Annotated in this window: 53 protein-coding genes and 3 pseudogenes (1 of these 56 cut by a window edge); 31 read left to right on the top strand and 25 right to left on the bottom strand. The window is 72.0% G+C overall.

What is annotated here, in order from left to right; translation table 11 throughout:
- The 3 genes from I3F58_RS16355 to I3F58_RS16345 form a co-directional block, all read right to left on the bottom strand.
- Positions 1-1119 carry the 5' portion of an alanine racemase gene (locus I3F58_RS16355; protein WP_240109345.1) on the bottom strand. Its footprint begins 162 nt before the window's first position, so the window shows 1119 of its 1281 coding nt (coding positions 1-1119); the start codon lies at positions 1117-1119; its stop codon lies beyond the left edge, outside the window.
- Positions 1120-1196: 77 nt separating this feature from the next.
- Positions 1197-3362 carry a serine/threonine-protein kinase gene (locus I3F58_RS16350; RefSeq protein ID WP_240109344.1) on the bottom strand — a complete coding sequence of 722 codons (2166 nt, stop codon included), beginning with the start codon at positions 3360-3362 and terminating at the stop codon, positions 1197-1199.
- A 135-nt stretch (positions 3363-3497) separates the two neighbouring features.
- Positions 3498-4841 carry a M14 family metallopeptidase gene (locus I3F58_RS16345; RefSeq protein WP_240109343.1) on the bottom strand — a complete coding sequence of 448 codons (1344 nt, stop codon included), beginning with the start codon at positions 4839-4841 and terminating at the stop codon, positions 3498-3500.
- 239 nt (positions 4842-5080) lie between these two features.
- Here I3F58_RS16345 and I3F58_RS16340 point away from each other — a divergent pair, with 239 nt between their 5' ends.
- Entirely contained in the window at positions 5081-6373 is a 1293-nt protein-coding gene (locus I3F58_RS16340) for an Nramp family divalent metal transporter (protein WP_240109342.1), read from the top strand.
- 34 nt (positions 6374-6407) lie between these two features.
- Entirely contained in the window at positions 6408-6758 is a 351-nt protein-coding gene (locus tag I3F58_RS16335) for a hypothetical protein (protein WP_240109341.1), read from the top strand.
- A 36-nt stretch (positions 6759-6794) separates the two neighbouring features.
- On the opposite strand, the gene I3F58_RS16330 is transcribed toward I3F58_RS16335, so the two are convergent.
- Together I3F58_RS16330 and I3F58_RS16325 are read right to left on the bottom strand one after the other, a co-directional pair.
- A complete protein-coding gene (locus tag I3F58_RS16330; protein WP_240109340.1) occupies positions 6795-8486 on the bottom strand; it encodes a chitinase in 1692 nt (563 codons plus the stop codon).
- Positions 8487-8778: 292 nt separating this feature from the next.
- Positions 8779-9216: a hypothetical protein gene (locus tag I3F58_RS16325; RefSeq protein WP_240109339.1), complete on the bottom strand. Its 438-nt coding sequence runs from the start codon at positions 9214-9216 to the stop codon at positions 8779-8781.
- A gap of 353 nt (positions 9217-9569) precedes the next feature.
- On the opposite strand from I3F58_RS16325, the gene I3F58_RS16320 reads away from it, so the two are divergent.
- The 14 genes from I3F58_RS16320 to I3F58_RS16255 all read left to right on the top strand — a co-directional run bounded on the left by I3F58_RS16320 (position 9570) and on the right by I3F58_RS16255 (position 21063).
- Positions 9570-10382, top strand: a complete 813-nt coding sequence (locus I3F58_RS16320; RefSeq protein WP_240109360.1) for a hypothetical protein — start codon at positions 9570-9572, stop codon at positions 10380-10382.
- 34 nt (positions 10383-10416) lie between these two features.
- A complete protein-coding gene (gene cpaB, locus I3F58_RS16315; RefSeq protein ID WP_240109338.1) occupies positions 10417-11118 on the top strand; it encodes a Flp pilus assembly protein CpaB in 702 nt (233 codons plus the stop codon).
- A gap of 23 nt (positions 11119-11141) precedes the next feature.
- Entirely contained in the window at positions 11142-12428 is a 1287-nt protein-coding gene (locus I3F58_RS16310; protein ID WP_240109337.1) for an AAA family ATPase, read from the top strand.
- Between the two features lie 37 nt (positions 12429-12465).
- Positions 12466-12855: a TadE/TadG family type IV pilus assembly protein gene (locus I3F58_RS16305; protein ID WP_240109336.1), complete on the top strand. Its 390-nt coding sequence runs from the start codon at positions 12466-12468 to the stop codon at positions 12853-12855.
- Positions 12852-13241, top strand: a complete 390-nt coding sequence (locus I3F58_RS16300) for a TadE/TadG family type IV pilus assembly protein (RefSeq protein WP_240109335.1) — start codon at positions 12852-12854, stop codon at positions 13239-13241. The genes I3F58_RS16305 and I3F58_RS16300 overlap by 4 nt, the downstream gene beginning before the upstream one ends.
- A 24-nt stretch (positions 13242-13265) precedes the next feature.
- The gene (locus tag I3F58_RS16295) at positions 13266-14609 is read left to right on the top strand and encodes a CpaF family protein (protein WP_240109334.1); all 1344 of its coding nucleotides are present in this window, start codon (positions 13266-13268) and stop codon (positions 14607-14609) included.
- Positions 14610-14614: 5 nt separating this feature from the next.
- Positions 14615-15553 carry a type II secretion system F family protein gene (locus tag I3F58_RS16290; protein WP_240109333.1) on the top strand — a complete coding sequence of 313 codons (939 nt, stop codon included), beginning with the start codon at positions 14615-14617 and terminating at the stop codon, positions 15551-15553.
- A gap of 133 nt (positions 15554-15686) precedes the next feature.
- Positions 15687-16577 (top strand): DUF5936 domain-containing protein, encoded by an 891-nt coding sequence (locus tag I3F58_RS16285; RefSeq protein WP_240109332.1) that lies wholly within the window; start codon positions 15687-15689, stop codon positions 16575-16577.
- A gap of 34 nt (positions 16578-16611) precedes the next feature.
- Entirely contained in the window at positions 16612-18009 is a 1398-nt protein-coding gene (locus tag I3F58_RS16280) for a sensor histidine kinase (RefSeq protein ID WP_374207985.1), read from the top strand.
- Positions 17991-18779, top strand: a complete 789-nt coding sequence (locus I3F58_RS16275; RefSeq protein ID WP_240109331.1) for a response regulator transcription factor — start codon at positions 17991-17993, stop codon at positions 18777-18779. Before I3F58_RS16280 ends, I3F58_RS16275 begins: the two co-directional genes overlap by 19 nt.
- 129 nt (positions 18780-18908) lie before the next feature.
- A complete protein-coding gene (locus I3F58_RS16270) occupies positions 18909-19148 on the top strand; it encodes a hypothetical protein (RefSeq protein ID WP_240109330.1) in 240 nt (79 codons plus the stop codon).
- Positions 19145-19801 carry a pilus assembly protein TadG-related protein gene (locus I3F58_RS16265; RefSeq protein WP_240109329.1) on the top strand — a complete coding sequence of 219 codons (657 nt, stop codon included), beginning with the start codon at positions 19145-19147 and terminating at the stop codon, positions 19799-19801. The genes I3F58_RS16270 and I3F58_RS16265 overlap by 4 nt, the downstream gene beginning before the upstream one ends.
- Positions 19802-19831: 30 nt before the next feature.
- Positions 19832-20458 carry a hypothetical protein gene (locus I3F58_RS16260; protein WP_240109328.1) on the top strand — a complete coding sequence of 209 codons (627 nt, stop codon included), beginning with the start codon at positions 19832-19834 and terminating at the stop codon, positions 20456-20458.
- Positions 20458-21063, top strand: coding sequence for an OmpA family protein (locus I3F58_RS16255; protein ID WP_240109327.1), 606 nt, complete (start codon positions 20458-20460; stop codon positions 21061-21063). Before I3F58_RS16260 ends, I3F58_RS16255 begins: the two co-directional genes overlap by 1 nt.
- 148 nt (positions 21064-21211) lie before the next feature.
- Here the strand turns inward: I3F58_RS16255 and I3F58_RS16250 are convergent, their stop codons facing one another.
- Positions 21212-22201 carry a GlxA family transcriptional regulator gene (locus tag I3F58_RS16250; protein WP_240109326.1) on the bottom strand — a complete coding sequence of 330 codons (990 nt, stop codon included), beginning with the start codon at positions 22199-22201 and terminating at the stop codon, positions 21212-21214.
- 135 nt (positions 22202-22336) lie between these two features.
- Here I3F58_RS16250 and I3F58_RS16245 point away from each other — a divergent pair, with 135 nt between their 5' ends.
- Together I3F58_RS16245 and I3F58_RS16240 are read left to right on the top strand one after the other, a co-directional pair.
- The gene (locus I3F58_RS16245; RefSeq protein ID WP_240109325.1) at positions 22337-22972 is read left to right on the top strand and encodes a dienelactone hydrolase; all 636 of its coding nucleotides are present in this window, start codon (positions 22337-22339) and stop codon (positions 22970-22972) included.
- Positions 22973-23086: 114 nt separating this feature from the next.
- Positions 23087-23773, top strand: coding sequence for a hypothetical protein (locus tag I3F58_RS16240; protein WP_240109324.1), 687 nt, complete (start codon positions 23087-23089; stop codon positions 23771-23773).
- Positions 23774-24029: 256 nt separating this feature from the next.
- Here I3F58_RS16240 and I3F58_RS16235 read toward each other — a convergent pair whose 3' ends face one another.
- From I3F58_RS16235 to I3F58_RS16195, 9 genes are all read right to left on the bottom strand, one after another.
- Complete coding sequence (locus tag I3F58_RS16235; protein ID WP_240109323.1) at positions 24030-24467, bottom strand: hypothetical protein; 438 nt, start codon at positions 24465-24467, stop codon at positions 24030-24032.
- A 14-nt stretch (positions 24468-24481) separates the two neighbouring features.
- A complete protein-coding gene (locus I3F58_RS16230; protein ID WP_240109322.1) occupies positions 24482-25507 on the bottom strand; it encodes a sporulation-delaying protein SdpB family protein in 1026 nt (341 codons plus the stop codon).
- Positions 25507-26043 (bottom strand): SdpA family antimicrobial peptide system protein, encoded by a 537-nt coding sequence (locus I3F58_RS16225; protein ID WP_240109321.1) that lies wholly within the window; start codon positions 26041-26043, stop codon positions 25507-25509. Before I3F58_RS16225 ends, I3F58_RS16230 begins: the two co-directional genes overlap by 1 nt.
- A gap of 188 nt (positions 26044-26231) precedes the next feature.
- Positions 26232-26882 carry a sporulation delaying protein family toxin gene (locus tag I3F58_RS16220; RefSeq protein ID WP_240109320.1) on the bottom strand — a complete coding sequence of 217 codons (651 nt, stop codon included), beginning with the start codon at positions 26880-26882 and terminating at the stop codon, positions 26232-26234.
- A gap of 256 nt (positions 26883-27138) precedes the next feature.
- Complete coding sequence (locus I3F58_RS16215) at positions 27139-28161, bottom strand: DUF1648 domain-containing protein (protein WP_240109319.1); 1023 nt, start codon at positions 28159-28161, stop codon at positions 27139-27141.
- On the bottom strand, positions 28158-28505 hold the full coding sequence (locus I3F58_RS16210) for a GntR family transcriptional regulator (protein ID WP_240109318.1): 348 nt from the start codon (positions 28503-28505) through the stop codon (positions 28158-28160). The genes I3F58_RS16215 and I3F58_RS16210 overlap by 4 nt, the downstream gene beginning before the upstream one ends.
- 393 nt (positions 28506-28898) lie before the next feature.
- The gene (locus I3F58_RS16205) at positions 28899-30359 is read right to left on the bottom strand and encodes a glycosyltransferase family 39 protein (RefSeq protein WP_240109317.1); all 1461 of its coding nucleotides are present in this window, start codon (positions 30357-30359) and stop codon (positions 28899-28901) included.
- 1362 nt (positions 30360-31721) lie between these two features.
- Positions 31722-32078 (bottom strand): DUF192 domain-containing protein, encoded by a 357-nt coding sequence (locus tag I3F58_RS16200; protein WP_240109316.1) that lies wholly within the window; start codon positions 32076-32078, stop codon positions 31722-31724.
- Between the two features lie 54 nt (positions 32079-32132).
- Positions 32133-32723 (bottom strand): TetR/AcrR family transcriptional regulator, encoded by a 591-nt coding sequence (locus I3F58_RS16195; RefSeq protein ID WP_240109315.1) that lies wholly within the window; start codon positions 32721-32723, stop codon positions 32133-32135.
- Between the two features lie 87 nt (positions 32724-32810).
- Between I3F58_RS16195 and I3F58_RS16190 the strand changes: the two genes are divergently transcribed.
- The 4 genes and pseudogenes from I3F58_RS16190 to I3F58_RS29820 form a co-directional block, all read left to right on the top strand.
- The gene (locus I3F58_RS16190; protein WP_240109314.1) at positions 32811-33161 is read left to right on the top strand and encodes a hypothetical protein; all 351 of its coding nucleotides are present in this window, start codon (positions 32811-32813) and stop codon (positions 33159-33161) included.
- Positions 33162-33182: 21 nt separating this feature from the next.
- Positions 33183-33809 carry a hypothetical protein gene (locus tag I3F58_RS16185; protein ID WP_240109313.1) on the top strand — a complete coding sequence of 209 codons (627 nt, stop codon included), beginning with the start codon at positions 33183-33185 and terminating at the stop codon, positions 33807-33809.
- A gap of 93 nt (positions 33810-33902) precedes the next feature.
- A complete protein-coding gene (locus I3F58_RS16180; RefSeq protein ID WP_240109312.1) occupies positions 33903-34628 on the top strand; it encodes an A24 family peptidase in 726 nt (241 codons plus the stop codon).
- Positions 34629-34731: 103 nt separating this feature from the next.
- Positions 34732-34881: pseudogene (locus tag I3F58_RS29820) on the top strand (DUF1275 family protein); the annotation flags it as partial.
- A gap of 498 nt (positions 34882-35379) precedes the next feature.
- Here I3F58_RS29820 and I3F58_RS16175 read toward each other — a convergent pair.
- Positions 35380-36000, bottom strand: a complete 621-nt coding sequence (locus I3F58_RS16175; protein ID WP_240109311.1) for a DinB family protein — start codon at positions 35998-36000, stop codon at positions 35380-35382.
- 260 nt (positions 36001-36260) lie between these two features.
- Between I3F58_RS16175 and I3F58_RS29815 the strand changes: the two are divergent.
- Positions 36261-36695, top strand: a pseudogene (locus I3F58_RS29815) (GNAT family N-acetyltransferase); the annotation flags it as partial.
- Between the two features lie 177 nt (positions 36696-36872).
- On the opposite strand, the gene I3F58_RS16170 reads toward I3F58_RS29815, so the two are convergent.
- Positions 36873-37361 carry a GNAT family N-acetyltransferase gene (locus tag I3F58_RS16170; RefSeq protein WP_240109310.1) on the bottom strand — a complete coding sequence of 163 codons (489 nt, stop codon included), beginning with the start codon at positions 37359-37361 and terminating at the stop codon, positions 36873-36875.
- Between the two features lie 289 nt (positions 37362-37650).
- Between I3F58_RS16170 and I3F58_RS16165 the strand changes: the two genes are divergently transcribed.
- Complete coding sequence (locus I3F58_RS16165) at positions 37651-38928, top strand: GDSL-type esterase/lipase family protein (protein WP_374207983.1); 1278 nt, start codon at positions 37651-37653, stop codon at positions 38926-38928.
- A gap of 264 nt (positions 38929-39192) precedes the next feature.
- Here the strand turns inward: I3F58_RS16165 and mgrA are convergent, their stop codons facing one another.
- Positions 39193-40260, bottom strand: a complete 1068-nt coding sequence (mgrA, locus tag I3F58_RS16160) for an L-glyceraldehyde 3-phosphate reductase (RefSeq protein WP_275678577.1) — start codon at positions 40258-40260, stop codon at positions 39193-39195.
- Between the two features lie 204 nt (positions 40261-40464).
- Between mgrA and I3F58_RS16155 the strand changes: the two genes are divergently transcribed.
- From I3F58_RS16155 to I3F58_RS16135, 5 genes are all read left to right on the top strand, one after another.
- The gene (locus I3F58_RS16155) at positions 40465-41226 is read left to right on the top strand and encodes an isoprenyl transferase (RefSeq protein ID WP_240109309.1); all 762 of its coding nucleotides are present in this window, start codon (positions 40465-40467) and stop codon (positions 41224-41226) included.
- A gap of 154 nt (positions 41227-41380) precedes the next feature.
- Positions 41381-42703 carry a PhoH family protein gene (locus I3F58_RS16150; protein WP_240109308.1) on the top strand — a complete coding sequence of 441 codons (1323 nt, stop codon included), beginning with the start codon at positions 41381-41383 and terminating at the stop codon, positions 42701-42703.
- Between the two features lie 376 nt (positions 42704-43079).
- Positions 43080-43832: a transglycosylase SLT domain-containing protein gene (locus I3F58_RS16145; RefSeq protein ID WP_240109307.1), complete on the top strand. Its 753-nt coding sequence runs from the start codon at positions 43080-43082 to the stop codon at positions 43830-43832.
- A 143-nt stretch (positions 43833-43975) separates the two neighbouring features.
- Positions 43976-45394, top strand: a complete 1419-nt coding sequence (locus I3F58_RS16140; RefSeq protein ID WP_240109306.1) for an AI-2E family transporter — start codon at positions 43976-43978, stop codon at positions 45392-45394.
- The gene (locus I3F58_RS16135; RefSeq protein WP_240109305.1) at positions 45391-46131 is read left to right on the top strand and encodes a hypothetical protein; all 741 of its coding nucleotides are present in this window, start codon (positions 45391-45393) and stop codon (positions 46129-46131) included. Before I3F58_RS16140 ends, I3F58_RS16135 begins: the two co-directional genes overlap by 4 nt.
- A 62-nt stretch (positions 46132-46193) precedes the next feature.
- Here I3F58_RS16135 and I3F58_RS16130 read toward each other — a convergent pair whose 3' ends face one another.
- Entirely contained in the window at positions 46194-46727 is a 534-nt protein-coding gene (locus I3F58_RS16130) for an alkyl hydroperoxide reductase (protein ID WP_240109304.1), read from the bottom strand.
- Positions 46728-46773: 46 nt separating this feature from the next.
- Positions 46774-47328, bottom strand: coding sequence for a peroxiredoxin (locus tag I3F58_RS16125; RefSeq protein WP_240109303.1), 555 nt, complete (start codon positions 47326-47328; stop codon positions 46774-46776).
- A 138-nt stretch (positions 47329-47466) separates the two neighbouring features.
- Here I3F58_RS16125 and I3F58_RS16120 point away from each other — a divergent pair, with 138 nt between their 5' ends.
- Positions 47467-48432 carry a hydrogen peroxide-inducible genes activator gene (locus I3F58_RS16120; protein ID WP_240109356.1) on the top strand — a complete coding sequence of 322 codons (966 nt, stop codon included), beginning with the start codon at positions 47467-47469 and terminating at the stop codon, positions 48430-48432.
- Positions 48433-48620: 188 nt separating this feature from the next.
- Here the strand turns inward: I3F58_RS16120 and I3F58_RS16115 are convergent.
- From I3F58_RS16115 to I3F58_RS16100, 4 genes and pseudogenes are all read right to left on the bottom strand, one after another.
- Positions 48621-48782 (bottom strand): annotated as a pseudogene (locus tag I3F58_RS16115) (PadR family transcriptional regulator); the annotation flags it as partial.
- A gap of 78 nt (positions 48783-48860) precedes the next feature.
- Positions 48861-49832, bottom strand: a complete 972-nt coding sequence (locus I3F58_RS16110; RefSeq protein WP_240109302.1) for an endonuclease/exonuclease/phosphatase family protein — start codon at positions 49830-49832, stop codon at positions 48861-48863.
- 193 nt (positions 49833-50025) lie between these two features.
- Positions 50026-50250 (bottom strand): hypothetical protein, encoded by a 225-nt coding sequence (locus tag I3F58_RS16105; RefSeq protein WP_240109301.1) that lies wholly within the window; start codon positions 50248-50250, stop codon positions 50026-50028.
- Complete coding sequence (locus I3F58_RS16100) at positions 50247-51203, bottom strand: SPFH domain-containing protein (RefSeq protein WP_240109300.1); 957 nt, start codon at positions 51201-51203, stop codon at positions 50247-50249. The genes I3F58_RS16105 and I3F58_RS16100 overlap by 4 nt, the downstream gene beginning before the upstream one ends.
- 274 nt (positions 51204-51477) lie before the next feature.
- Between I3F58_RS16100 and I3F58_RS16095 the strand changes: the two genes are divergently transcribed.
- On the top strand, positions 51478-53757 hold the full coding sequence (locus tag I3F58_RS16095; RefSeq protein ID WP_240109299.1) for a transglycosylase domain-containing protein: 2280 nt from the start codon (positions 51478-51480) through the stop codon (positions 53755-53757).
- A 76-nt stretch (positions 53758-53833) separates the two neighbouring features.
- Here I3F58_RS16095 and I3F58_RS16090 read toward each other — a convergent pair.
- Positions 53834-55669: ATP-binding SpoIIE family protein phosphatase (locus tag I3F58_RS16090; protein WP_240109298.1), on the bottom strand; the 1836-nt coding region annotated here is incomplete at its 5' end.

Below are 55669 nucleotides of genomic sequence, written 5' to 3'. Positions count from 1 at the left end.
CTGGTCCGACAGGGCCGTGACCGTGATGCCCGCCGCCGTGCGCTCCGTCCCGTCCGCCGCCGAGCGCACCACGTGCACCACCGGCAGCGCCAGGTCGTACGACACGTCCCGCTTGCCCGCGTTGACGAACGCCTCCCCGTCCGTCGGCCGCGACACCACCTGTGCCCACAGCCGGAACGCCGGCTCCAGCCCGCCCTCCTCCGGGACCCGGTTGAACGGCGTCAGCCGCTCGTAGTGGCCGTGGTCGTGCGACACGTACGCCCCCGCGCGCAGCAGCTTCAGCACCGGAGCCGACAGCTCGGGGATCTCCGCGAACACCTCGGCGACCGCGTCGAACCACTCGCTGCCGCCCGCGCTCACCACGATCTCGTCCGCGTCCGCGAACCGCCCCGCCTCGTCCAGCTCGGCCGCCAGCCGGACCAGCCGCCGCAGCCACGCCGTCACGGTCGCCGGGCTCGCGCTCGGCACCTGCGCCTCGTACCCGGCGATCCCCACCAGCCGCAGCGAGCGGGCCCGAGCCGCCGCCTCCGCGACCTCCAGGACCTCCGTGTCCGTTCGTACGCCGGTCCGCACGCCCGTCTCGGTGGGGCCGCCCGCCGCCAGCTCCACGACCACGTCCACCGGACGCGGCGCCTCCGCCAGTGCGTCCTCCATCAGCGCGACGCCCCGCACCGAGTCGACGTAGCAGACCAGCCGGAAGTCCGGGTCCGCAGCCAGCTCCGCGGCGAGCCAGCGCAGGGCCGCCGCGTCCACCAGCTCGTTCGCCAGGAACACCCGCCGCACGCCGAACGCCCGGCACACCCGCACCTGGTGCGGCACGGCCACGGTGATGCCCCACGCCCCGTACTCCAGCTGCCGGGCGAAGAGCCGCGGCGCCATCGTCGTCTTCCCGTGCGGCGCGAACGCCAGCCCGTGGCGCTCGGAGTACACCCCGAGGGCTTGCAGGTTGTGCTCCAGGGCGGGACCGGAGAGGGTCAGGAGGGGAGTGGTGAAGCCGCCGGTGAACACGTTGCGACGCTGCCCGGCCAGCTCCCCGACCGTGAGGCCGTCGGCGTCCGGCGGCAGACCCTTGAAGCGGTGGTCGACATGTTCCTCCGCGAGGCGGTCCACTGCGGGCATGGGCCTCTCCGTTCTGTCTCGCTGTGCTGGCCGAGCTGTCTAGCATCAGGGCCGCCGGCCGGTCAAAGGCCCTCCTGCTAGGCGACCTTCGCGCAGATCACACTCCTCCCGTCGTTCACGTCCCACGTCCAGTAACGGGAGTCCCTGATGCCGCAGTTGACCGGTCGGCCGGTCGGCTTCCGGTAGTAGCCGGTGATGCGCAGGATGTGGGTCTGGCCCTTCGGCACCCGGGTGGAGGAGCAGTTCCACACCACCAGCAGGTTGGCGGAGGCCCGAGAGGAGTTGTCGATCTTCGCGGTGAAGCACTGCCCGGCCCGGAACTGCCGGGTCAGGCACAGCACCGTCCACTCTCCGTCCTTGCCGTGGTGCGACCACCTGCCCCGGCCCTGGCCGCTCGGGCAGCCGGTGGAGGTCGTACGGCTGGTGCGGGTGACGAAGACGTACGCTCCGGCCGAGCCGCAGCCGACCCGTTCGGGGGTGCTGCGGCTCCAGCGGCCGAACCCGTCGCCGTGCACCTTGAGGCAGTCGCCCGCGCGGACCGCCCGGAAGGCGCGGTCCTGGGCGCTGGGGGCGGGACGGCGCGGGGAGTGGGTGGGGCGCGGTGTGGAGGTGCGGCGAGGGGTGTCACCGGACCGGGGCGTGGAGGTGCGGCGAGGGGTGTCCCTGGGGCGCGGCGTGTAGCCGGGCCCGGAGGTGTAGGGGGTGCGGGTGCCGGTCGGCGTGCTGGCGCCCGTGCCCGCGCTCGTGGCGGCCGACCTGCCGGCGGACCACGGGGGGTTCTCGCAGGACTGCGCCAGGAGGATCAGGGCCACGACGGCGACGACCGCCATGAACACGCCCCCGCAGCCGGACTTCTGGGGCGGGGCGGGCGGCCGCGCCTTCTTCGCGGGCTTCGGGGGGTCCGGCCGCGGGGGCTGCCGCGCGCGGGCCCCGGCCCCGCCACGGGGCCCGCCTCCGGACCCACCCCCGGGCCTGCCACCGGCCCCGGACCCGCCTCCGGCCTGGGCGCGCTTCCGTGCCTCGGCCTTGCGTTCGTCCGCGGCCTTCCGCTTCTCGTCGGCCTTCCGCTTCTCCTCCGCCCGCCTCCGCTCCCGTTCCGCCTGCTCCCGCAGAATCCGCTGGCGCTCGGCCTCCCTCGCGCGCCGCTCCCGCTCCTCCCGTTTCTCCCGCTCCCGCTCTTCCCGCTCCCGTTCGGCCCGTTCCCGTTCCTGCGTGTACACCCGCGTAGGATCCGGCGGCGGTACGGCCCCGGTGCGCTGGTCCACCGTCAGGGCGTCGGGCCCGGTCACGGCGGCGCCCCGGCTCCAGGCGGCGCCCTGGCGCTCGTACCTCTCGATCAGCTCGGTCCAGCGGGACGGCAGCCACCGCCGCCCGCTCCGCGAGTTCGGCAGCCCGGCCAGCTCGGCCAGAAACCGCTGCAGCACCTGTTCCGGCCGCGGCCGCCGGTGCGGGTTGACGTCCAGGCACGGGCGGATCAGCGGGTCGAGCGCCTTCGGCAGCCCCGTCAGGTCCAGCTCGCCGCGCGACACCCGGACCAGCAGCCGCAGGGTGTCCTCGCCCTCGGGGTACGGCGGGCGGCCCACCGCCAGGTGGAAGAGCGTGGCACCCAGCGAGTACATGTCGGACGCGGCTGTCGACGGCTCGCCCCGTGCCTGCTCCGGCGAGGTGAACGCGATCGTGCCGAGCGTGATGGCCGTACGGGTGATGTCCTGTGCGTGCGAGATGCCGAAGTCGATGAGCCGGGGCCCGTCCAGCGGCAGCAGGATGTTCTGCGGCTTCACGTCGCGGTGGACGACCCTCTGCCGGTGCAGGGCGTCAAGCGCCTGCGCGGTCCCGGCGGCGATCCACCGGATCGCGGAGGCAGGGAGGCGCCCGGCGTACCGGACCAGCTCGGCCAGGGAGGGCGCGGGGATGTACTCGATGGCCATCCACGGCGACGGTGCCGCCGGGTCCGCGTCCACCACCTTCGCCGTGTACACGTTGTCGACGCGCCGCGCCAGTGTCACCTCGCGGGTGAACCGGCGCCGGTCCGCGTCGCTGACCTCGCCCTCCGCGAGCAGCGTCTTCACGGCGACCAGCGGGGCGCCCGGCCCCGTCCGCCCCAGGTAGATGCGGCCCATGCCGCCCGCGCCGAGCCGGCCGAGCAGCTGGTACGGTCCCAGCGCCGCCGGGTCGTCGCCGTTCAGCGGCAGCAGCCGCGGCCCGGGCCCGCCACCTCCGCTCGTGCCGCCGTCCCCCGTCATTCCGCCCGCCCCCTCCCGCGGTGCCTCCGCCAGCAGGGTAGCCCTCAACTCACCCGTACACAGGCGCTCGCGCGCACCCGGGGTGACACGGTTCCACCATGTGCCCCCCGGGTGCGCTCATGCGCCGTTCCGCGGTCAGGAACCGGCGCAGTACTGCTGTTCCTTGCCGATGGAGCGGTACATGCAGTCGGCGTTCTCCAGGAGCTGGAGCACCGCGTCCCGGTTCCGGGAGGTCTCGCGCTCGATCACCTCGTCGGGCGGGTAGAAGCCGCCGCTCCAGGAGCTGCGCGGGTACATCTCGAAGGTGTAGCCGAAGATCCGCTGGTCACCCCACAGCCAGTCGTCGATCGTGCCGTCGGTGATGTAGAGGTCGCTGGACTGCTCCGGTGTGTAGCCGTTGCTCGCGGCCATCTTGCCGCCGACGGCGGCGAAGGCGTCCCGGTCGTCCCGGGTCATGCCGGGGGCGGTGTCGGAGTACGTCCAGCCGAAGGGCCAGAGCACCAGCTCGCTGTACGTGTGGAAGTCGATGGCCGCCGTGATCTGCTGCTTCCCTCCGACGATCCGGGACCGGACGAAGTCCGCGACGATCTTCACCTCGGGCGCGGACTCGGGGGCGCGGCCCCGGTAGGTGGCCGAGCCGGTGGATCCCGAAGAGCCGTTGCAGCAGCCCCACTTGTAGTCCCAGTTGCGGTTCATGTCGGTGCCGACGTACGAGGAACCCGGGTTGGGCTGGCGGTTCTTGCGCCAGCTCCGGTAGTTGCCGGAGGAGATGTCGTACTCGCCGCCGTCCGGGTTCATGTCGGGCACGATCCAGATCTCGCGGCTGTCGACCGCCTCGGTGATCCTCGGGTCGGAGCCGTATCCGGCGCCGAACTCGCGCAGCAGGTAGAGAGCCATCTCGACGGTGAGGTGCTCGCGGGCGTGCTGGTGGTGGGTGAAGAGCACCTCGGGCTCGTCCTCGTCGGTCCGCACGTTGTCGCTGATCTTGATGGCGACGATGTCGCGGCCCTCGTACGACCTGCCGATCACGCGTTTGCTCATGATGTCCGGGTACTGGCGGAGGCGCTGCTCGATCTCGGCGGTCATCTCCGCGTAGTTGTGGTAACCGGAGTCCCTGGGCGGGAAGTCGCTCGGGGCCGCTGCGGCCGAGCCGTCCGTGCGGTCCGGGGGGCCGGGCAGCGGCTCCAGGCGGTGGCCCAGGGAGCGGAGGGCCCTGGCCTGCTGCGCGTTGGCGCTGACGACTACCGCGTGGTCGTCGGCCTCGTCGATGGACACGCCGGTCGTGGCGAGGGCGGCGCGCTCGGCGGGGGTGGAGGGGCCGTGGATCTCGTACTGCCGGATGGTCTCCTCCGCGGCCTCCGTACGGGGGGCGGGGGTGGAGGCGCCGGTCGTGGCGGTGGCGGTGAGCGGCGCCGCGACGGCGAGGGCGAGGGCGGCCGCAAGGGTGACGGACCGTCTGCCGGGAAAGCGTAGGCGCATGCTGTCTCTCCCTGGGTGGGGGGTACGAGGGTTCGTGTCCTCGTGCGTCGCAGGATGCGGCCATGGCATGGCCGCGTCAAGAACGCGCTTCGGTCATGGCCGTCAGACGTACCCGTCACGCGGTCACCGGCCACGCCTTCCAGCACCGTTGCGCACGACTGGACGAGTGGGTCCGGTGGGAAGACAGAGGTGACGAACGAGCCGGCACACGGACCACGGAACGGGGAGGCGGACGCTCCATGACAGAGCGCGCACAAAGCACAGGCGAGGAGACCGCGGCGCGGCAGCCCGCACTCCGCACACCGGGCCGGCGCTCCATCGGCCCCGGCATCGTGGTCGCCGCGACCGGGGTGGGCGCGGGCGACCTCGTGGCGACACTGATCGCGGGCAGCAGGTTCGGATACACGCTCCTCTGGGCGGCCGTCGTCGGCTGTCTGGTCAAGATCTCCCTGGCGGAGGCGGCGGGGCGCTGGCACCTGGCGTCCGGCCGCACCCTCTTCGACGGCTGGCGGAGCCTCGGCCCCTGGACGACCGTCTACTTCGCGCCGTACATCGTCGTGTGGGGCTTCGTGTACGGCGCCGCCGCGATGTCCGCGAGCGCCCTGCCCCTCACCGCGCTGTTCCCGCACACCCTGGACCTGAGGACGTGGGCGGTCCTGGCGGGGCTCGCGGGGCTGGTGTTCGTCTGGTTCAACCGGTACGCGGTCTTCGAGAAGGTCATGACGGCGCTGGTGGGTGTCATGTTCCTGGTGACCTTGTACCTGGCCGTGCGCGTCACGCCGAACCTCGGTGACGCGTTCGCGGGCCTGGTGCCGGTCCTCCCGGACGGCTCCCTCGTCTACACCCTCGGCCTGATCGGCGGTGTCGGCGGCACGATCACGCTGGCCGCGTACGGCTACTGGGTCAACGCCAAGGGCTGGCGGGACGCCGGGTGGATGCGGGTGATGCGGCTGGACAACCGGGTCGCGTACCTCACGACCGGCGTCTTCGTGATCGCCATGCTGATCGTGGGCGCCGAACTGCTGCACTCCTCGGGCGTCGCACTGGCGCAGGGCGGAAAGGGGCTGATCGGGCTCGGGGAGATCCTGGACGCGCGATACGGGGCGGTGACGGCCAGGCTGTTCCTGGTCGGCTTCTTCGCGGCGTCGTTCACCTCGCTGATCGGGGTGTGGCACGGGGTGAGCCTGCTGTTCGCGGACTTCGTGAAGCGGGTGAGGGCCGACGGGGCGGAGGGCCCGTCCGCTCCCGTTCCGGTGGAGAGGTCGACGGCGTTCCGCGCCTACCTGCTGTGGCTGACCTTCCCGCCCATGGCGCTGCTGTTCCTGGACAAGCCGTTCGTCCTGGTCATCGTGTACGGGGTGATCGGCGCGTTCTTCATGCCGTTCCTGGCCCTGACGCTGCTCTGGCTGCTCAACTCCTCCCGGACGCCGTCGGCATGGCGCAACGGATGGCTCAGCAACGGGATGCTGACGGGTGCGGCGCTGCTGTTCCTGGTGCTGTGCGTCCAGCAGGTGCGCGAACTGCCCTGGTGAGGAGGGCGATACTGGTCGGGTGACCATACCGCCCATGCCTTCCCAGGGCTTCGGCCCGCCCGTACCGGCCGGCCCCGCGCCGTACGCACCGCAGGGCCCGGAGTTCATCGCGCACGACAAGAAGAACTCGGTGATCGTCGACCCCCAGGGGGTGGCCCTGGAGGTCGGCGGCCATCTCATGGAGTTCCCGTGGCAGGACGCCGCGGCGGTGCACTTCGCGCCGGCCCCGTGGGGGACGATCCTGATGGTGGCGGTGGTGCACCGCTCGGGAACGACCTACGAGTGCCGGGTGCAGGCGAAGAAGCAGTCCGTGCTGCACCGGTGGCTGGGGGAGATGGCCCCGGTGGTGCACCACTATCTGGCGAACCGCCCGCCGGTGCACTGAGCACGGGCGGGCGGAGGCGCCGGGCGGGCCGGTCCGCTACGGCAGGTTGTGCACGTGCGGCCCGACCGCGCCGGACCAGGCGTTCCCTGCGGTCGCGTCCCAGTTGGTGGACCAGGTCATCGCGCCGCGCAGCGAGGGCCAGGTCCGGGACGGCTTGAAGGACCCGCAGCCGGTGCCCCGGGTGAGGCAGTCCAGCGCGTTGTTCACGGTCGTCGGTGAGACGTACCCGCTGCCCGCACCGCGTGCGGAGGCGGGGACCCCGATGCCGACCTGTGACGGGTCGAGCCCGCCCTCAAGCTGGATGCAGGCGAGTGCGGTGAGGAAGTCGACGGACCCCTGCGAGTACACCTTGCCGTCGCATCCCAGCATGGAACCGCTGTTGTAGTACTGCATGTTGACGACCGTGAGGATGTCCTTCACGGCGAGTGCCGTCCTGAAGTACTCGGTCCCGGTGTTCTGCATGTCGATGGTCTGCGGGGCCATCGTCAGCACCATGCCGGACCCGGCCTTGGCGGACAGCTGCCGCAGTGCCTTCGTGAGATACGTGGAGTTGATCCCGTGCTCCAGGTCGATGTCGACCCCGCTGAACCCGTACTCCCGCATGAGGGCGTACGCGCTGTCGGCGAAGGCGGTGGCGGAGGCGTCACTGTTGATGGTGACGTTCCCCTTCTCGCCCCCGACGGAAAGGATCACGGACTTCCCGGCGGCCTTCTTGGCGGCGACGTCGGCCTTGAAGTCCGCGACGGAGCCGTATCCGACGGCGGGATCGAGGTTGAAGGTGATCTCGCCGGGCGTGGCGGTGGAGTCCGCGAAGGACACGGCGATGATGTCGTACTGGTCCTGGACGTCGCGCAGCTTCTGGACGGTGGCGCCGTTGTCGAAGTTCTGCCAGTACCCGGTGAGGGCGTGCCGGGGGACGTCCGGGTTCGGATCAGGGCTGCCGGGCTTGGTGCGCACGGCCAGGACGGGCGACTTGGCGGACTCCCCGGCGGCGTTGACGGCGGTGACCTGGAACCCGTACGAGGTGTCGGCGGCGAGCCCGGTGACGGTGGCGGAGGTCCCGCCGGCCTTGTGGACGCGGGTCCCGTCCCGGTAGACGTGGTAGCCGGTTGCCCCGCTGACCGCGTCCCAGCCGAGGGCGACGGAGGAGGAGGTGACGGCCCCAGCGGTGAGCCCGGAGGGCGGCGCGGGCACCTCGGGCTCGGGGTCGGTGTCGCCACCCCCGTCAGGCCCGAACACGGAGAGGTCGTCGACGACGTAGGCGCCGGTCCCGTACCACCCATGGGTGTAGACGGTGACCTGCGTGGTGCCGGGCCCGGTGGTGAAGCTGGTGGTGAGCTGCTGCCAGGCGCCGGACCCGGGCGTCCAGGTGGACACGTCGGTGGTGCCGGTGCCGGTGGCGCCGAGGTAGGCGTAGCTGCCCTGGACCCAGGCGCTGAGCCGGTACGTGGAGCCGGGCTTGACGGTCACGGTCTGGCTGCACCGGGCGTTGTCCAGCCCGGCGGGCGTGGCCTTCAGCGCCCCGGCTCCGGCGTGGACCGGATCGCCGACGGCGGCGCCGCTGTTCGCGGTGCAGCTCCAGTGGGAGAGCCCTGACTCGAACCCGCCGTTGCGGGCGACGTTCTTGTCGGCGGCCTGGGCGACCCCGCCGGACCCGAGCCCCATCATGAGCCCGGCCCCGAGGGCCAGGGCGACGGTCCCGGCGAGCCTGCTTCTGGTGCGGTGCATGCGGCGTTGCACTTGCTGCCTCCGGTGGTGGGGGAGTGGGGAGTTGGGGGAGCAGAATGTGCTTCACGGTGGCCACCGCGCGTGCTGCCGTACAAGCTGGTCCAGACCAATCCCCTTGTCAAGGCCCGCCGCCGGGAGGCGGGAGCGGCGCCGGCCCCTCCCGTCGGCAGGGGGAACGGCCCGTCGGGTGAACCGACGGGCCGTCGTGGTGGGTCGGTCGAGCAGGAGCTTCGGGATCCGGTGGTGGTGCGTCGGCCCGGGGCGGGACGCCGCACGGCCCGTGGCTGCCGGGTCAGCCGTTGTAGAAGCGGTAGGCCTTGCACTCGCTGTCGTGGCCGGCCTTGTAGCGGCAGAACAGGAAGCCGATCCACCTGTTGTCGGGCAGGTTGTAGCCGTTGCTGCGCCGGCGCTCCTTGCAGCTGCCCTTGCCGCCGACGTAGAACGAGTACACCTTGGCGCCGTACGGCTCGTCCAGGAAGACGTGCATGCGCACCGCGTAGCCGTCCGCCTTGATGTCGCAGATCTTGACGACGTCGCCGTACTCGGTCCAGTAGCCCTTGCCGCTGTAGCCCGTGATCTTTCCGAAGGCGTCGCCGGTGCGCATGGTCGCGTCGTAGGCCATGGCCTGAGTGTGGAAGCCGAGCACCAGCGCCATGCTGGTCACGGCCACGCCGATGGTTCTGGTGAAGGTGCTGCGGCCGGTTCGGCGGGTGGTCTTCCGAGCTGACATGCATCCTCCTCGGCAGTGGTGTGGCGGCGAAGCTAGTGGCGGGCCGCGGACGGCGGGAAGGCTTGAACCGCACAGTGACCGAGGGGTGGTGGTGCCGCTGTGCACACCGAGCCCCCGCCGCAGGGCCGGCCGCCCCTACCGGCGAATATCGGCCAAGTTGGCCGCATTTCGTGGGCAGAGGTGTATCAAGATCCGCTTGTGGGGCAAAACGATGGTGTTCTCTGCGATGTAGGACACCGATAAGGTGCTGCGTGCAGTGGGCGGAGCTGGGCAGTTGATGATCTGCGGCCGGGCGGGGGGAAGCGCGGGCCGGGGAGAGTGGACGGGGTCTTGAAGTGTCGACAGCGATCGCGGTGACCGGCGCCGGGCTGGTGCTGCCGCCGACGGACCGGCAGACGCCCGCCGCCGCGCTGCTGCAGCCGCCCGAAGCGCAGTCGCTGGACGCCGCGTTGGCCGAGATGCGGGAGCTGGCCGAGGAGCAGGGGCATGTGCTGGTTCTCTATCCGGCCAGTCTCCCCGGCGCCTTCGAACGGCGGCTGCATACGGTCCGGTCCCTGTTGGAGAACGAGCGGATCGCCCTGCTGCGGTCTTCGCTTCCGCCGCTCGCGCTCGCCGTTCTCGTCCGGCAGCTCCGGCAGCTCTCCGTCGCCGGGTTCAGCGCCGGAGTCGTCGCCTCGGCCGCGCGGCTGCTGACGCACTATCTGCACGCCGGCGCCCAGCTCACCTCCGTCGCCAAGCTCGACCGCGTTCCCGTCAGCCTCCGGGCACACGCCAAGTCCTGGGTGCCCGGAGCCCAGTTCGGCGTCGTCGCCGCCCCCGCACCGCAACTGGTGAGGATCGGCAACGGGGACCTGAACGGGCCGCCGTTCGCCACCCGTCTGGCTGTCGCGAGAGGGCAGCTCCAGTCCGACTGGGTCACCGCCACCCTCGCGCCCGCCTGGCAGGCGCGGGCCGTGCACGAGGTCGAGCTGCCGGGCGACTCCGCCCTCTGGTGGGGCACCGGCAGGCTCGTCGAGTTCGTGGCGTACCTCCCGGAATACGCCATGGTCCACCAACTGGTCTCCTCGGTCCTGCGCACCCGCTGTCACTGGTGCGGTGCGGAACTCATCGGTGACCGCTGCGCCTTCTGCTCCGCCCCGCCCGTCCCCCACCACCAGCCAGCCTGACCCGCCCACGTCCCCCGATGAGGTTGTCCGGCCCATGAACTCCCGCCAGCGCCGCGGCGTCATACTGCTGCTTCTCTCCGTGCTGCTCGCCTTCGCCGCCTTCGCCGGTGTCCTGTCGGTGATAAGTGACGTGAACGCGAAGGTGGGGCCCGAGGTCACCGCCTATCAGGTCCGGACGGACGTCGCTCCGTACACACAGCTCACGGAGAAACAGTTCGAGAAGGTCTCCATGCCGAAGCGGTGGCTCTCCGAGAACGCCGTCACCGATCTGTCCGAGATCGAGGGGAAGATCGCCGTCACCCATCTCCGGAAGGGTTCCCTGCTGCAGAGCGACATGATCGTCCGGCGGCCCGCCCTGGAGCCCGGCGAGCAGGAGATCGCGATCATGATCGACGCCGCCACCGGCGTGGCCGGCAAGATCAAGCCCGGCGACAAGGTCAACATCTTCGCCACCTTCGCCGGTGAGGAGGGCGGGACCCCCGCCCAGTCGAAGATCATCGTCTCGAACGCCAAGGTCATCGACGTCGGGCGGCTCACCCCGCTGGAAGGGAAGGACGACCGGACGCGGATCAACCAGGCCGTGCCCATCACCTTCGCCCTCGGCACTCTCGACGCCCAGCGCGTCGCCTACGCGGAGTCCTTCGCCGAGAACGTCCGCCTCGCACTGATCGCCCCGGGCGGCGGCACCTCGCTCACGCCCGCCGAGCGCACCTACGAAATCACCCAGGACAAGTGAGACGGGATGAACGGATGAACGGGATGATCACGAGGATTCTCCCCGCCGTCGGTGACCCCGACGCCGCCCGGTCCGTCACCGCCCTGCTCGGTCAGCTCCCCGACGCCGAGCCGTCCGTGCCCGTGACCGACTCCGCCCAGCTGATCGACGCCCTCGCCCGGCTTGCCGCCGAGTCCCTCGACGAACTGCCCGAGGTCGTGGTCGTCCACGAGCGGATCGGCCCCGTGCCCGCGCTCGAACTCATACGTGAGGTCGCGCTGCGCTTCCCGGCGGTCGGCGTGGTCCTCGTCACCGCGGACGCCGGCCCCGGGCTGTTCTCCGCCGCCATGGACTCCGGCGCCCGGGGGCTGGTGACACTGCCGCTCGGATACGAGGAACTCGCCAGCCGCGTCCAGTCCGCCGCCCAATGGGCCAACGGCGTACGCCGCCACCTCGGCACCGGCGGCGAGACCGCGGCCGGTCCCGGCGGCACCGTCGTCACCGTGTCCGGCGCCAAGGGCGGCGTCGGCACCACCGTCACCGCCGTCCAGCTCGCCCTCGCCGCGCAGGCGTCGGGACAGACCGTCGCCCTCGTCGACCTCGACCTGCAGACCGGCGACATCGGCTCGTACCTCGACGTGCGGTTCCGCCGCTCCATCGTCGACCTGGCCGGGATCCAGGACGTGACCCCGCGCGTCCTCCAGGACGCCGTCTTCAGCCACGAGTCCGGGCTGTCGCTGCTGCTCGCACCCAAGGAGGGGGAACGGGGGGAGGACGTGTCCGACCGGTCCGTACGGCAGATCCTCAGCTCCCTGCGCTCCCGCCACGCGGTCGTGGTCGTCGACTGCGGCGCCCAGATGAACTCCGCCAACGCCGCCGCCGTCGAGATGGCCGACAGCGCACTGCTCGTCACCACCCCCGACGTGGTGTCGGTGCGGGCCGCCAAGCGGCTGGTCCAGATGTGGCACCGGCTCCAGATCCGCAAGGCGGAGGACACGGTCGCCGTCGTCAACCGCTTCACCCGCACCACCGAGATCCAGCCGCCGCTGATCCAGAAGATCACCGGCACGCGGGTCGCCGGGACCACCGTCCCGGCCGGTTTCAGGGAACTGCAGGGCGTCGTCGACGCGGGCCGCCTGCACGACCTGGACGCCCGTTCCACGGTGAAGCAGGCCCTGTGGGGCCTCGCCGGGGAGCTGGGCCTCGTCAAGGCCGGGGCCGCCCTCGCGAAACTGCCGGGCAAGCACCGCACGGACCGGGGGTCGATCGGCTTCCGGCGGCGACGATCGCTCAGTGGTGGTGAGACCGGTGGCGGGAGCAGGAACCTGTAGACCGTGCTTCGGAGCCGTACACGGGAGGGGCGAGGCGATGGGGCGCAGGAGACTCCTGGTGGCGGGCCTGCGGGGCCGGCCGTACGGCGACCGGGGCCAACTGGCCGTCGAGTTCGCCGGCCTGCTGCCCGTCGTCCTCGTCACCATCGCCGTCCTGTGGCAGGCCGCGCTCACCGGGTACGCGTTCGTGCTGGCCGGCAACGCCGCGGACCGCGCCGCCCGCGCCGCGGCGACCGGTGAGGCATGCGGACAGGCCGGCCGGGAGCACCTGCCGGGCGGCTGGACCGCCCGGATCAGCTGCGGGCGCGACGGCGACATGGTGCGGGCCGAGGTCGCCGTCAGGGTGCCCGTGCTGTTCCCCGGCGGCGCGGACTTCCCGCTGGAGATCTCCGGCCGGGCCGGCGCCGCGAGGGAGGCACGGCCATGAGACCGGGCGGCGCCCGCGCCGCGAAGCCCCGGCACGACCGGGGGTCGGCGGTCCTGGAGTACGTCGGCCTCCTGCCGGTGCTGCTGATCGTCGGCGTCCTCGTGATCCAGCTCGGCCTCACCGTGTTCGCCGTGCAGCAGGCCGGTACGGCGTCACGCGCCGCCGCGCGGATGGCCTCGTACGAGGATCCCGACCGCTCCTACGGGCAGGCCGGGCGCGACGCGATGAGCACCTGGCTGGCCGACCGGGCGAGCTTCGCGCTCGACGCGGGCAGCGAGGAGGTCACGGTCACCGCCACGGTCCCCGTCCCGTCGCTGATCCCGGGCCTGCTGGACGGGATGACGGCCACCCGCAGCGCCACCATGCCCGTCGACGACGACCGCTGACCTCACTTCCCAAGGAGCACACGCATGAGCCTGCGGGCACGCCTCACCGGTGCCGAGCAGCCGCAGAACGGGCTGACGGAGGAGAGCAGGCTGGTCTCCGTCTACCGGGCCAAGCTGCTGGAGGAGATCGACCTCGCGGAGATGTCCACGCTCCAGCCCTCCGACCGCCGGGTGCGGCTGGAACGGGTCCTGGGCCACATCATCAGCCGCGAGGGCCCGGTGCTGTCCTCCGCCGAGCGCGCCCAGCTGATCCGCCGGGTGGTGGACGAGGCGCTGGGGCTCGGCATCCTGGAGCCGCTGCTGGCGGACGCATCGGTCAGCGAGATCATGGTCAACGGACCGGACCAGGTGTTCGTGGAGCGCGGCGGGCGGCTGGAGCTGCTGCCGATGCGGTTCGCCTCCGCCGAGCACCTGATGCAGACCATCGAACGGATCGTCTCCACCGTCAACCGCCGCGTGGACGAGGCGAATCCGATGGTGGACGCGCGACTGCCCTCCGGCGAGCGGGTCAACGTCATCATCCCGCCGCTGTCCCTCACCGGCCCCATCCTCACCATCCGCCGTTTCCCCCGCGCCTACACCCTCCAGGAGATGATCGGCCTCGGCTCGCTCGACGAGCAGATGATGATCCTGCTGTCCGGCCTGGTCCGCGCCAAGTTCAACGTCATCGTCTCCGGCGCCACCGGCACGGGCAAGACGACCCTGCTCAACGCCCTGTCCGGGCTCATCCCCGACGGTGAGCGCATCGTCACCATCGAGGACTCCGCCGAGCTGCGCCTCCAGCAGTCCCATGTCATCACCCTGGAGTCCCGCCCCGCCAACGTCGAGGGCAAGGGCCGGATCACCATCCGCGACCTGGTGCGCAACTCGCTGCGGATGCGCCCCGACCGGATCATCGTCGGCGAGGTCCGCGGCGGCGAGACCCTGGACATGCTGCAGGCGATGTCCACCGGTCACGACGGCTCGCTGGCCACGGTCCACGCCAACAGCGCCGAGGACGCCCTGCTGCGGCTTCAGACGCTCGCCTCGATGTCCGAGGTCGAGATCCCGTTCGTCGCGATCAAGGACCAGATCAACAGTGCCGTCGACGTCCTCGTCCAGCTCACCCGGCACACCGACGGTTCCCGGCGCGTCACCGAGATAGCGATCGTGGACTCGTACGGCCGCGAGGACTACCGGATCGTCTCGGTGTGCCGGTTCATGGCGGAGCCGATGACCGCCGACGGTGCCGTACGCGGCCGGTTCGCGTACCACCCGCTGCCGCGCCGGGTCGCCGAACGCCTCTACATGCGCGGCGAGCCCATCCCGCAGGCCTTCGGCGTCGCCCGGTCGGACGACCAGCTCGCCGTGCGCCGGACGGTGGGGTGACCACCATGGACAGGCTGGCTCTCCTGACGGTCGGCGTCACCCTGCTCGCCGGGGTGCTCGCCGTCGTCGGCGTGCACACGTACTCCGCGGGCAGGACCCAGCAGCACCTGCTCTACCAGCGGCTGGCGCAGAGCGACGAGATCCCGTTCACAGGCCGCCGCCGGCGCTTCCGGGGGGTGGACCGGCGGCTGCGCCGTACACGGCTCGGCAAGAGCATCGAACGGAAGACCAACACCACGGGCATCGACCTCACCCCCGGCGAGTACGCGGTGTACGTCGTCGGGGCGGCACTCGGGGTCTACTTCGTCGTCGGGTCGGTCTTCGCGCCGTTCTTCGGCCTGCTCGCCGCGCTGCTCGGACTGTGGGGCGGCAAGGCATTCCTCGACTACCGGATCGCCAAGCGCACCGAGGCCTTCATCAGCCAGCTCCCGGAACTCACCCGGGTGCTCGCCAACGCCACACAGGCCGGGCTCGCCCTCCGCACCGCCATCGCCATGGCCGCCGAGGAGCTGGACGACCCGGCGGGCGAGGAGTTCCGCCGGGTGGCCGACCAGCTCGCCGTCGGCCACAGCCTCGACGAGACCCTCGACGAGCTGGCCGGGCGGCTGCCGTCACGCGAGCTGAAGGTACTGGTCTCCACCCTGGTCCTGTCCAACCGGGCGGGCGGCACGATCGTCACCTCGCTGCGGAACCTGACCGAGACCCTGGAGGAGCGGAAGGAGACGCGGCGCGAGGTCACCACACTGCTGTCGCAGGTCAAGGTCACGGCCATCGCCGTCCCGGTACTCGGCTTCGGCTTCCTGCTGCTGCTCAACGGCATGCGGGACGGGGCGCTCGACGACATGACGGACGCGACCGTCGGCAAGATCGCGGTGGTCGTCGCCGCCGGGCTGTACGGACTCGGCTTCTTCCTCATCAAACGGCTGACGCGCGTGCGTGTCTGACGGCCGCGCGATCCGGACGCACACCCCTGCAAGCCCCCGCCCCCGCCCGCCAACCCACACCCCGCCCGCCAGACCCACACATCCCCGGAAGCCCACACATCCCCGGAAAGCCGGGAAAGGAGGAGTCCACCCCATGGCCGCCCTGCTGCTCGCCACCGCCTTCGGCCTCGCCGTCCACGGCGTCTTCCACGGCATCCGCCTCTACCGGAGCGACGCGAAGCTGCCCCCCGACCTCGCGCTCGCCCTGGAGGTCGGCTCCACCCGCACCACCGCCGCCGGTTCCGCCATCGACCGGCTCGGCATGCGCCACGCGCCCCGCGTGCTGCGCCTCATGGGGCCCAAACGGGTCGACAAGGTGCGCCGCAAGCTCGACATGGCGGGCAACCCCAACGGCCTGACCGTCGACCGGTACGCGGCCCGCGTCGCCGTCTACGCCGGGCTCGGCACCGTCGCCGCGCTGAGCATGCTGATGAACGGCCGGATCGTGCTGGCGATCCTGTTCTTCGTCTACGGCCTGTTCTGGACGGACGTCACCATCAGGTCCGCCGTGAACCGCCGCAGGGACGACATCGAACGTACCCTCCCCGACTTCCTCGACGTCCTCGCCGTCGTGGTCTCCGCCGGGCTCGGCTTCCGCCAGGCCCTGGAGCGGGTCGCGGAGAAGTACGAGGGCCCCTGGGCCGACGAACTGCGCATCACCCTGCGCCAGATGGACATGGGCCTCAGCCGCCGCGAGGCCTTCGAGCAACTGCGCAAACGCAACGACAGCGAGCAGGTCTCCATGTTCGTGACCGCTCTCCAGCAGGGCGAGGAGCTGGGCGCGCCCATCGTGGACACGCTCATCCAGATCGCCAACGACATGCGCCGCACCGACGCGCAGAACGCCCGCCGCAGGGCGTCCAAGGCGGTGCCCAAGGCCACGCTGATCGTCACCAGCTTCATGCTGCCGGGCACGATGATCCTCATCGGCGTCGGCTTCTACTACGCGTCCGGCATCGACATCAACGACCTGCTCGGCCGCTGACATGGGACGGGGAGACGCGGTTCGGGGACCGGCCGTGCACCGGCGTGACGGGACGCCGGCCGAGAGCGGGTTCCTGCCGTCCGGCGCGGGCCCGTCCTCCAGCGGCCCCGCCGCCCCCGCCCTTGCCCCCGTGACGACGCTCTCCCTCCCCGTCCAGGTGAACGCCCTCTCCGCGCTCTGCCGCCAGCTGTACGGCTTCCGTTTCGCGATGACGGCCCTGGCCACACCCTTCGCGCTGGCCGGAGCGCGCGGCGAGCTGTCCCGCTGGCTGGCCGGCTCGGCGGTCCTCGTCACCGTCATGGTCTCGTACGCGCTGCTCCGGGACTGGGAGCGGTTCGGCCCCGTCCTGCTGCGCCACCCGACCCTCCTGGCCGCCGACATGCTCTTCGGCGCGCTGCTGCTGTTCACCGCCTCGCCCGACTCGACGCTCGCGTACGTCACCATCTGCACCCCGCTGCTCGCCGGACTCGTGTACGGCTGGCGCGGAGCCACCGTCTTCGTGCCGCTCCAGTCGCTGCTGGTGGGCCTCGCCTACGCGGTGGACGGCGAGGTGGAGGCGGACGTGTCGGCCCTGCTGGTGGTCGGCCTGTGCGTCATCGCCGGGGCGGTCGGCACCAGCCTGCGCCGCCTGCTCCTCGGCTTCGGCGCGGCGGGCCAGGCGCTGACGGAGGCCCGCGCTCGGCTCGCCGCGCACGAGGCGGTCGAAGGCGAACGGGCCCGCCTGGCACGCGAGATGCACGACTCGGTGGCCAAGACCCTGCACGGCGTGGCCCTCGCCGCCGACGGACTCGCCCGTTCCGCCGACCGGATGGATCCGGCCGCCGTCAGGGAAGGGGCCGCGCTGGTGGCCCGCTCGGCCCGTCGGGCCGCGGCCGAGTCCCGGGAGCTGCTGGCCGACCTGCGCCGCGAACCGGGTCAGCCCGGCGGTGTCGACCTCGCCTCCGAGCTGGCGTCCCGCACAGCGGACTTCGCCCGCCGCACGGGCCTGCAGGCCACGTACCGCTCCATGCCCAGGGCCGACACGCCGCCGCCCGTGCCGTACGCGGCGGCCCGGCAGCTGCTGGCCATCGCGTCCGAGGCGATGGAGAACGCGCACCGGCATGCCCGGCCGACACGGGTGGCCGTGGCGGCAGGCGTGGAGGGAGATCTGCTGCGCGTCAGCGTGTACGACGACGGGCGCGGTCTCCCGTCGGACATCGCCCTGGAAGACCTGCGCCGGAGCGGGCACTTCGGCATGGTCGGCATGGTCGAGCGCGCGGCGGGCGTCGGAGCCCGCATCCGTATCGGGCGGGGCGGCGCGGCACGGGGCACGGAGGTCCGGCTGGACCTGCCGCTCGCGGCACTGCGCCCCGGCTCCGCCGCCTCTTCCGCCGGGGCCCACGACGCCCCGGTCCCGCGGAGAGGAGGCCGCACATGCCGCATCCGTCCCTGACCACGCCCCTGCGGGTGGTGGTGGCCGACGACAACCCCGTCGTACGGGCGGGGCTCACGGCCCTGCTGTCCGGCTGCGAGGACCTGGAGGTGGTGGCCCAGGCCGCCGACGGCCGCGAGGCGTACGAGGTGACGCTCCGGCTGCGCCCCGACGTGGTGCTGCTGGACGTGCGGATGCCGGGCGTGGACGGAATCACGGCGCTGCCGCACCTGGCACGGCTCGCGCCCGTACTGATGACGACGTACAGCGGGGAGGCCGGGACCGTACGCGAGGCGTTGCGCCTCGGGGCCGCGGGCTACCTGGTGCACGGCGAGTTCACGGTGGACCAGTTGGTCACGGCGGTACGGGACGTGCGGGCGGGCCGGGCCCGCTTCACGCCCACGGCGCGCCACGCGGCGCTGGGCACCTCCGTGTCTGCAACTGCACACATGTCCGCATCGGAGGGGGCGTCAGGCGAGCTGCCTACCCTTCTCGACGCGGAGTTGAGCACGCAACGATTTGCACCAACCCCTTCGCTTCCGCAAGCAGATGTGGCACATTCTTCTCCGGGACCTGGAGGAGTGCCCGGGTCGCTGAGCCGCCGGGAGGGGGAAGTGATGGAGCTGATCGCGTCGGGCATGACCAACCAGCAGATCGCCGCGGCCTGCTTCATCAGCCAGAAGACGGTGAAGAACCACATCAACCGCATCTTCGCCAAACTGCACGCCCAGAGCCGAGGCCAGGCCATCGCCATCTGGCACGGCACGAGACGCGGAGGCGCCGGCTCGTGACTGACACCGGTTCCGGACACCGCGCATGGACCCGCCGTTGGGCCCTGGGGCCCATGTGGGTAGGGAGTCCCCGGACGTACGTTGCAGAGCCGGCCGACACGCGGCCGGCCGCACCTGGAGGGGACCACCATGCTCAAGGACGCCACACTCAGGGCCACCGCGGCCACCAGGGCCTACATCGGCACGTGGGCCCACACCCGGGCCGACCGCATGCGGGCCCGCAGGGACGAGGGGCAGGGGGCCATCGAGTATGTGGGGATCACGATTCTCGTGGTGGCGATCGTGGTGGCGTTGTTGAACACGAATGTCGGGGCATCCATTGCCCAGGCGTTCTCCGAGGCGATCGACCAGGTCATCGGCGGCGAATGAACCGCTGCCTTCGTCGCGAGGAAGGGCAGGCTGCACCGCTGTACATCACGGTGGTGGTGGGCCTGCTCTTCCTCGCTTTGCTGTACTTCGTGTTCGGCAAGGCGGACATCCGGCGGAACGAGGCCCAGACGGCGGCCGACGCGGCGGCTCTCGCGGCGGCGATGGAGTCCAGGCAGGGACTGGAGAATGGCCTGAAGCTGGGTCTTCAGGACGACATCCTCGACGGTGACTTCGTGCGGAACTTCCTCAAGGGCAACGTGCCTGGCAGGGACGGCGGCTGCCACGCGGCGGACTACTTCGCGGGGCGGAACGGCGCGAACGCTGCCTCCGTCGACTGCGGCCCGCTCGGTGACGGCAGATGGGGCTTCAAGATCACCCTTGAATCGGGCAAGACGGTCGGCGAGAGCACGCTCCCCGGTACGGAGAGCCAGCGTGCCGTGGCCACGGCCACGGCGGTCGTCGAGCCTCTCTGCAGGTTCACGCCCAGGGAGAACCCTCGGGACGAGGACGGGGAGTCCGACGAGGAAGAGAAGGAATCACCGTCTCCCGGCGTGATCCAGTGCGAGGACAGGGACTGGATCATCGACCCGGCCGACCTGGATCTGCTTCCGGGCCTGACGGACCTGTTCCGTGTCCGCCTGACCGAGGACTGACCGAGACCGAACACAAAGGACGAGCGATTCATGAAGATTCGGCACGTAGGAAAGCTGCGCCGGGCTGGGTTGGCAGCCGTCCTGGCCGCCGCTCTGACTGTCTCCCTGACCGCGTGCAGCAGCGACGACGGCGCGCAGCCGCCGACGAAGGTCGCGGCCGAGAGTCCCAGTGACAAGAAGAACGAGGACAAGGGTGAGGGCGGGGGCGCGGACTCAGGCCGGGACGGCGGCGGCACGACGCTGCCGGACACGAGTAAGGTCCTTGCCACTCTGAAGGGCAGTGAGCAGGGCATCGCGATGGTGATCTATTCGGCTGTCCGTGACGACGGCGGCTTCCTGACGGTAAGCGGCGAGATCAAGAACGACTCGGGCAAGCGCTACACCACCCAGGTCAGCTGGAGCGGTGACGAACGTGCGGTCGCCCGGACAGGCCGGTCCTTTGCTGCGATGACGCTGGTGGACTCCAAGGAGAAGAAGCGCTACTACGTGCTGCGGGACACGGAGAACCGTCCGCTCACCACCACAGGTCTCCCGCTGGGTATCAATGCGGGCGAAAGCCTGCCCTTCTTCGCCCAGTTCCCCGCCCCACCGGCGACGACCACGAAGGTGGACCTCCAGTTCCCCGGCTTCCCCAACGCGTCGCTGGAGATCTCCTGATGCGCGCCCCGGTAGCGCCGGTCATCCTCGCCGGAGTGCTGGCGTTCGGCCTCCTGGGCGCCCCGCAGGCCGTGGCGGACGAGGGTGACAGCCCGTACCCATCGCCGCAGTCCGTGGCCCCGATCCGGGTGAACGAGGCGGACCCGGACCTGAAGCTCCCCGAAGGCGCGAAGCTCGCACCCCCCAAGGTGCTGGACATCCGCTCCGTCGTCGAGGACCTCGATGGGGAGGAGCGCCGAGAGGACACCAACTCCGACGTACGGCTGGCTCTTCAGGCGGAGGTGCTGTTCGGCAAGAACAGCGCGGACCTCGGCGGCGAGGCGAACGCCCGTATCAAGGCGATCGCGGAGGAGATCGAGCGGCAGGGCGCGACCAAGGTCCGGGTCTTCGGTTTCACCGACAATCTCGGCTCGTCCGCGCACGGCGACATGCTGTCGAAGCAGCGTGCGGACGCCGTGCAGAAGCTGCTGGCGAGGGAACTGCCGCCGAGCGTCACCTACGAGATCCGCGGGTACGGCGAGGACTATCCGATCGCGGACAACGGCACGGAGGAAGGCCGCAAGAAGAACCGCCGCGTGGAGATCTCCTTCCCGCGCGGGCAGTAGTGCCGCACGGGACCGGTTCCCGCCACACCGGAACGAGTCCCCGTGCTCGTCGTCGCGCGCGGGAGGGCGACTGCTGCGGCAGGCGGTCGTCCTTCCGCGCGAAGGGCGCCACGCGTGGTCGAACGCTGCGTGACGGGGGAGGCGCCGCTCATGTCCCCGCGCGACGGAACCTCGCGCGGTACTCCCTCGGCCGCTGGCCCGTGTGCCGGGCGAAGACACCGCTGAACGTGCCGGGGTCGCGGTAGCCGACGGCCGCGGCGACGCCGGCGACGGTCCGGTCGGTGGTCTCCAGCAGATGCCTGGCCCGACGTACCCGGGCCGCCTGCAGGTAGGCGAGCGGCGTCTCGCCCGTCTCCCCGCCGAAACGGCGGAGCATCGTCCTCGTGCTGACGTGGAACTGCCGGGCGAGGGCGGGCAGGTCGTAGGGGGACTGGAGATTCCCGTCGAGCCACCGCTTGACGCCGAGCGAGAACTCCCTGCCCGCAGGGGGTATGAGCGCGGAGTCGACGTAGGGGGTCTGCGCGGAACGGGCGTCGTCGACCAGCGCGATGCGCGCGGTGCTTCGGGCGACGCCGGGGCCGTCATGCTCGCGGATGAACTGCACGGCGAAGTCGTACATGGCGCTGAACGCGGCTGTGGTCGTCACCCCCCGGTCGGTCACGACCAGGCTCTCCGGGCGGAGGCGCACATCGGCGTACCGGCGGGAGAAACGGTCCGCGAACAACCAGGAGGTGGTCGCCTCGCGCCCGTCGAGCAGCCCGGCCTCCGCGACCAGGAAGGCGCCCACGCAGATCGACACGACGGTGGTCCCGGATGCCGCCTGTGAGCGGATCGTCGCCACCTCCGGTCCCAGGTTCCCGAGTGTCGCGTCGAGATCGAGCGTGGGCGCAAGCTCGAAACCCGGCACGATCAGCACATCCACCGGGCGGACCGCCGAGACGTCGAGGCCCCAGCCGCCGGACGCCGCGATCCGTCGCCGGGGCGAGAGGACCGACACCTGACAGGCCGAACGGGCCGACTGCACCGGCCCTTGTGCCGCGGCGACGTGCCCGGCCATGGCCAGGAGATCGGGGACTCCGAACACCTCCGACGCGAAGCAGCCGGGATAGGCCAGCACACCCACGCGCAGCGGACCCATACGCCCTCCGGCAGCCTGTGAACGGGTGGCGATATTACCGGGACACCTGGCGATCCCGCCGCTTCCCGGGAGGGCGGCCGCTGGCCATCATGTCCGTCATGACCACCATGCGAGGGCAGAACGACCCGATTCCGCGTGTACCTGCCCTCCCTCTTCGGCGTCGACGGTGCCTGTCCGCTCGTCGACGCGGGCGACGCCGTCGTCCGACGCGTGTGCGTCAGCGCCGAGTTCCGTGCGTTCGCCGGTGGCGGGACCAGCCCCGTCGTCACGTGGTTGCGGGGCCTCGCCCGCCAGGCGCACGCGGAGTGCGGCGGGCCGGGTGTCGGTGCCGTTGGACTGTGTTTCACCGGCAACTTCGCCTTGACCATGGCACTCGAACCCGCCGTCGTCGCACCGGTGGTCAACCATCCGTCGCTTCCGCTCGACGACCCCGGCGGGCTGGAGATGAGCGAGGAGGACGCCGCCGCCGTGGCCGAACGCGTGGCGCGGGACGGCCTTCGGGTGCTCGCCTACCGCTTCGACGACGACAGGTGGTGCAGCGGTCGGCGGTTCGCGGCCTACCGGGCGTTGCTGGGGGACGCGTGCGACGGCCGAGTGCTCCCGGCCGGGTCGGCGAACACGAACCCGCCGCCCTTCTTCCGTGATGTCGTCGGCTGCGCGCACAGCGTCGTCACGGCGCACCTCGTCGACCAGGAAGGCCACCCCACCACGCAGGCCCGGAACGAGATCATCGCCTTCCTTGCCGAGCGGCTCGGGACGCAGCGGGAATGAACGCGCCCGGCACCCCCGGCATGCGAACGCCCGTACGTATCAGAGGTATACGCTGCTGGGCGATCACTGCACGACGCGCACAGCGAGGTCTTTTTGTCTGTCAGGGGGAACAGCATGCGGCGCCGCTCCACGGCTCTCCACGGCGTCCTGGTCACCGCACTGGGGCTCGTACTCACCGCCTGCGGTGGTGGCGGGGGAGGGGAGCCCGAGGGCTCCACGGACGGCGCGGCTCGGGGCGGCGGCGTCACCGCGAGCCCGAGCCCGAGCGCCACGTCGAGCCCGAGCCCGAGCCCGAGCCCGAGCCCGAGCCCGAGCGTGGAATGGAGTCCCGCGCTGTCGATGGGTCAGCCTGCTCCGGAGCTGTACGAGCCCGCCACCTCCGGCGGTGGGACGTTCCAGGTGGCCGTCCAGAAGATCGTCAAGGGAACCCCGGCACAGATGGAGGAGGGCTACTACGAGGGGAAGGGGCTGGGCGACACCCCGTACTTCGTGTACGTGACGTACACCCTGAAGGACGGGACGCCGGCCCACGCCAACTCCGACCTCAACGCCAATGCCGTGGCCCTCGACGAGAGCGGCCAAGAGGCCGCCAAGCGCCCAACCGTCCACACGGGTTACGTCGAAGGCGGCTGTCCGGTCGCGGACATCTACCTGGGCTGGGACGTCGGTGAGTCGCGCACCCTGTGCTCCGTCTACATCGGGGACGCCTCGGACCAGCCCGCCCGACTGGCCTGGAACCCGGAGGCGGAGACCCCGGAGGACTACAAGCAGGGCGCCTCCTGGGAGTGGACCACCCAGTGACCCTCCGCTGACCCGGTGCGGGGGCGGCCCGCCGGGCGCCGCCCCCGGAGCCGTACGCCGGGCCACGCCGCGAGAGGGCGTCCCCTCCACGACTGGCGGGGGACGCCCTTCTGCGCCCGGCCTCCGGCGGCGGCAGCAGTCCATGACGGAGGAGCCGCCTGCCCGCGGTACGGTCCGTTCTGCTCCCTCACCGGTACGTGCGTACGGATCGCCGGCCTCCCCGGAGGGCGGCCTCATGGCGCCGGTACGAGGCGCGCTAGTCCGTGGTGACGCCCTGCTGGACGGGCCAGGAGGTCACCGTCCTGCGCTCGCCGCACTTCTCCCGTGTCGTTCCCTCGCAGACGAAGGCGGACCCGGTGGTGGTCGGGCGGTACGCGGTGCGGAACTCGATCGGCGTCGTGCCGGGGCCGCACTGCGTGGCGTGCCGGAAGGCGGGACCGGGCGCGAGGTCGTGGTTGAACTGGAACCACACCGAAGAGCATCCGTCGCCGGTGTTGCTGAGTTCGCCCAGGATCACCAGCGAGGGCAGGAAGTCCCCCGGGTCCTGCTGGACGCCGCGGGTTCCCTGGGCCGTGGCCGTTCCGTGGCCGACGCTCCAGGGCACACCGGCGGCCGAAGCGGGCGTGCCGGTGAGCAGGAGGGCGGCGCCGGCGGCCAGGCATGCCGCGCCCGTTCTGAGCAGGTGAGAACGCATGGTGCTTCCTTTCGTCAGGCGGGAACGCGGGCTCTGGCGGGTGTGTTTCCTGCCTCCGTCTCCGCGTCCTCTTCGTCCTGGTCTTCGGTCTTCTTCTGCATCGCGGGCTCGCCCGCGCTCTCCACCGGCGGACCGGCTCTCCGGAAGGCCCTGCGCAGGAGTCCGGTGATGTCGGGGTCGTGGCCGAGCGGGGCCAGGAGCAGCAGGAGGCCGGCCCACATGGCGAAGGCGAAACTCCACAGGCCCATGGTGATCGCGATGGTCAGATGGAGGAGCACCCCGAAGGGCAGGAGCCTCCAGCGCACCTTCTGCGGCATCAGGAGTGATGCCGCCAGGGAGAGTTCCACGACCAGCGGCAGCCAGGTCATGGCGGCGACACCCACGGGGTGGGCGACGACCGCGCCGGTCAGGGGGCGCAGCCAGTCCGGTGCGCCGAAGGCGTGGTTGTTGGTCCAGTAGTACAGCGCGGTCCCGTCGGCCCATTCGGCGTGAGGGAGTTTGGCCACGCACGCCTGGAAGTAGAGGATCGCGACCTGGACACGGGCCACGACGAGCGCGCTGACCCCGACGAGCGCCAGGACGCCACGCCGGCCGCTTCCACCCACCCCTTCGTGGTGCACCGGGCTGCTGGACTGCCAGTGCCAGCGGCGGTCGTCGCCCAGCGAGACGAGTGCGATCAGCAGGGCGAGCACCCAGGTGATCTGGTCGCCGCCGTCGGGAATGGAGATGCCGGTGAAGACGCTGAAGGCCACATAGGCGTGCGGGAGTGCCGTGAGGCGGGGCCGCCAGCCGCTCGCCGCGACGGCGAGCACCAGGCAGCAGGCCCAGCGCATGGTGTCGTACTGGTCGGGGCCCACGAGGCAGAAGGCGCCGGCGGCGGTGACACCCTGGCACAGCGGGTACTGGCCGACGGTGGCGACCTCCCGGAAGAGGGTCGCCGCATCGCTGAACGCCAGCGTGCCGAGTGTGCCGAGCGCCAGAAGCGTCCTGGCCAGGCCGTAACCGGCCGCCCAGGGCAGAGGGATGGTCCGCTGCCGCATCAGCAGCTCACCTCCAGCACCATGACGCGTTCGAGACTGTGGGCCTCGGGCACGAGGTCACGCCACGCCCACGGGGTGGGCCGTTCCTGGAGCAGGCCGACGGTGCCGCACAGCGTGGGGTCGGGCGAGTGGTTCACCACCCGCCGGGCCGGTGCGCCGTACTCGTTGAGGCAGCGCTGCCGGTCGTCGGAACAGTCACGCCAGTCGTCCTGCTGCGCGGAGGTCAGCAGCATCGCGATCTCCACACCCTGCGCCCGGGACTGACGGTCGAGACCGAAGGCGTTGCCCGGCGAGGCATGCGGGGTCAGGGAGAGCGGCCTCCAGCCATCAGCCGCCTTCTCGGAGGGCGACTTCGCGAAAGGCATCACCTCCGGGTCCCTGGGGGACTTCGTGAAGAATGCCCAGCCCTGTGGAGCGAGGTTCACGACCGTGTGTCGGACCGTCTGCTGGCCGGGGAGGGAAATGGTGTTCTTGGGGAGGTGTTCCTGAACCACGTAAACGATTACGAGGGTCCATAGGGCGCATATGGCGAGCATTGCTCTTCCCGAAACGGAGACGGAGCTGTTCCCGTTTCTGGTGAAGGCGCCGCAGTAGTATCGGAATTTCTTCTTCATCTCGGTGTGCCGTCCCCCGTGCCGCGCGATGTGTTGAGCGCCCTGGAGCGCTGGACAACGAGCCGGTGGGGGTGGGGAGTCTGCAGCCTCCCCACCCCCACCGTCAGGTACTAGGCGGTCTTGAGCGCCTTCGTGACCTGGGCGACGGCCTCGTCGCGGGACAGCGGTGTCTGGTCGGCGCTGGTCGGCTGCGCGCTCCAGAACCAGTTCTTGCCCTTGACGAAGTTGGCGCCCACCGCGATGGTGACGGTCACCACGGCACCGGCGGCGGTCACCGCAGCGGCGACGTGCACGACGGCAGCGCCCACCGCCACGGTGACACCGCAGAGCTGCCCGTTCTCCACGGGCGTCGCCTTCTTGTCCGTCTTGGCGACGGACAGCAGCATGTCCTGCGCTTCGATGACGGCCTGCTCCACCTGGCGCGGGTCACCGCTGCGGGCCTGACGGCTGAGGTCCGCGAAGAAGAACGGGTTCCGCTTGTTGATCAGGTCGATGACGGCGTCCGAGGCGCGGGTCTCGTCGGGCGTCTCGTTGTCCAGGTGCTGCCGGGCCTCCGCGAAGAGGTCCAGTGCGGCGAGGTTCCGGCCGACCTCCCCCTGGCCGAAGAACAGCCCGCGGAAGACGTTCTCGCCGTCGGTCTTCGCGGAGACGGCGGATGCGGCGGATGCGGTGACGGACTTGGCGGACGAGCCGGCGCCGGCGTCCGCGACGGCGGCCGGAGCGGCTCCCGCGCACAGCGCGGCCGTTGTCACGGCGGCCACGGTCCACATTCCACGCTGTTTGATATTCACTTCGTTCCCCTGGGTCGACATAAATGCGCCGAGGGGAATTGACGTGCGGTCACCACGAGCCCCCCGGTGCGCGATCTGCGGAAGATCATTACATGCGACGATTGGGGGAGTCGATCCGTTGTCCCCTGCTCGAAGGAATTCTTGACGTAGTTTCCACAGGGATTTGACAGCCTTGGTGTGGGCCCCGGGACGGCGGTGGGGAGAGGTGACCGCCCGGGGCCGTCCGCTACGCCGAGTTCCGTGCTCCCAGGGAATTCAGGAGTGCGGCGCCGCGCTCGGCGTCGTCGACGCTCACGGCGAAGTCCTTGCCGCCCGCCCGGACGACCAGACACTCGCCTCCGCGCAGCATCACGGTCGTTCCCAGGCCGCTCAGGCGGTAGCCCCAGCCGCCGACCTGGGCCGGCGTACGGTGCTCCGTGCGGGCGGACTCGATGTCCTCGACGGACCAGTGCCGGGCCGGCCAGCCGAACGGCCCGAAGGACACCTTCAGCCCTTCCTCGTCGACTCGCGCCTGCACCGACGCGAAGGCCAGTACCAGGATCGAGGCGAGCGCGAACGGCGCGATCATCGCGAGCGGGGCGAACGGCGGCATGTGCGGCTGCGCCATGCCCCCGAGGGCGACCAGTGCGACGGCCAGGGCCACGAGCCCGGTCACCGCCGAGACGGCGTGAAGCCACGGGTTGGCGGCGCGGGAGAACCACGCGATCCGCTGTCCTTCGGGCAGATCCATGCGGGGACCGGCCCCGTCCCGCCCCTGCGGCGCGGGGCGCCGACGGCAGGCCAGCCAGCCGATCGCGCCCGCAGTGACCGCAGCGACAAGGGCCGCCACGACCCAGTCCGCGACCGAACCGGCCTCACGCCAGTCGTCACGGTCCAGGTTCGCCCGGACGATCGCCGCCTGTGTGCCGACCAGGAACGTCCCGCCGGACAGCAGCGTGGCCGCCGCCCCGCCCCGCACCGCGCCCCCCGGGTCACCGCTCCCGCCGGCCGCGCGGCCCGCCCGCCGTACCCAGAGCGCCACACCCGTGGCCAGCGCCGCCCAGATCAGCGCAGGGAACACGGCGGCGGCCCAGAGCGGCATCGAGTCGTCCGGGCCCCCCGCCCCGTCCCCGGACCAGTGTGTCGCCAGCCGGTCCGGCAGCCGCCCGCTCGCGGCCAGCGGTATGCCGGCCAGCAGGACCAGGACCCCGACGACCCAGCCGATGACTCCCCACATCGCTCCGCTCGCGCGTTCCGCACCGTTCTTCATGGAATCCCCCTGATCATCTCGATGAGGTCAGACTTGCTGTAGCCCAGGCCGGCCGCGTCCGTCACCAGGTCTCGTACGCGATGCAGCAGCACGGAGCGCTGGTCCGCCCCCTGAGCCACGGTCACTCCGCGCCCGCGCCGGAACTCCAGCACGCCCTCGTCGCGCAGGGAGCGCAGGCCGCGCAGCACGGTGTTGACGTTGACGCCCAGCGCCTGGGACAGGTCGCGAGCCGGTGGCAGTCGGTCACCTGGGCCGCACTCGCCCTCCGCGATGGCTCGCCGGATCGCCCCGGCCACCTGCTCGTGCAGAGGACGGCTGTCAGTGACGTTCAGTCTCAGCAGCATGATGCTAATGAAGATAGCACCATTCACTTCCGTTGTGTTGTCGTCACGGGATCGAGGGGATGCCGGGCAGGCAGAGAACTGCCGTCGCTCCGAAGGCTCCTGGACGGTGCGCCGGGCGCGGCGGCGGCACGTGGGGCGGGGTGCCGGAGGGGTGATGCGGGTGAAGGGGGAGGGCTGAGGTGCAGGGGCCGGGACGCGGAGGCCTTCCCGAAGCCGGTGTCCGTGCCGCGCTGATATTTCTGGAACGGCGTGCGGGTGTGTTCCTCTGTCTGCGGTGTGCCGGGCGGGGCGGGGTGAGCCCGGCACGAAGGCGTCCGGCCGCCGGTCCGGTTCGGCAGCATCCGTGAAGCCGGGGCATGCCGTGGCCGGGCCCGGCCGCCGCATGAGTGTGCTCTACGTGGGCCGGCCGGTCGTGAGCCGCTCGTACACCGTCACGCGCCGACCGCGGACCTGCTCGTCCGCGACCGCGGTGAAGTGCTCCTTCAGCACGGCGGTCTTCATCCGGTCCCGCCGGCCCGCGACCGGCTTCGCGACCTGTGCCGAGTCCGTTATCAGCAGTATCCGCCGCCGGGCGAGCATCGCGTCCCGTATCCGCGCGGGCTCCGCCTCGACGCCCTTCAGCGTTCCGGACCGCTCGGGGGTCTCCGCCAGGGCGATGTCGTGCAGACCGGCGAAGGCGTCGGGGGACACCAGTCCGGTGTCCCGCCGCGCCGCAGGTATGTAGAGCACCCCGTCCCCCGGCGCCTTCACCTGCCGCACCTCTTCCGCTATCGCCAGTACGTCGTCCACCCGGCTGGCCGGGGACCTCTTGGCCAGTGACTGCGGCAGCAGGGCCGCCACCGTCACGGCGAGAACCACGGGAAGGATCACCTGCCCGGCTTTCGGGAACCGTGGCGTGGCCGCCCGCACCGCCGCGCCGACGATCGCACCGGACAGCAGCGCCAGACCCAGCAGGCTGAACAGGATGTACCGGTCCACGAACAGGGGCTGGATCAGGGAGAGGCCGATCAGCCCGAGCTGCGGCACCGCGAGCAGCGGAAGCCCGACGGCCGCCAGTGACAGCGTGCCTGCCCGGGGCCGGTCCAGCAGGGCTCCCAGCCCGCCGACCGCCAGGAGGATCGCCGGGCCGATCATCATGTGCCAGGTCAGCGGTGGTATCCAGGACACCTGGCCGGACTGGCTCCGGCTGAAGATGATCAATGGCAGAACGCCGGTCGTGGCGGTCGCCGAGGCCGCCGCCCAGCGTGCCCACACCCCGCGCCCGGCCCGCGCCCACACCAGCGTCGCCATGTGGGCCGGCAGAATCATCAGCGAGAGCCAGTTCAGCAGCCCGCAGACGAGGACGGTGCCGCCGTACGCGATCCAGGGCGCGACGTGGCCACGCCCCTCCAGCGCGCTCACGAGCAGCAGCGTCGATATCCCGGCCCCGGCCGCGACCAGTGCGTAGGGGCGCCCTTCCTGCAGGTGGAACTGAACGGCCGGGATCAGCGCGAACACCAGGCCACCGCTCAGTCCCGCCCAGGTGCCGGCCAGCCGATGGCCGATGGCGGCCACACAGGCGCCCGCCACCGCCATGGCCAGCACGGACGGAAGCCGCAGGGTGGTGGTGCCGGGCCCCTGGAGCGTGAACAGGCCGTGCATGAGCAGGTAGTAGAGACCGTGCACGACATCGACGTTCTCCAGCATGTGCATGATGTCGGAGGTGGACCGCCGTGCCACCTGCCAGGTCGCGGCCTCGTCCCGCCACACACTGTCCTGCCGCGAGAGCCCCCATAAGCCGAGGGCGAGAGTCCAGAGCATCGGGATCAGCCATACGTGAAGACGGTGCCGGGGGACGGCTGTCGGGGAAGTCATGAAGGTGGTTCAGCTCCTTGGAAGGTGTCGGGTTACGGAGTCCGGCGGTGCATGGTCATGCTCTGCCGGTACGTGTTCCGCGTGGGGGCCCGGGGTGCCACCGCGGGCTCGGGGACGCTGTTGCGGCGGATGCCGTCCACAGGGCCGCCCCCGTCGCCGTCGGCGATCCGCCGCTCTTCTCGCCCATGTCCACAGGGCACTCGGCAGTGGCTTCCTCCCTGGCGCTCGCCGGGGCGAGGGCCTTCGTGCCGAGTTCGCGCTCCGGGTGCGCGGCGAACGGCCCGTCGGCGGCCGGTGAGGGCCGAAGCCCGCACTCCGGGCAGGTGCCCGTGAGGTCCAGCCGGTCCGGCAGCCTGCCGGCGGGCGGCTCCGGCCGGCCGTTCCGCGGGGTGGAACCCCCGCGAGCCGGTCACCGGCCCCGCTCCGGCGTTCTTGATCCACATGACCGGAAGGCTACGGGCGGCCCGGTGGCCGCCCGGCGCGGGCCGGCCCTGTCCGGGCGCTGCGGGCCGCCGTGAACGCCCTGAGGGCGAGGCGGTCCGTGCGTCCGGGTTGCCGTTGACGCGGTGAGGGAGGAGCCACGGGCCGTCGTCGCGGGCGACGGCGACGGCGGAGTATCCGCCCGACGTGCCGCTGTGCCGGAGGGCCGAGGGGGCCGCTGCCGACTCGGTGCCGGGCCGGCCAGGGCACGCTCCACGAGCCGGGCGGCCACGAGCCGGGTCATCGCGGGGCAGGTGCTCCACATGCCGCCGGCCGGGGCACCGGGCCGGTGAGGGGTCCACAGCGGGCGGGGGCGGCCCAGTGGACTCCGAGGCAGGAGCCGCAGGCCGCGGGCGGTTCGCCGTGGCGGCGCCCGCTTCCAGGCCCAGGGCGAGGAGGACGTGTCCGTCCACCGGTTCCTGGAACGTGCGGCCGGTGAAGCCGGTCAGCGCGTGCCCCGGTACGGCGTGTCCCGGGTCGGAGCAGAGCTGCTCGCCACGGGGGCGACGGGGAGGCGGCCGAGCCCGGGCAGGGCCTGCCGCAGGTCCCGCTCGGTGAAGGGCTGTACGGGGCTCGGCGGTGCGTCTCCAGGCCCGGGGGAGCCCCGGGAGACCTGAGGTGTGCTCGGCCCGGTGGCGCGGTGACGCCGGTGCCGGACGGTACGCCGTCCAGGCGCTCCTCGACGGGAGCGCCGACGGAGAGACGCCCCTTGACCGTCAGTTGTGTGAGGACGGTGTCCGTCAGCACCCTGGTGAGCGAGCCGATCTGCACGTACCGGTCCACGTCGTGGCCGCCCGATGTCCGGTCACGGACTCCGCTGCCTCCCTTGAGGCACATCGCTGTCCACAGGTGGGGGCACCCCTGCCCGTCGGGCCCGCGGACCTAGAAGCGTACGGAGAGCCGCGTCCCCGCCCGTACCCCCCACCGCGCCATCGCTCCCGCCTCCGTCTCCAGCACCGAGCGGGCGCGGAGACGGGGGAGAGGCAGGCGGCCGGGGCGCAGGGTGTGGACGGACAGCACGCGCAACTCGCGGTCCAGGTATGCCACGTCGATGGGAAAGCGCATCCGGAAGGTGTGGACGCTCGCGCAGGGCGCGATCAGCAGGGCGCCCTCCAGGCCGTCGCGGCCCAGCAGGCCCCGTGCGCGGCGGGCGTAGGTGGCGGCCACCTCCAGGGGGACCTCGGCGGCGGGGGTGACCAGCGTTCCCGTGCCGTTCCGCCACTTCCGCCGTGTCGTCATGGTCCGCAGCCTAGGTGAGCCCGCCCGGGACCGGGACGGGGCGGGCTGCCCCGGTCAGGCCTGGACCGAGCGCCAGATGCGGTCCGACAGCACGCGCGCGGCCTGGGCGAGGTCGATGTCCTCCGGCGTGGCCAGCCAGCGGTGCGCGGCCACCGCCACCGGACCGACGACCAGGACCTCCAGGAGCGGTCCGGGGAGCGGGGCGATCTCGCCTGAGTCGACCCACCGCCGGAGCTGGTCCGCGACCCTCGGGAAGTGGTCGGGCTCGGCGCCCCGGGCGCGGTCGGCGTCGACGGCGAGGTAGCTGGAGTAGGCCGAACCGTGCAGGTAGCGGGCGATGTCCGGGTGCTCCTGGCTGAACCGCAGATAGGTCGTCACCATCGCGCGGATGCCGGTGCGGGCGGTCCTGGCGCGGCTGAGGGCGCCCAGGGCCGCCCCGTACGTCTGCTCCAGGCAGCGCCCGTACAGCGCGGCGGCCAGACCGTCGAAGCTGCCGAAGTGGTGATAGAGGCTGCCGAGGCTGACTCCGCTGGCCCTGGTGACCGCGTTGACGGTGAACCCCGCCTGCCCGGACGTGGCGAAGACCTCCAGTGCCGCGGTGAGGAGGCGGTCGACGGTGGCCTCGCCACGGGACTGCTTTGCCATGGAGGGAGTCTAGCCGGAGCTTAAGATCAGAAAAATTTTCTAGAAATCGACTCTATTCCGTTGGGCTCGGCAGGCCATACTTCGGCTGTGGACGATCTGATGATGAAGCTGGTTTCCGCCGCGATCACCGGTGGGCTGGTCGCTCTCGTGGGATACCTGAGCGTGCGCCGCCGCCAGGCCCGGGTCGCCCGGTCCGAGGCGATCAGGACCGCGGTCGAGGACCCCACCCAGGAGCTGCTGCGGCGCGCCGAGGAGGCCGACCGCGACCGGGAGGAACTGGCCGCCCGGGGCAGCCGGGCCGAAGCACTCGACCGCGCGCGGGAGGCCGTCGACTGCTGGACCGCGCTCACCCAGGCCCGTGTCGGCCGGTTCCAGGCCGAACGGCAGTCCGCGCTGAGGCGGTTGCAGGAGCTGCGGACCTCGGCCGGGTCCTTCTGAGCCGGAGGAGAGGAGCCCCCCATGACCATGACCATGGCCACCTGGACCGGCCGCGACCGTGACCCGGCCGTCGTGTCCGCCGACGTCGCGCGCGTGACCGCCGCCGAACTCGGCCTCGCGGCACCGCCCCCGGCCCTCGTCCTGCCCGGTGACAGCGACGGCGTCCCGGCGGGCAGCCTGCTGCCGCCGCGCGAGCGGTTCAGCGGCATGCCCGCGCCGACCCACTGCTTCGTGTACGTGGACGCCCGGGCGCCCCGCCCCTTCGAGATGCGCGCCTCGGTGCTGAGCGGGCGGTACGTCCGGCGCCAGTTCGGCCTGGGCCCGCTGCTGTACGCCGTGCCGCTGTCCGTGCCCGTGGCCGACCGGGTCGCCCTCGGCGACTCCGGGTTCCAGGGTGATCCGGTGGCGGCGGAACGGCTCGACGCCGACCGGGAACTCCGCGCGCTGGCAGGGCGCGTGGCCGTGACGCGGGCCGGGCCGGACACGGCGCACCAGTGGAGCACGGAGCGGCTGCTCCGTGTCGAACCACGCCCCGAAGGCGCCCTGCTGATCGCGCGTACGCTGCACCGGCCGGGCGTCGGGGGGTGGTCGGTGGGCGCACAGGACGTACTCGGGCTCGCCGCGCGGATCGAGGGCGCGTTGCTCTGACCGCACCGCGGGGGCCGGGGCGTCAACCGTGGGCCCGCCCCCAGGGGGCCCGGGCTCGTGACCCACGGGGCCGGGTCCCCTAGGGTCGGCCGGGTGTACGTCGGACTGTTCGTCGCCGCCCTGTGGGGCGCCGGGACCGCACTGCTGGCGCAGCGGGCCGCGTTTCGGATGGCCGTTGAGCCCGATGAGCCGTGGCGGGCCTCCTGCCGTGCGGGGCACGGGTTTCCGGGCGGACTGCGGGGATGGGTGGGGCCCGCGCACTGCGGGGCATGCGAGGCGGGGCCCCGGGGATGGGGCGCGGTGGCGGTCGCCGCGCCGGGCTGTGCGGCGATCGCCTGGGCCACGGGTGCCCGGCCGGAGCTCGCGGTGTGGCTGCTGACCGCACCCGTCCTCGTCCTGCTGGCGACGGTCGACGCGCGCGTGCACCGGCTGCCGGATCAGCTGACGCTGCCGCTCGCCGCCGCCGCTCCGGTCCTCCTGGGCGGCACGGCCCTGCTCCCGGGCCACGCAGGCACCTGGACGGGCGCGTTGCTCGGCGGGGCGGTCCTGGGGGGCGCGTACCTCGTGCTGTTCCTGGTCAACCCGGAGGGGCTCGGCTTCGGTGACGTCAAGCTGGCCGTGCCGCTGGGCGCCGCGCTCGGCTGGTACGGCTGGGGCGTCCTGTTCACCGGCGCGTTCGCCGGGTTCCTGCTGGGCGCGTTGTACGGGGTGGGGCTCATGGCGCTGCGGCGCGCGGGGCGCAGGAGCGCGATCCCCTTCGGCCCCTTCATGATCGTCGGCGCGGCCGCGGGGCTCGTCCTGGGAGCGGCGGGCGCGTGAGCCGCCGCGCCTCCTCGGTGCGCCGCCCGACCCGGGCGGGGCCGGAGGCGGTCCCCGGGCGGCGCCCGGCCCCGCCGGCCGCGCCTCGTCCGGGACAGCAGGTGTGCCCGTGTCCGGATCCGCTCGCCCCGGTCCGCTGCCGGAGGTGCTCGTGGCGTCGACCGCGGTCACGGGGGTCGTCGACGCGGTGGCGTTCCTGGGGCTCGGGCCGGTCTTCACGGCGTTCATGACCGGCGACGTCCCGTTCCCCGGCTTCGCGCCCGCCGGGGGCGGGGGACCGGCGCCGCTGGGGCGCTCACGGCGCTCGGCGCGTTCGTGGCCGGCAACGGTCGCGGGCAGCCGCCCGGGAGGGGCGCCGACGGCCGGGCCACGGCGGTGGGTCCTCACGGTGTCCGCCACCGTGGCGGGCCGCCGGTGGTCGCGGTGCCCGCGGCGACCGGCCTGCCGGCCGCCGCGGGGGAGCGGACCGCGCCGGTCATGGAGGCGCGGTCATGCGGAGGCTCGGGGGAGCCCCCGACACCACGTTCGTCACCCGTATCCGGCCCTCGCCATTCGGTGGCGGGGATGCGGACCCGCCCCGGCGCTACCGTGCCGCGGGCCTGTCGGCCGACGCGGCCGTCGGCGCTCTGCTGCTGCGGGTGAACATCACCACGGCCTTGCCGGCCGCCGCGGCGCGTCCCGGGTGCCATGGGCGGTCAAGCCGACCGCACGGCATCCCGGCGGGCGTCAGGGGCCTGACCGGACTGCCGGGTCAGGCGTGCCGCGCGCGGTAGAGGTCGCGGAGCAGCGCGATCTCGGCGCCGTGGTGGAGGAGTTCCTGGTTGACCCACCAGACGATGTCGACGAACGGCTCCTCCCGGTCGCTGCCGTGCGGGTACGTGCAGTACCCGACGGTGTCCAGGGCCGCGTCGTCGACGCTCAGCAGCGCTTCCCGCCAGGCGGAGGCCCCCGCGTCGAACGCGGCCACGGCAGCGGTGGCGTCGCCCCCGACGACATAGTCGTCCCGGGTCAGGGCGCGGCTGCCCGCCGTATGGTCGGCGCGCAGGGCCAGCATCTCGCTCAGATGGCTGAGACGCCACGCGATCGTGGTGAACGGCGGCGGCCAGGGGTGCGGGTACGCCGCGGTGTCCCGCCCCCAGTCCCCCGTCCCCGCCAGCAGCGTCGCCCGCGGCCCCGGCCCGTCGGCCCGCCGCCGCACCGACCAGCAGTCCGGCACGGGCTCCCAGAACAGCTCCGCGTCGGCCAGCGGCGTCCCCACCCCGGTGTCCGTACCGTCACCACTGTCCATGACGGGTCCCGTCATACGGGCGGTCAGCCGCTCCCGCGCGAAGTCGAACTGCTCCAGCAAGGAGGCGAGGCGAGGCGGGATCACGGGGATGCTCCTGGTGACGTGTCGGAAGGCTCAGCCGGCTGCCGCATCAGCCTGCCACGGCCGGCGGGCCGCCCGGTAGCGCCTGCTGAACGACCAGGTCACCGCGGTCGTCGGACACGGGATCGCGAACGGACCCTCCTCCGGACGGCGGCCTCCGCGATGTGCAGGTCCCGTTCCGCACGGGGACGCCCGCCTCTCCGGAGGCCGCCGGGGCCTGGGCGGCACGACTGCGGGAGAGGGCACGGGAGCTGGCCCGCTTCATGCCCGGGCCGACGGCCGCAGCAATGCCTCTCCCCATGGAGCTTCCACAGCAGATGATCGGGCTGGGCGACGGCCTGGTCCTGGGGCGGTTCGACGCCGAGGCGGACCCTTCGGAGTTCTTCCGGGTCGTCGAGGAGTCGCTGGAGCACCTGCGCCCGTGGCTGCCCCGGGTCGCGGAGCACGGTGCGGACCGGGCGCGGGCCTTTCCGGCAGGGCGTCAGAAGGGCTGGGAGGACGGGGAGGAGTACTCGTACGCGATCGTGCTGGACGGCGCGATCGCCGGGGCCCGCGGGCTCCTCCGGTACGACGACACCCCGGACGGCGGCATCGGACTCGGCTGCCGGCTGCACCCCGCCGTCACCGGCCGCGGCGTCGCCACCCGGGCCGCCCGAGCCCTGGTCGCACAGGCGTTCCGCCTCCCCGGTGTGGCTCATGCCGACGTGGTCCACGACCCGGAGAACCACGTCGGCGGAGCCGTCCCCGCCCGCCTCGGCTCCACCGAACAGAAGGCCCACGGGGGCGGCACCCGCCGGGGCGCCCCGTGTCTGGCGCCTCACCCGCCGCCGGGCGCAGGCGCCGGCCGTCCCGCCGGCCCGCTGACGGATGCCGGGTCACCCCTCCGGCGTGAGCGCGCGGTGCCAGCGCAGGGCCGGGCGGCCGTCGACGGCAGTGTCGGCCGCCGGGCGGAACCCGTTGCGTTCCAGGACCCGCATCGACGCGGGGTTGTCGAGGGTCGTCAGGGCACGCAGGGAGCGGAGCCCGTACGACTCCGCCGCCAGCCCGCAGGCCGCGGCCACCGCGCGGGTCGCCACGCCCCGGCCCGCCGCCGCCTCGCTCACGCGGTAGCCCAGCTCGGCCTCGCCGTCCGCCAGGTCCAGCAGGTTCAGGCGGCCCAGCAGGACGCCCCGTTCCACGATCACGTGGAACGCGCACGCGCCCGACTCCTGCTCGGCCAGCAGCGCCGCGTGCCGGGACGCGAAGTCCGCGAAGTACGCGTCGCCCCGGTCCGGCACCGTACGTGCGAAGTACTCCCGGTTCGCCCGCTCGAACGCCAGCACCGCCGCCGCGTGATCGTCGCGCAGCGGCTCCAGTCTCAGCATGATCGGGATCCTACGGCCGGTGCCGGGACGGCGGCGCCCCCGCGCGGCACGCAGGGCTTTCAGACGGCGGCCGTGGCCGGATTTCGCTTCGAAGTGGTGCGAAATCACCCGGTTTCCGTGACCGAAAAGAGACCCGACGCTACCTAGCGGTAACAACTGCGGGCATGCCAGATTCCCGCATGCCACCGGCCGGCGGCTTACCCCTCACCCGTGTGCCACACCGCCATGGGGCGCATTCCGTGTACGTCCGGAATGCGCCCCATGGCATGGCCGAACGATGGAGTTCGCCGTGTCCGGATTCCGCACCACCGCCGCCCACCCCACGGGCGTGCGTCATACCGCCGCAGACCCCACCGGCACCCGCGCCACCGCCGCCCGTGCGCTGAACCGCGCCTTCACGCGCGTCCGTGCCCGTACTCGCCGACGGGTGCTCACCGCCGTGACCGCCGCGTCCCTCCTGTGCGGTGCCGGGATCGCCGCCGCCCCGCCCGCCGCCGCCGGCCAGGGGTACGGGCCCAGTGCGATCGTCTCCATGGGCGACAGCTACATCTCCGGCGAGGCCGGCCGCTGGCGGGGCAACAGCCTCACCAACAGCGGCTCCCGCAACGGCACCGACCGGGCCTGGGTCAGCGGCAGTACGTACGACCCGTCCCGTGTCTACGGCGCCACCGCCGCGAACGGGTGCCACCGCTCCGACTCCGCCGAGGTCAGGAGCGCCACCGGCACCGGAGCGCAGGCGCTGGTCAACCTGGCCTGCTCCGGGGCCGTGACCCGCAACGTCTTCCGTGCCGTCAGCGGCGGCGTCTCCTACAAGGGTGAAGCCCCGCAGGCCGACCGGCTCGCCGCCGTCGCCGCCCAGTACGACGTCAAGGCCGTCGCCCTGTCCATCGGCGGCAACGACCTGGGCTTCGCCTCCATCATCGAGAAGTGCGCCAAGGACTACATCCTCTGGTACTCGTACTGCCACGACGACCAGCAGGTCCTCGTCGACCAGCGCATCGACGCCGTGATGGCCGACGTCGGCAAGGCCGTCGACGAGATCCGCGCCGTGATGACCGCGGCCGGGTACGGCTCCGGGTCGTACCGGATCGTCCTCCAGTCGTACCCCTCGCCCATTCCGCGCGGCTCCGAGAACCGCTACAGCCAGAGCGGCTGGTCCCGGGTCACCACCGGTGGGTGCCCGTTCTGGAACAAGGACTCCGACTGGGCGCGCGACTCCCTCGTCCCGCAGCTCGCGGACCGGCTGCGCGGCGTCGCCACCGCCAAGGGCGTCCAGTTCCTGGACCTGCGCGACATGCTCCAGGGGCGGGAGGTCTGTGCCACCGCCAGCCGCCTCGTGACCTCCACGCAGGCGCCTTCCGCCGCCACCAGCGAGTGGGCCCGGTGGATCGACAGCAACGAGACCCAGGGGCCCATCCAGGAGTCCATGCACCCGAACTACTACGGGCAGCTCGGGCAGGGGCGCTGCCTCGCCCTCGTGTACGCCGCCGGGGCGAGCGGACACCACACCTGCCGGAACACCCCCGGCGCCGGGACCTCGGGGATGTACCTCAGCTCGCTCCCGTGAGGGGCGAGCCGTGAGCCGTGAGGCCGTACGCCCCGAGCCGTCAACCGGGCGCCCCGTTCCGCGGGTCCCTCCTGGGGAGGACGGCGGGCGGGCGGAATCCGCATCCGTACCGTGCTTGCGCGCTTTCGGAGCGTGATCCCGGCGTGGTGTGGCACGCAGCACGACTTACAAAGGGTTATGGTGGAAACCCCCCCTCGGGCCGGTCCGTATCCCCCCCACGGACCGGCCCGTTTTTTTACGGGGCATCGGGGTCCCGGCAGGGCCTCAGTTCCGGGCGGCCCAGATGTTGACCCCCGCCGTGTCGACGGCGAGCGTGTCGATCTCCTTCAGCTCCTCTTCCGTCAGCGGCGGTCCGCTCAGCGCCGCCACGTTCTGCTCGAGCTGCGCCACACTCGACGCGCCGATCAGTGCCGAGGTCATCCGCTCGTCCCGCAGCACCCAGTTCAGCGCCAGCTGCGCCAGCGACTGGCCGCGCCGCTCGGCGATCTCGTTCAGCCCGCGCAGCCGCCGCAGCACCTCGTCCGACAGCAGGCCCGGGTCCAGCGACTTGCCGAGCGAGGCGCGCGAGCCGTCCGGGATGCCCTTCAGATACCGGTCCGTGAGCATGCCCTGGGCCAGCGGGGCGAAGGAGATGCAGCCCATGCCCTCCGTCTCCAGGGTGTCGAGGAGACCGTCCTCCTCCGTCCAGCGGTTGATCATCGAGTAGGACGGCTGGTGGATCAGTGCCGGTACGCCCATCTCACGCAGGAGCCCGGCCGCCTCCTTCGTCTGCTCGCTGTTGTACGAGGACACGCCCGCGTACAGCGCCTTGCCCTGCCGTACGGCGGACGCCAGGGCGCCCATCGTCTCCTCCAGCGGGGTGTGCGGGTCGAAGCGGTGGGAGTAGAAGATGTCGACGTACTCCAGGCCCATGCGCCGGAGCGAGGCGTCCAGGGAGGACAGCAGGTACTTGCGGGAGCCCCACTCGCCGTACGGGCCGGGGTGCATGAGATATCCGGCCTTGGTCGAGACGACCAGCTCGTCCCGGTACGGGCGGAAGTCCTGGGCGAAGAGCCTGCCGAAGTTCAGCTCGGCGGACCCGGGCGGCGGGCCGTAGTTGTTCGCCAGGTCGAAGTGCGTGACGCCCAGGTCGAACGCGCGGCGCAGGATCGCCCGCTGGGTGCCCAGCGCGCGGTCGTCGCCGAAGTTGTGCCACAGGCCCAGGGAGATCGCGGGCAGCCTGAGGCCGCTGCGGCCGGTGCGGCGGTACTCCATGGAGTCGTAGCGCTCGTCCGCGGCCCGGTAGGGAGGGTACGACGAGGGAACGGCGGGGAGGGAGGAGGATTCGGACATGCCTTTCTCCCTATCACGGACTTGTGACATGCCGGGTTGGGCCGCCACCACCCGGGCGCAGTAATGTGGCGGCTCCGGGGGACGGCCCCGCGGCCTCGGGGCCGTGACGCCACTGACGCCCAGCGGCCCTGGAGCATCCAGGCCCATCACGGCCCATCGCGGCCCGCACGGCCTCTTCAGGCCCCCAATCGAGAGGTGAGATCGGTGAACTTGCGCGACCTGGCGTACCGGCTCTATGCCCGCCGCGTGGAAGGCCGTCTCGACCACGCCCAGGTGCCCAAGCACATCGGCGTCATCCTCGACGGCAACCGGCGCTGGGCCAAGGCGTCCGGCGGCACGCCGGAGCAGGGCCACAAGGCGGGCGCCAGCAAGATCATGGAGCTGCTGGGGTGGTGCGCCGAGACGGATGTCGAGGTCGTCACGCTCTGGATGCTGTCCACGGACAACCTGAACCGGCCGGAGGAGCAGCTCGTCCCGCTGCTCGGGATCATCGAGGGCGCCGTGCGCGCCATCGCGGCGGACGGCCGCTGGCGGGTCCACCACGTGGGGACGATGGACTGCCTGCCGGACCGGACCCAGAAGGTCCTGAAGGAGGCGGAGGAGGCGACCCGCGGGCACGACGGGATACTCGTCAACGTCGCCGTCGGCTACGGCGGCCGCCAGGAGATCGCGGACGCGGTGCGCTCGCTGCTGCTGGAGCACGCCGAGAAGGGCACGAGTTTCGAGGAGCTCGCGGAGATCGTCGACACCGATCTGATCGCCGAGCACCTCTACACCCGGGGGCAGCCGGACCCGGACCTGGTGATCCGCACGAGCGGCGAGCAGCGGCTGTCGGGCTTCATGCTCTGGCAGAGCGCGCACTCCGAGTACTACTTCTGCGAGGTCCACTGGCCGGCCTTCCGGAAGGTCGACTTCCTGCGCGCCCTGCGGGACTACGCGGCGCGACACCGCCGTTACGGCACCTGACCGGACGGGGCATCTCCCCTCTTCCGGGCCGACGGAGTGTCATATGCCATCGGCCCGGCTCGCATGCTGCCGGGGGTTCGGGGGCATACCCCTGAACAGATAGCGACGCTGTCGCGTTCGCACCCCGACCTCATCCGAGGGGGTACGTCCCAACGTGGTGACCAGCACTAAGCGCCGCATGAACGACCGGCGCACCTACGTCCTCGACACCAGCGTCCTGCTGGCCGATCCCAACGCCGTGACCCGTTTCGAGGAGCACGAGGTCGTGCTCCCCATCGTCGTGGTGACGGAACTGGAGGCCAAGAGGCACCATCCGGAACTCGGCTACTTCGCCCGGCAGGCGCTGCGCCTGCTGGACGATCTGCGGGTCCGGTTCGGCCGTCTCGACGCCCCGATCACCGTCGGGGATCTCGGCGGGACCCTGCGCGTGGAGCTCAACCACTCGGACCCCGGGGTCCTCCCGGCCGGTTACCGGCTCGGGGACAACGACTCGCGGATCCTCGCGGTCGCGCGCAACCTCCAGGCCGAGGGGTACGACGTCACGGTCGTCTCCAAGGACCTGCCGCTCCGTATCAAGGCGTCCTCCGTCGGCCTGGCCGCCGAGGAGTACCGCGCGGAACTCGCCATCACCGAATCCGGCTGGACCGGTATGTGCGAACTGCCCGTCTCGGGGGAGGAGGTCGACCGGCTGTACGCCGAGGAGACCCTGTCCGTGCCCGAGGCCGCCGGGCTGCCCGTGCACACGGGGCTCGTCCTCCAGTCGGAGCGGGGCAAGGCCCTGGGGCGGGTCGGTGCCGACGGAGCCGTGCGGCTCGTGCGCGGCGACCGCGAGGTGTTCGGTATCCGGGGACGCAGTGCCGAGCAGCGGATCGCCCTGGACCTGCTGCTCGACCCGGACGTGGGCATCGTGTCGCTGGGCGGCCGGGCCGGCACGGGCAAGTCGGCGCTCGCGCTGTGCGCCGGGCTGGAGTCCGTCCTGGAACGCCGCCAGCACCAGAAGGTCATGGTGTTCCGGCCGCTGTACGCGGTCGGCGGGCAGGAGCTGGGCTACCTGCCGGGCACCGAGGCCGAGAAGATGAACCCCTGGGCTCAGGCGGTGTTCGACACCCTGTCGGCGGTGGCCGGCCGTGAGGTGATCGAGGAGGTGCTGGCCCGGGACATGCTGGAGGTGCTGCCGCTCACCCACATCCGGGGGCGGTCCCTGCACGATGCCTTCGTGATCGTGGACGAGGCGCAGTCGCTCGAACGGAACGTCCTTCTGACCGTGTTGTCCCGGATCGGGGCGGATTCCCGGGTTGTGCTGACGCATGATGTGGCACAACGGGACAATCTGCGCGTCGGCCGGTACGACGGAGTCGTCGCCGTCGTCGAGAAGCTGAAGGGGCATCCGCTGTTCGCCCATGTCACGCTCACCCGCTCCGAGCGTTCGCAGATCGCCGCACTGGTGACCGAAATGCTGGAGGATGGGCAGATCTAGGGGTGTTGGTCCCCATGAGTGCCGCCCGGCAAAGCGAGTGAGCTTAGCCGGGCGGCACCGTGTTGTGCGCCTGATTCGTCAAAACTCCTGTGACTGGGGAGGTGTGAGCTTTCCCACGTAACCGGGAATTGCCTTGCGCCATTGCCATCCGGCAGAGTCTTGCTTCCGTCAGGCCCCGCATACGGCACAGTCACCTCCCTCCGGGACGCGTGGCACATCGTCACAACTCAACAGCCGTCTGCCGTATGCCGCCCGAAGCACCACGCGGCGCTCTCCGCAGGGGAGTTGCCCACCGGGCCCGTGTCTCCCGTGACCCAGTGAGTGGGGGACCAGTGCCAGGGGCACGATCGCGCCCGCGAGGTCACCCGTGTGGGCGATGCTGGAAGGAAACCGTGTGAGCCGGATCTCGGTCCGGGGATTCGCAGTGGCATCCGCCACCGCGGTCACCACCGTCGGAGCCGTTGTCGGCGTCGCCGCCGGCAACCCGCAGGCGCCGCAGGACAACTTCGAGGCCACCGGGGCCGACCTGACGCTGCTCGCGGACATCCCCGCCGGCGAACAGGCCCAGGTCCAGGTCGCCTCGCTGCAGCAGCAGGCCGAAGCCCAGGCCATCGCCGCCCACTCGGCCGCCCAGAAGCAGGTCGAGGAGTCCGCCCGCCTCCAGGCGGCCAAGGACGCCGAGGCGAAGAAGGCCGCGGCCGACGAGAAGGCCGAGGAGGAGCGCAAGGAGCGGGAAGAGGCCGAGCGCAAGGCCGAGGAGAAGCGCGAGGCCGAGCAGGAGCGCGCCAGCCGCAGCTCGGTGCGGGACGCGACCAGCTTCGCGGCCCAGTCCTCGTACAGCGTGGCCGAGGTGCAGGCGATCGCCCGCCAGATGGTCCCCGCGGCCCAGTTCCAGTGCTTCAGCAACATCGTCGACCACGAGTCGAGCTGGAACTACCGGGCGACCAACCCGTCCTCCGGCGCGTACGGCCTGGTCCAGGCGCTTCCCGCGTCCAAGATGTCCACCGCGGGCGCCGACTGGCAGACCAACCCGGCCACCCAGATCAAGTGGGGCCTCAACTACATGAACGAGCGCTACGGCAGCCCGTGCGGCGCCTGGTCGTTCTGGCAGGCCAACCACTGGTACTAGGCCCCTCCGCCTTCGCCCGGCTTCGCGAGCCCCCCGCCGTCCTACGGCGGGGGGCTCCGTGCGTGTACCGTCGGGAAGCCATGTGACAGGTGGGAGACTCCGGGCCGGAACTCCGGAAGGAGTGGTAGGGGGAAGAGAGAGGCATGTCGAGACTGCCAGGGTGGCTCGACCGGCTGGGCGCCGGACTGAGCCACGCCGCCCGACGGCTGGCCGAGCGCCGAGCCCGAGCGGAGGCCGAGGCGGAAGCGGACGTAGTGGTGGGCCCGCCCGTGGTGATGACCGGAGCCGTGGCCCCCGCCCGGGACGCGGGCGCCGGTGACGACACGGGCGCCGCGGGTCACGGTGGTTCCGGGGCGGCCGAGGAGGGCGGCGCCGAGCCGGGCAGTGTGCCCGCGCCTCCCCCGTACGCGCCCGCCGTCGCCGCCCGGCCCGAGCCCGCCGACGCGATCCCGTGGGGCATCCGGGTCGCCGCCGAGGCCGGCTGGCGGCTGCTGGTCCTGGCCGGGACGCTGTGGGTGCTGATGAAGGTGATCAGCGCCGTCCAGCTCGTGGTCTTCGCCTTCGTGGTCTCGCTGCTGGTCACGGCCCTGCTCCAGCCCACAGTCGCCCGGCTGAAGCAGCTCGGGCTGCCGCGCGGGTTCGCCACCTCCGTCACCGCCGTCCTCGGCTTCGTCATCATGGGGCTGGTCGGCTGGTTCGTGGTGTGGCAGGTCATGGAGAACCTGGACACGCTCTCGGAGCGGGTCCGCGACGGTATCGAGGAACTCAAGCGGTGGCTCCTCGACAGTCCGTTCCATGTGACCGAGAGCCAGATCAACGACATCGCCAAGAACCTCAGCGACACCATCGGCACCAACACCGAGGAGATCACCTCCGCCGGCCTCCAGGGCGTGACCGTGATGGCCGAGGTGCTGACCGGGATGCTGCTCGCGATGTTCTCCACGCTCTTCCTCCTCTACGACGGGCGGCAGGTGTGGGAGTGGACGCTCAAGATGGTCCCCGCACAGGCCCGGCCGGGGGTCGCCGGGGCGGGGCCGCGGGCCTGGCGCACACTCACCGCCTATGTGCGGGGCACGGTGATAGTGGCCCTGATCGACGCCATCTTCATCGGGCTGGGGATCTACTTCCTGGATGTGCCGATGGCCGTGCCGCTCGCCGTCTTCATCTTCCTGTTCGCCTTCATCCCGCTCGTGGGCGCGGTCATCTCCGGCGCGCTGGCCGTCGTCGTCGCCCTGGTGACCAACGGGGTGTTCACCGCGCTGATGGTGCTGCTCGTGGTGCTGGCCGTGCAGCAGATCGAGGGACATGTGCTCCAGCCGTTCATCCTGGGCCGGGCCGTGCGGGTCCACCCGCTGGCCGTGGTCCTCACCGTGGCGGCGGGCGGGCTGGTCGCCGGGATCGGCGGCGCGGTGGTCGCGGTGCCGCTGGTGGCGGTGACCAACACGGTCGTGGGCTATCTGCGGGCGTACAGCGAGGAGCGGTCGCGGCGGAGTCCCGCCGTTCTGCCGATCGGGCCGGGAGCGGGCCCTGAACCGAGGTTTTCCCAGGGGGAGACGACGTGATATCCGATCCGGAGCTGGTGGACGAGCGCGGCAGGCCGCTGGACGCGGGGAGCGGCGAGGGAGGGGATGGGGGCGGCGGCGTCGATCTGGTCGGCAGCCACGGCGACGGCCCCGGTTCGCGGGGCGCGTCGGGGCGGACGCCCTGGCTCTGGGCCCTCGGCGGCGCGCTGGGCGCCTCGGTCCTGTGGGCCGGCGGCCTCTACGCGTACGAGACCAGGGGGCCGGACCTGGGCGGCTACCGGTCGGTGGAGAACCTGTGCGACGAGGCCGAGCTTAAGGGGCTGGGCACGGTCCTGGGGGAACGTTCCACCTCCTCGCCCGGCCCGGACTCGCACCACGAGGCGGTGGACCGGATGCTGTGCGACGTGCGCTTCGGAACGCCTCCCGCCGAGTACGAGGTCACCCTCATGTACCGGCTGCACAAGAAGATCGACCCCGGCGTGGAGTTCGAGGCCGGCGGGGACGGCCTCTGGAGCGCGGACGAGGGCGAGGCCCTGGACGGGCTCGGTGAGATGGCCCAGTACGACGCGTCGCCGAACAGCGCGAACGTGGTGGTCCTCGACGGGCAGGCCGAACTGGCCATGATGATCTGGTCGAACCGGGGGTACGAGGGCTTGGAGGACGGTGAGCTGCCCGACTTCGCCGAGATGGACGAAGCCGACCCAGCCCTGTCCGGCATCAAGGAGTTCATGGTCGAGGACATGAAGGCGCTGATGGCCGGGCTCAAGGGCCGCTAGCGGCGGGCGGACACGCGGAAGGGGCCCCACCGGCCGGTGGGACCCCTCCTCGTACGGACGGCTCAGCCCGCGAGGACCGTCTCCGCGTCCAGGGTCGCGCCGACCGCCTGGATCACCGCGGCGATCTTGACCGCCTCCTGGATCGTCTCGCGGTCCAGGCCCGCCTTGCGGAGGACCTGCTCGTGCGAGTCGAGGCACTGGCCGCAGCCGTTGATCGCGGAGACCGCGAGGGACCACAGCTCGAAGTCGACCTTCTCGACGCCCGGGTTGCCGATGACGTTCATCCGCAGACCGGCGCGCAGCGTGCCGTACTCCGGGTCGGAGAGCAGGTGGCGCGTCCGGTAGAAGACGTTGTTCATCGCCATGATCGCCGCCGCGGACTTGGCCGCGGTGTACGCCTCGGGCTTGAGGTTCTCCCGGGCCTCCGGCTCCAGCTCCGCGAGCACCTTCGGGGAGCGGGACGCGATCGCGCAGGCCAGCACCGTGCCCCACAGCTGCTGCTGGGGGAGGTCGCTGTTGCCGATGACCGAACCGAGGTTCAGCCGCAGGTCCTTCGCGTAGTCCGGTATGGCCGACTTCAGGGCGTCCAGGGACATGTCAGATCACTCGTCTCTCGGTGCGGGGTCCGTCAGGTGTGGCCGGTCACTCGCCGGACAGCAGCTTGACCGGGTCGAGGGTCTCGTCGCCCTTGCTCCAGTTGCACGGGCACAGCTCGTCGGTCTGCAGGGCGTCCAGCACCCGCAGGACCTCCTTGGGGTTACGGCCGACGGAGCCGGCGGTCACCATGGCGAACTGGATCTCGTTGTTCGGGTCGACGATGAAGACGGCACGCTGCGCGAAGCCGTCCTCGCCCTCGACGCCGCAGTCGCGCATCAGCTCGTGCTTCGAGTCGGCCAGCATCGGGAAGGGCAGGTCACGCAGGTCGGCGTGGTCCTTCCGCCAGGCGTGGTGCACGAACTCCGAGTCACCCGAGACGCCGAGGATCTGGGCGTCGCGGTCCGCGAACTCGTCGTTCAGCTTGCCGAACGCGGCGATCTCGGTCGGGCACACGAAGGTGAAGTCCTTCGGCCAGAAGAACACCACGCGCCACTTGCCCTCGTAGGACTTGTGGTTGATCTGCTCGAACTCCTTGCCGGTCTCCAGCGAGACGCAGGCGGTCAGATCGTACGTGGGGAACTGGTCACCGACAGTGAGCACGCGCTCTCCTTGTGCTGAGGATGTCCTTTGTGTGGGCATCCGGGGGGTTGGACGGGGGTCAGCATGGCATGGCGTGCATTGATCAGTGAAATAGCTAGACTGGGGCGCGTTGATCGAAGGCGGTTATCAGTGGTGGCGATGTCGAAAACCGTGCACAAGGGCAGGCAGCCCAGCCTGGCCCAGCTCAGGGCGTTCGCGGCGGTGGCCGAGCACCTGCACTTCCGGGACGCGGCTGCCGCGATGGGGATGAGCCAGCCCGCCCTGTCGGGTGCGGTGTCCGCTCTCGAAGAGGCGCTCGGTGTCCAGCTCCTCGAGCGTACGACGCGGAAGGTGCTGCTCTCGCCGGCGGGGGAGCGGCTGGCCGCGCGGGCCAAGGCGGTGCTGGACGCGGTGGGCGAGCTGATGGAGGAGGCCGAGGCGGTGCAGGCGCCGTTCACGGGCGTGCTGCGGCTCGGGGTCATCCCGACCGTCGCGCCCTATCTGCTGCCGACCGTGCTGCGGCTCTTCCATGAGCGGTATCCGGAGCTGGACCTCCAGGTGTACGAGGAACAGACGTACTCGCTGCTGGAGGGGCTGGCCGCGGGGCGGCTCGACCTGCTGCTGCTCGCCGTGCCGCTGGGCGTGCCCGGGGTGACCGAAATGCCCCTGTTCGACGAGGATTTCGTGCTGGTCACCCCGGATGACCACCCGCTGGCGGGGCGCGCCGGGATACCGCGGGACGCGCTGCGCGAACTGGACCTGCTGCTGCTCGACGAGGGGCACTGCCTGCGGGACCAGGCGCTGGACGTCTGCCGGGAGGCGGGGCGGCCGGACGGGGCCGCGGTCACCACCACGGCGGCGGGGCTGGCGACGCTCGTGCAGCTGGTGGCGGGCGGGATGGGCGTGACGCTGCTCCCCGGGACCGCCGTCGCGGTCGAGACCGGGCGCAACCCGCGGCTGGCGACGGGGTCCTTCGCGGATCCCGCGCCCTCGCGGCGGGTGGCGCTGGCGATGCGCGCGGGCGCCGCGCGGGCGGACGAGTTCGAGGCGCTGGCGGGGGAGTTGCGGGGGGCGCTGGAGGGGTTGCCGGTGCGGCTGGTGCGTTCCGGCCCGTCCGGCGTGTGAGGGCGAGCCGCCCCGGACTCCCCGGTGGGGGGTGCCTCCCCCGAGGCCTGAAGGGGGGCGGGGTGGCGCTCCCCCTCGGCGGACCCGCGCCCCGGGGCGGGGCGGGGGAGGAGACCCGGTGCGTCACTCCGTCCGCAGCCCCTCCGCGCGCAGCAGCCGCCACAGCACCGGCAGGGTCGGCAGCGTCACTCGACGAGGCCGTTCTCCAGCAGCCGGGCCATGTTCGAGCAGACCTGCCCGTAGTGGAGCGGCCGGTCGCGGCCGAACTTCTCGTCGAAGGCCCGCTTCAGGTCGTATCCGTGGCGGGGGCCCGACTCCACGAGGCCGAGGAGGGCGTGGCCGATGGACATGCGGGTCACCGTCCTGACCGTGCATACGTGACGTGTACATGTGTGGAGCGAGGGGCGGCTCCCCTCGGGTGCACGCGGTCAGAAGCTGAGCGCGGCGGCGACCGGCAGGTGGTCCGAGCCGGTCCTGGGCAGCGTCCACACCCGGGCCACCTCGGCACCGCGGGCCAGCACCTGGTCGATCCGGGCCAGCGGCGCGGACGCGGGCCAGCTGAACGCCAGGCCGGAGGCGGCGGCGTCCAGGCGGGTCGTCAGCGGGGCGAGGCCCCGGTCGTCGACCGTGCCGTTCAGATCCCCGAGCAGCACCACCCGTTCCAGCCGCTCACCGGCCAGGACCGAGCCCAGCAGGGCGGCGCTCTCGTCGCGGCGTGCCGAGTCGAATCCGCTGCGGGCGGTGATCCTCAGGGAGGGCAGGTGCACGACGTAGACGGCGACCTCGCCGTGCGGGGTGGTGGCCGTGGCGCGCAGGCCGCGCTGCCAGCCGGGGTCGACGCCGTGCGGGCGGATGTCCAGGGGCCGTACGCCGTCGAGCGGGTAGGCGGACCAGAGCCCCACGGTGCCCTGCACGGTGTGGTACGGGTAGCGCTCCCGGAACGCCTCCTCGAAGGCGGGGCGCGTGGCGGGTACCACCTCCTGGAGTGCCACGAGGCCGGCGTCGGCGGCGAGGAGGGCGCGGGCGGTGCCGGCGGGGTCCGGGTTGTCGTCCGCGGCGTTGTGCTGCACCACCGTGAGGCCGGCGCGGGTGGGCGGGGGCCCGCTGCTGAACGGTACGAGCAGGTGGCCGAAGTGCCCGAGCCAGGCGGCGGCGGGGAGGAGCGTGGCGAGCAGGGCGGTGGCCGAGCGCCGGACGAGCGCTGCGATCAGCAGGGCGGGGACGGCGAGGCCCAGCCAGGGCAGGAACGTTTCCAGCAGGCTGCCGGGGTGGCCGGGGAGGTCGGGAACGGTCCCGTGGAAGACGATCAGCCATGCCGTCAGTGCCGCGCCCCCGGCGGCGACGCGCCCACGCGTCCAGGGGCTGGACCCGCAGGGTCGGCTGCTCGTACTCCCGTTCACGTCTGATGCTGACGCGGGTGGCCGGGTGTACGGTTCCTTCCCGCCCCACCGCCCCTTCCCGATACGAGTGGGGAGGCTGTGCTCCCGGACTCCCGCCCTCGCGTACGGCGGCGCTCGTCCTCAGGCGGCGGACGGGAGGGAGACGCGGCCCGCCCCGCCTTCGGGGAGGGGCGGGACCGGAGAGCCGGTCCGGTTACGCTTCCGGCTCCGTCGGCGGGCGCTTCGGCGGGCGTCCCCGCCTCGGCAGCGGCGCCGGCGCGGTCGGCAGGCGGCCCGCATCCGCGAGCGCTCTGCGCAGCAGGAACTCGATCTGCGAGTTCGCGCTGCGCAGTTCGTCACCGGCCCACCGCGCCAACGCCTCGTACACCACGGGGTCGAGCCGCAACAGCACCTGTTTGCGCTCGCGGCGGCCCGTCACTGGTAGAGGGACCCCGTGTTGAGGACCGGCTGGGCGGAGCGGTCACCGCACAGGACCACCATCAAGTTGGAGACCATCGCCGCCTTCCGTTCCGGGTCAAGGTCCACTATGTCGCGCTCCGAGATCCGGTCGAGCGCTGCCTCGACCATACCGACCGCACCCTCGACGATCTTCTGCCGCGCGGCCACCATGGCCGCGGCCTGCTGCCGCTGGAGCATGGCCGAGGCGATCTCGGGAGCGTACGCGAGGTGCGTGAACCGGGACTCGATGATCCGCACGCCCGCCGCGCCGACGCGGGTGTGCAACTCCTCCACCAGCTTCTCGGTGATCTCCTCAGCGTTGCCGCGCAGCGACAGGCCGTCCTCGTCGTGGGCGTCGTAGGGGTAGTCGATGGCGATGCGGCGGACCGCCGCCTCCGTCTGGGTCGACACGAACCGCTCGTAGTCGTCGACCTCGAACAGGGCCTGCGCGGTGTCCTCCACCCGCCACACCACCACCGCGGCCAGCTCGATCGGGTTGCCGTAGGCGTCGTTCACCTTGAGGATCGCGGTCTCGTGGTTCCGCACCCGGGTCGAGATCGCCACCCGGGTGCTGAACGGGTTCACCCAGCGCAGCCCGTCCGTGCGGACCGTCCCCCGGTAGCGGCCGAAGAGCTGGACCACCCGCGCCTCGCCGGGCGCGACCATGTTCAGTCCGGTCATGGCCAGCGCCGCCGCGAGGGCCAGCACGAGGCCGAGGACGAACAGTGCGGCCCGGGCGCCCGTGGGCGCGCCGTCGGCCAGGGCGATTCCTCCCGTCATGAGCCCGCCGCCCGCCAGGACGCCGAGCAGGCCGGCCAGCAGCGCCGGACCGCCCCCGGCGCTGTACGCGGTGGCCTCGCGCACCTGGGGTGTCTCGGGCGCGGCGGTCGGCTCGGATGCGGCGATGGCCGGCTCGGGTGTCGTGGACAGCATGGATCCCCCCGTTTTCGATGATTGCCTGGGTCTAGCAAAGTGATATCACTTTAACGTGCTTCGCAACCCTCCGCCCCCCCTGTGAGTCGGTTCCTTTGTGGACAGGTGCTGATTGTCACGTCCCGAAAACGTCCGATCCGTTGGTCTTTGTCAGCTGTGACGCGTTAGCTTGCTGAGCTGTTCTGGACGTACGGGTCGTGAAGAGCGTGTAGCCAAGAGGCCTACCACCAAGAGCCAAGAGGCTGAAGAAACGAAGAGCGGGAGCAACGGAGCCATGGGCCGAGCCGAAGCGCGCCGGGGGACGACGAAGGGCGGCATACGCCGCTTCTTCACGTGGCGGAAGCTGTTGGGCACGTTCTTCGTGTGCTGCCTGCTGCTGATGGGCGCCCTGTACGTCGTCTATCTGATGGTGCCCGTCCCTCAGGCGAACGCCGAGGCGACGCTGCAGAGCAACACCTACCGCTACTCCGACGGGACGCTGCTCGCCCGCAAGGGCGAGTACAACCGCTCCATCATCGGCCTGGACAAGATCCCCGACCCGGTCGAGCGGTCCTTCGTCGCCGCTGAGAACAAGAGCTTCTACACCGACTCCGGTGTCGACGTCATGGGTACCGCCCGCGCCGCCTTCAACACGATCACCGGCCAGGGCAGGCAGGGCGGCTCGACCATCACCCAGCAGTACGTCAAGAACTACTACCTGGACCAGAGCCAGACCGCGACCCGCAAGCTCAAGGAGATGGTCATCGCCCTCAAGGTGGACCAGCGCCAGAGCAAGGACGAGATCCTCGCGGGCTACCTCAACACCAGCTACTTCGGCCGCGGCGCCTACGGCATCCAGGCCGCCGCCCAGGCGTACTACGGCGTCGACGCGGGCGATCTGACGGTCGCGCAGGGCGCCTACCTCGCCTCCCTGCTCCAGGCCCCCAACCAGTACGACTGGTCGACCGCCACACCCACCAGCCGCACGCTGGTCCGGGAACGCTGGAACTACGTGCTGGACAACATGGTCGAGAAGAAGTGGCTCGACTCGGCCGAGCGTGCCGGACTGGAGTTCCCCGTCCCGCAGGAGCCGAAGCCCGCCCCCGGCATGGAGGGCCAGACCGGGTACCTGGTCGAGGCCGCCAACCAGGAGCTGATGCGCCAGGGCGTCAAGGAGGAGGACATCAACGCGGGCGGCTGGACGATCACCCTCAACATCGACAAGAAGAAGCAGGACGCACTGGTCGAGGCGGTGAACGCCCAGCTGGAGAGCAAGATCGACCGCAAGGGCAACAAGGTCGACTCCACCGTCCAGGCCGGTGCCACCTCCGTCGACCCGAAGACCGGCCAGGTCGTGGCCATGTACGGCGGAGTCGGCGCCACCGAGCACTGGCTGTCCAACGCCACCCGCCGCGACTACCAGCCCGCCTCCACCTTCAAGCCGCTGGTCTTCGCCTCCGCCCTGGAGAACGGCGCCAAGACGCAGGACGGCCGGACCATCGGCCCGAACACGATCTACGACGGCACCAGCGGGCGCCCGGTCAAGGGCAGCGACATCCCGTTCAGCCCCCAGAACCAGGACGGCGCCAGCTACGGCCCCATGACCGTCCAGCGCGCGACCGACAAGTCCGCCAACTCGGTGTACGCCCAGATGATCGTGGACGTCGGCCCGCCCAACGTGAAGAAGACCGCCCTGGCGCTGGGCATGAAGGACGGCGAGGGCTTCGACGAGGTGCCCGCCATGGCGCTCGGTGTCATGGGTGCCTCCACCTGGGACATGGCCGGGGTGTACGCCTCGATCGACAACCACGGCCGCCTCGTCACGCCGTCGGTCGTCAAGTCCGCCGAGCACAAGGACCGCACGGTCGAACTGCCCAGCCCCATCGGCCCGCAGGCCATCAGCCGGGCGGCCGCCGACACGGTCACGTCCGTGCTGCACGGCGTGGTCCAGAACGGGTCCGGCTTCGAGGCCAAGACCAGCGCGTACGAGGCGGCGGGCAAGACCGGCACCTCCGAGAACAACCGGGCGGCCTGGTTCGCCGGATACACCCCGGAACTGGTCACGGTCGTCGCGCTGTTCGGTGAGGACGCCGAGAAGGGCGGTCAGGTGACGCTGACCGGCACGGCCAACTCCGGTCGCGCCAGCGGCAGCGGCTTCCCCGCGCGCATCTGGGCCGACTACACCCTGGGCGCCCTCGGCGGCGGCTCCGACGCCGAGTTCGACCTGGAGGTCTCCGACAGCGGGCGGGACGCCTGGGACCCGGGCGCGAGCACGGACCCCTCGCCGAGCACCAGCACCTCGCCGAGCGCGAGCACCTCGCCGTCCCCGACCGGCGACGAGGAGGAGCCGGAGCCGTCCCGTACGCCGACGTTGCCCACGCCCTCGAAGAGCACACCGACCTTGCCCAGCGTGCCCAGCTTCACCACGCCACCGGTCAAGCCGCCGACGACGGCCCCGGACCCGTCGGTCTCGCTCGACCCCGGCCCCGACGATCCCGGCACGGACACCGGCGGGGACGGCGGGACGGACCCGGGGACCGGCGACCAGAACCTGTTCCGGTCGCCGACGAACTGAGCCGCCGAGACCTTCGTACGAAACGGCCGGCACCCTCTCCGGAGGGTGCCGGCCGTTTCGTGTCCACCGCCGCGTGTCACGCCCGGGCCGGCAGCTCGAACCACACCACCTTGCCGGTCGACAGCCGGGTCGCCCCCCAGCGGCGGGCCATCCGGTTCACCAGGAACAGGCCCCGCCCGCCCTCGTCGGTGTCCCGCGCGCGGCGCTGCCGGGGCAGCTGCGGCGAGTCGTCACCGACTTCGCAGCGCAGGACGTCCGTCCGCAGCAGCCGCAGTGTGACGGGCCGGGTCGCGTACCGCACGGCGTTCGTCACCACCTCGCTGACCAGCAGTTCCACGGAGTCCGTCAGCTCCTCCAGGCCCCACCGCGACAGCGCCTTGCGGGCCAGCCGCCGGGCCCGGCCCGGAGCGGCGTCCTCCGGTTCCAGGAACCAGTACGCCACATCGCTCGGCGCGATCCCGTCGAAACGGGCCGCGAGCAGCGCGATGTCGTCGTCCCGGTCGCCCGGCCCCAGCATGTCCAGCACGTCGTCGCACAGCGCCTCCAGCGGGGGCGGGTGGTCCGGACCGGTCAACTGGGCGGTCGCCGCCAGTCGTTCACGCAGCAGCTCTATACCGGCCCACACGTCCCGCAGCCGCGACTCCACCAGGCCGTCCGTGTAGAGGAGCAGGGTGGCCCCGGCGGGCGCGTCCAGCTCGACCGCCTCGAAGTCCACGCCGCCCACGCCGATCGGTGCGCCCGGCGGGACGCGCAGCACCTCGGCCCGGCCGCCCAGGTGCAGCAGCACCGGCGGGGGGTGACCCGCGTTGGCGATGGTGATGCGGTGCGTGACCGGGTCGTACACCGCGTACATGCAGGTCGCCATCCGGTTCTCGCCCAGCCGCTGCGCCTGCTCGTCCAGGTGGTGCAGCACCTCCTGCGGCGGCAGGTCGAGACCGGCCAGCGTCTGCGCGGTCGTGCGCAGCTGGCCCATGATCGCGGCGGACGTCATGGAGTGGCCCATCACATCGCCCACGACCAGGGCCACCCTGCTGCCGGGCAGCGGGATCGCGTCGTACCAGTCCCCGCCGACCCGGGCCGTCTCGGCGGCCGGGAGATAGCGGGAAGCCAGCTTGACCCCGGTCGGCTGCGGCAGGTTCTCCGGCAGCATGGTCCGCTGGAGCTCGTCCGCGATGTACGCCTCACGTCCGTACAGCACCGCCTTGTCGATGCCGAGCGCCGTGTGCGTGGCGAGCTGCGCGGCCACCAGCAGGTCGTTCTGCTCGAAGGCCGGGGTGTCCGGGCGGCGCAGGAACACGGCCGCGCCGATCACCCGCCGCCGCCCGCGCAGCGGCGCCAGGACGGCGCGCTTCCCGGACGGTACGGAGCGGCCCTCGCCCAGCAGCTCGGGCAGCGCGTCGCGGGCCGCCTCCGAGTCCCCGAACACCGGCCGCACCCCGCGCAGCACCTCCGCGAGCGGCCCGCCGGGGCGCACCTCGCACAGCTCGGCGGCGGGGCTCGGCTCGGCGGCGTCGGGCGCGGCGGCGACCGCCGTCCCGGCCACCGGGAGCCCGAGGTCCGTGGAGTCGTCGTCCGTTAACCGCAACCGGTCAGTGCGGCGCAGCCGCAGCACGAACGGGTCGACCGGCCGCTCGTCGCCGACGGGCAGCGGGTCGCGCAGATAGACCAGGATCGCGTCGGAGAACGTCGGCACGGAGGCCCGGCACAGGCCCAGCACGATCTCGTCCAGGTCGATGCCGCGCGCGATCCGCCGGGTCGCGGCTCCCACGAACCGCAGCCGGTCGCCCTCCCGCCGCGCGGTCCCGACAAGCTCGGGCCGCACGCCCTCCGGGGCGGCCGGGTCCGGACCGGTGCGCTGCCGGGGCGGTGCCGTGGCCCGGGCCTCGCCGGGCCGTGCCGCCTGGGCGGCGGC

The sequence above is a fragment of the Streptomyces sp. MUM 203J genome, assembly GCF_022414595.1.
Lineage (GTDB): Bacteria > Actinomycetota > Actinomycetes > Streptomycetales > Streptomycetaceae > Streptomyces.
This window is presented reverse-complemented; position numbering and strand designations above follow the sequence as displayed.

Coding starts and splice junctions, on each gene's coding strand:
- I3F58_RS16350 (WP_240109344.1), bottom strand. CDS start 3,362: ATGACGGGGGACGGCGGCACGAGCGGAGGTGGCGGGCCCGGGCCGCGG.
- I3F58_RS16345 (WP_240109343.1), bottom strand. CDS start 4,841: ATGCGCCTACGCTTTCCCGGCAGACGGTCCGTCACCCTTGCGGCCGCC.
- I3F58_RS16340 (WP_240109342.1), top strand. CDS start 5,081: ATGACAGAGCGCGCACAAAGCACAGGCGAGGAGACCGCGGCGCGGCAG.
- I3F58_RS16335 (WP_240109341.1), top strand. CDS start 6,408: ATGCCTTCCCAGGGCTTCGGCCCGCCCGTACCGGCCGGCCCCGCGCCG.
- I3F58_RS16330 (WP_240109340.1), bottom strand. CDS start 8,486: ATGCACCGCACCAGAAGCAGGCTCGCCGGGACCGTCGCCCTGGCCCTC.
- I3F58_RS16325 (WP_240109339.1), bottom strand. CDS start 9,216: ATGTCAGCTCGGAAGACCACCCGCCGAACCGGCCGCAGCACCTTCACC.
- cpaB (WP_240109338.1), top strand. CDS start 10,417: ATGAACTCCCGCCAGCGCCGCGGCGTCATACTGCTGCTTCTCTCCGTG.
- I3F58_RS16310 (WP_240109337.1), top strand. CDS start 11,142: ATGATCACGAGGATTCTCCCCGCCGTCGGTGACCCCGACGCCGCCCGG.
- I3F58_RS16305 (WP_240109336.1), top strand. CDS start 12,466: ATGGGGCGCAGGAGACTCCTGGTGGCGGGCCTGCGGGGCCGGCCGTAC.
- I3F58_RS16300 (WP_240109335.1), top strand. CDS start 12,852: ATGAGACCGGGCGGCGCCCGCGCCGCGAAGCCCCGGCACGACCGGGGG.
- I3F58_RS16295 (WP_240109334.1), top strand. CDS start 13,266: ATGAGCCTGCGGGCACGCCTCACCGGTGCCGAGCAGCCGCAGAACGGG.
- I3F58_RS16290 (WP_240109333.1), top strand. CDS start 14,615: ATGGACAGGCTGGCTCTCCTGACGGTCGGCGTCACCCTGCTCGCCGGG.
- I3F58_RS16285 (WP_240109332.1), top strand. CDS start 15,687: ATGGCCGCCCTGCTGCTCGCCACCGCCTTCGGCCTCGCCGTCCACGGC.
- I3F58_RS16275 (WP_240109331.1), top strand. CDS start 17,991: ATGCCGCATCCGTCCCTGACCACGCCCCTGCGGGTGGTGGTGGCCGAC.
- I3F58_RS16270 (WP_240109330.1), top strand. CDS start 18,909: ATGCTCAAGGACGCCACACTCAGGGCCACCGCGGCCACCAGGGCCTAC.
- I3F58_RS16265 (WP_240109329.1), top strand. CDS start 19,145: ATGAACCGCTGCCTTCGTCGCGAGGAAGGGCAGGCTGCACCGCTGTAC.
- I3F58_RS16260 (WP_240109328.1), top strand. CDS start 19,832: ATGAAGATTCGGCACGTAGGAAAGCTGCGCCGGGCTGGGTTGGCAGCC.
- I3F58_RS16255 (WP_240109327.1), top strand. CDS start 20,458: ATGCGCGCCCCGGTAGCGCCGGTCATCCTCGCCGGAGTGCTGGCGTTC.
- I3F58_RS16250 (WP_240109326.1), bottom strand. CDS start 22,201: ATGGGTCCGCTGCGCGTGGGTGTGCTGGCCTATCCCGGCTGCTTCGCG.
- I3F58_RS16240 (WP_240109324.1), top strand. CDS start 23,087: ATGCGGCGCCGCTCCACGGCTCTCCACGGCGTCCTGGTCACCGCACTG.
- I3F58_RS16235 (WP_240109323.1), bottom strand. CDS start 24,467: ATGCGTTCTCACCTGCTCAGAACGGGCGCGGCATGCCTGGCCGCCGGC.
- I3F58_RS16230 (WP_240109322.1), bottom strand. CDS start 25,507: ATGCGGCAGCGGACCATCCCTCTGCCCTGGGCGGCCGGTTACGGCCTG.
- I3F58_RS16225 (WP_240109321.1), bottom strand. CDS start 26,043: ATGCTCGCCATATGCGCCCTATGGACCCTCGTAATCGTTTACGTGGTT.
- I3F58_RS16215 (WP_240109319.1), bottom strand. CDS start 28,161: ATGAAGAACGGTGCGGAACGCGCGAGCGGAGCGATGTGGGGAGTCATC.
- I3F58_RS16210 (WP_240109318.1), bottom strand. CDS start 28,505: ATGCTGCTGAGACTGAACGTCACTGACAGCCGTCCTCTGCACGAGCAG.
- I3F58_RS16205 (WP_240109317.1), bottom strand. CDS start 30,359: ATGACTTCCCCGACAGCCGTCCCCCGGCACCGTCTTCACGTATGGCTG.
- I3F58_RS16200 (WP_240109316.1), bottom strand. CDS start 32,078: ATGACGACACGGCGGAAGTGGCGGAACGGCACGGGAACGCTGGTCACC.
- I3F58_RS16195 (WP_240109315.1), bottom strand. CDS start 32,723: ATGGCAAAGCAGTCCCGTGGCGAGGCCACCGTCGACCGCCTCCTCACC.
- I3F58_RS16185 (WP_240109313.1), top strand. CDS start 33,183: ATGACCATGACCATGGCCACCTGGACCGGCCGCGACCGTGACCCGGCC.
- I3F58_RS16170 (WP_240109310.1), bottom strand. CDS start 37,361: ATGCTGAGACTGGAGCCGCTGCGCGACGATCACGCGGCGGCGGTGCTG.
- mgrA (WP_275678577.1), bottom strand. CDS start 40,260: ATGTCCGAATCCTCCTCCCTCCCCGCCGTTCCCTCGTCGTACCCTCCC.
- I3F58_RS16145 (WP_240109307.1), top strand. CDS start 43,080: ATGCTGGAAGGAAACCGTGTGAGCCGGATCTCGGTCCGGGGATTCGCA.
- I3F58_RS16140 (WP_240109306.1), top strand. CDS start 43,976: ATGTCGAGACTGCCAGGGTGGCTCGACCGGCTGGGCGCCGGACTGAGC.
- I3F58_RS16130 (WP_240109304.1), bottom strand. CDS start 46,727: ATGTCCCTGGACGCCCTGAAGTCGGCCATACCGGACTACGCGAAGGAC.
- I3F58_RS16120 (WP_240109356.1), top strand. CDS start 47,467: ATGTCGAAAACCGTGCACAAGGGCAGGCAGCCCAGCCTGGCCCAGCTC.
- I3F58_RS16100 (WP_240109300.1), bottom strand. CDS start 51,203: ATGCTGTCCACGACACCCGAGCCGGCCATCGCCGCATCCGAGCCGACC.
- I3F58_RS16095 (WP_240109299.1), top strand. CDS start 51,478: ATGGGCCGAGCCGAAGCGCGCCGGGGGACGACGAAGGGCGGCATACGC.